Source organism: Glycomyces mayteni, assembly GCF_042428885.1.
In the GTDB taxonomy this organism is placed as follows: domain Bacteria; phylum Actinomycetota; class Actinomycetes; order Mycobacteriales; family Micromonosporaceae; genus Glycomyces; species Glycomyces mayteni.
Map to the genome: position 1 here is coordinate 1 of NZ_JBHMBP010000004.1, position 55,635 is coordinate 55,635.

52 protein-coding genes (1 of these 52 only partly in view) are annotated in these 55,635 nt (G+C 71.7%); 18 read left to right on the plus strand and 34 right to left on the minus strand.

The features are described 5' to 3' along the window. Positions 1–496: 496 nt before the first annotated feature. Complete coding sequence (locus tag ACFFXY_RS15205) at positions 497–922, plus strand: OsmC family peroxiredoxin (RefSeq protein WP_106366910.1); 426 nt, start codon at positions 497–499, stop codon at positions 920–922. A gap of 207 nt (positions 923–1,129) precedes the next feature. Next, positions 1,130–2,422: a KamA family radical SAM protein gene (locus tag ACFFXY_RS15210; protein WP_382352037.1), complete on the plus strand. Its 1,293-nt coding sequence runs from the start codon at positions 1,130–1,132 to the stop codon at positions 2,420–2,422. 82 nt (positions 2,423–2,504) lie between these two features. On the opposite strand, the gene ACFFXY_RS15215 is transcribed toward ACFFXY_RS15210, so the two are convergent. After that, positions 2,505–3,257 (minus strand): NAD(P)H-dependent oxidoreductase, encoded by a 753-nt coding sequence (locus ACFFXY_RS15215; RefSeq protein ID WP_382352040.1) that lies wholly within the window; start codon positions 3,255–3,257, stop codon positions 2,505–2,507. 131 nt (positions 3,258–3,388) lie between these two features. Here ACFFXY_RS15215 and ACFFXY_RS15220 point away from each other — a divergent pair, with 131 nt between their 5' ends. After that, positions 3,389–4,240: a helix-turn-helix transcriptional regulator gene (locus ACFFXY_RS15220; protein ID WP_382352043.1), complete on the plus strand. Its 852-nt coding sequence runs from the start codon at positions 3,389–3,391 to the stop codon at positions 4,238–4,240. A 21-nt stretch (positions 4,241–4,261) separates the two neighbouring features. Here ACFFXY_RS15220 and ACFFXY_RS15225 read toward each other — a convergent pair whose 3' ends face one another. Genes ACFFXY_RS15225 through ACFFXY_RS15235 form a run of 3 tightly spaced genes read right to left on the minus strand, consistent with a single transcriptional unit; the run spans position 4,262 to position 6,884 of the window. After that, positions 4,262–5,131 (minus strand): NAD(P)-dependent oxidoreductase, encoded by an 870-nt coding sequence (locus ACFFXY_RS15225; protein ID WP_382352046.1) that lies wholly within the window; start codon positions 5,129–5,131, stop codon positions 4,262–4,264. After that, the gene (locus ACFFXY_RS15230; protein ID WP_382352049.1) at positions 5,128–6,009 is read right to left on the minus strand and encodes an NAD(P)-dependent oxidoreductase; all 882 of its coding nucleotides are present in this window, start codon (positions 6,007–6,009) and stop codon (positions 5,128–5,130) included. Before ACFFXY_RS15230 ends, ACFFXY_RS15225 begins: the two co-directional genes overlap by 4 nt. A gap of 11 nt (positions 6,010–6,020) precedes the next feature. Further along, positions 6,021–6,884: an NAD(P)-dependent oxidoreductase gene (locus tag ACFFXY_RS15235; RefSeq protein ID WP_382352052.1), complete on the minus strand. Its 864-nt coding sequence runs from the start codon at positions 6,882–6,884 to the stop codon at positions 6,021–6,023. 140 nt (positions 6,885–7,024) lie between these two features. On the opposite strand from ACFFXY_RS15235, the gene ACFFXY_RS15240 reads away from it, so the two are divergent. Further along, a complete protein-coding gene (locus ACFFXY_RS15240; protein WP_382352055.1) occupies positions 7,025–7,363 on the plus strand; it encodes a winged helix-turn-helix transcriptional regulator in 339 nt (112 codons plus the stop codon). Positions 7,364–7,429: 66 nt separating this feature from the next. Here the strand turns inward: ACFFXY_RS15240 and ACFFXY_RS15245 are convergent, their stop codons facing one another. The 7 genes from ACFFXY_RS15245 to metH form a co-directional block, all read right to left on the minus strand. After that, positions 7,430–8,593, minus strand: a complete 1,164-nt coding sequence (locus ACFFXY_RS15245; protein WP_382352058.1) for a hypothetical protein — start codon at positions 8,591–8,593, stop codon at positions 7,430–7,432. 32 nt (positions 8,594–8,625) lie between these two features. Beyond that, entirely contained in the window at positions 8,626–8,919 is a 294-nt protein-coding gene (locus ACFFXY_RS15250; RefSeq protein ID WP_382352061.1) for a hypothetical protein, read from the minus strand. Beyond that, complete coding sequence (locus ACFFXY_RS15255) at positions 8,912–9,727, minus strand: hypothetical protein (protein ID WP_382352064.1); 816 nt, start codon at positions 9,725–9,727, stop codon at positions 8,912–8,914. The genes ACFFXY_RS15250 and ACFFXY_RS15255 overlap by 8 nt, the downstream gene beginning before the upstream one ends. Positions 9,728–9,874: 147 nt before the next feature. Continuing rightward, positions 9,875–10,405, minus strand: a complete 531-nt coding sequence (locus tag ACFFXY_RS15260) for a DUF2087 domain-containing protein (RefSeq protein ID WP_382352067.1) — start codon at positions 10,403–10,405, stop codon at positions 9,875–9,877. Positions 10,406–10,446: 41 nt separating this feature from the next. Beyond that, positions 10,447–11,124 (minus strand): HAD family hydrolase, encoded by a 678-nt coding sequence (locus tag ACFFXY_RS15265; RefSeq protein WP_382352070.1) that lies wholly within the window; start codon positions 11,122–11,124, stop codon positions 10,447–10,449. A gap of 72 nt (positions 11,125–11,196) precedes the next feature. Continuing rightward, positions 11,197–11,754: a thymidine kinase gene (locus tag ACFFXY_RS15270; protein ID WP_382352073.1), complete on the minus strand. Its 558-nt coding sequence runs from the start codon at positions 11,752–11,754 to the stop codon at positions 11,197–11,199. Positions 11,755–11,845: 91 nt separating this feature from the next. Next, positions 11,846–15,388: a methionine synthase gene (gene metH, locus ACFFXY_RS15275; protein WP_382352076.1), complete on the minus strand. Its 3,543-nt coding sequence runs from the start codon at positions 15,386–15,388 to the stop codon at positions 11,846–11,848. A 144-nt stretch (positions 15,389–15,532) separates the two neighbouring features. On the opposite strand from metH, the gene ACFFXY_RS15280 reads away from it, so the two are divergent. Further along, positions 15,533–16,168 (plus strand): pyridoxamine 5'-phosphate oxidase family protein, encoded by a 636-nt coding sequence (locus ACFFXY_RS15280; protein WP_382352079.1) that lies wholly within the window; start codon positions 15,533–15,535, stop codon positions 16,166–16,168. Here ACFFXY_RS15280 and ACFFXY_RS15285 read toward each other — a convergent pair. The 3 genes from ACFFXY_RS15285 to mshC form a co-directional block, all read right to left on the minus strand. Then, the gene (locus ACFFXY_RS15285; RefSeq protein WP_382352081.1) at positions 16,165–17,058 is read right to left on the minus strand and encodes a phenylalanine 4-monooxygenase; all 894 of its coding nucleotides are present in this window, start codon (positions 17,056–17,058) and stop codon (positions 16,165–16,167) included. The two genes, ACFFXY_RS15280 and ACFFXY_RS15285, sit on opposite strands and share 4 nt — an antisense overlap. Before the next feature lie 48 nt (positions 17,059–17,106). Then, the gene (locus tag ACFFXY_RS15290) at positions 17,107–18,672 is read right to left on the minus strand and encodes an enoyl-CoA hydratase-related protein (RefSeq protein ID WP_382352084.1); all 1,566 of its coding nucleotides are present in this window, start codon (positions 18,670–18,672) and stop codon (positions 17,107–17,109) included. A 159-nt stretch (positions 18,673–18,831) separates the two neighbouring features. Beyond that, entirely contained in the window at positions 18,832–20,073 is a 1,242-nt protein-coding gene (gene mshC / locus ACFFXY_RS15295) for a cysteine--1-D-myo-inosityl 2-amino-2-deoxy-alpha-D-glucopyranoside ligase (RefSeq protein WP_382352087.1), read from the minus strand. Between the two features lie 117 nt (positions 20,074–20,190). On the opposite strand from mshC, the gene ACFFXY_RS15300 reads away from it, so the two are divergent. After that, positions 20,191–21,165, plus strand: coding sequence for an aldo/keto reductase (locus ACFFXY_RS15300; RefSeq protein ID WP_382352090.1), 975 nt, complete (start codon positions 20,191–20,193; stop codon positions 21,163–21,165). A 31-nt stretch (positions 21,166–21,196) separates the two neighbouring features. On the opposite strand, the gene ACFFXY_RS15305 is transcribed toward ACFFXY_RS15300, so the two are convergent. Beyond that, complete coding sequence (locus ACFFXY_RS15305) at positions 21,197–21,679, minus strand: VOC family protein (RefSeq protein WP_382352093.1); 483 nt, start codon at positions 21,677–21,679, stop codon at positions 21,197–21,199. 74 nt (positions 21,680–21,753) lie between these two features. Between ACFFXY_RS15305 and ACFFXY_RS15310 the strand changes: the two genes are divergently transcribed. Next, positions 21,754–22,590 (plus strand): AraC family transcriptional regulator, encoded by an 837-nt coding sequence (locus ACFFXY_RS15310; RefSeq protein WP_382352096.1) that lies wholly within the window; start codon positions 21,754–21,756, stop codon positions 22,588–22,590. Here the strand turns inward: ACFFXY_RS15310 and abc-f are convergent. The 10 genes from abc-f to kdd all read right to left on the minus strand — a co-directional run bounded on the left by abc-f (position 22,574) and on the right by kdd (position 33,845). After that, positions 22,574–24,199: a ribosomal protection-like ABC-F family protein gene (abc-f, locus tag ACFFXY_RS15315; RefSeq protein WP_382352099.1), complete on the minus strand. Its 1,626-nt coding sequence runs from the start codon at positions 24,197–24,199 to the stop codon at positions 22,574–22,576. The two genes, ACFFXY_RS15310 and abc-f, sit on opposite strands and share 17 nt — an antisense overlap. A 248-nt stretch (positions 24,200–24,447) precedes the next feature. Then, a complete protein-coding gene (locus tag ACFFXY_RS15320) occupies positions 24,448–25,767 on the minus strand; it encodes a M20/M25/M40 family metallo-hydrolase (RefSeq protein ID WP_382352102.1) in 1,320 nt (439 codons plus the stop codon). Between the two features lie 81 nt (positions 25,768–25,848). Next, positions 25,849–27,039: a cation:proton antiporter gene (locus ACFFXY_RS15325; protein WP_382352104.1), complete on the minus strand. Its 1,191-nt coding sequence runs from the start codon at positions 27,037–27,039 to the stop codon at positions 25,849–25,851. Continuing rightward, a complete protein-coding gene (locus ACFFXY_RS15330) occupies positions 27,039–27,524 on the minus strand; it encodes a cation:proton antiporter regulatory subunit (RefSeq protein WP_464309707.1) in 486 nt (161 codons plus the stop codon). Before ACFFXY_RS15330 ends, ACFFXY_RS15325 begins: the two co-directional genes overlap by 1 nt. A 156-nt stretch (positions 27,525–27,680) precedes the next feature. Further along, entirely contained in the window at positions 27,681–28,679 is a 999-nt protein-coding gene (locus ACFFXY_RS15335) for a serine hydrolase (protein ID WP_382352108.1), read from the minus strand. A 91-nt stretch (positions 28,680–28,770) separates the two neighbouring features. Continuing rightward, positions 28,771–30,090 carry a glutamate mutase L gene (locus tag ACFFXY_RS15340; protein WP_382355439.1) on the minus strand — a complete coding sequence of 440 codons (1,320 nt, stop codon included), beginning with the start codon at positions 30,088–30,090 and terminating at the stop codon, positions 28,771–28,773. Positions 30,091–30,111: 21 nt separating this feature from the next. Further along, positions 30,112–30,495, minus strand: a complete 384-nt coding sequence (gene kal, locus ACFFXY_RS15345) for a 3-aminobutyryl-CoA ammonia lyase (protein ID WP_382352110.1) — start codon at positions 30,493–30,495, stop codon at positions 30,112–30,114. Beyond that, a complete protein-coding gene (kamE, locus tag ACFFXY_RS15350) occupies positions 30,492–31,238 on the minus strand; it encodes a lysine 5,6-aminomutase subunit beta (protein ID WP_382352112.1) in 747 nt (248 codons plus the stop codon). The genes kal and kamE overlap by 4 nt, the downstream gene beginning before the upstream one ends. Continuing rightward, the gene (kamD, locus tag ACFFXY_RS15355) at positions 31,235–32,794 is read right to left on the minus strand and encodes a lysine 5,6-aminomutase subunit alpha (RefSeq protein ID WP_382352115.1); all 1,560 of its coding nucleotides are present in this window, start codon (positions 32,792–32,794) and stop codon (positions 31,235–31,237) included. The genes kamE and kamD overlap by 4 nt, the downstream gene beginning before the upstream one ends. A 1-nt stretch (position 32,795) precedes the next feature. Continuing rightward, entirely contained in the window at positions 32,796–33,845 is a 1,050-nt protein-coding gene (kdd, locus tag ACFFXY_RS15360) for an L-erythro-3,5-diaminohexanoate dehydrogenase (protein ID WP_382352118.1), read from the minus strand. Between the two features lie 154 nt (positions 33,846–33,999). On the opposite strand from kdd, the gene ACFFXY_RS15365 reads away from it, so the two are divergent. After that, complete coding sequence (locus ACFFXY_RS15365; protein ID WP_382352121.1) at positions 34,000–35,478, plus strand: KamA family radical SAM protein; 1,479 nt, start codon at positions 34,000–34,002, stop codon at positions 35,476–35,478. Further along, positions 35,475–36,314 carry a beta-keto acid cleavage family enzyme gene (locus tag ACFFXY_RS15370; protein WP_382352124.1) on the plus strand — a complete coding sequence of 280 codons (840 nt, stop codon included), beginning with the start codon at positions 35,475–35,477 and terminating at the stop codon, positions 36,312–36,314. Before ACFFXY_RS15365 ends, ACFFXY_RS15370 begins: the two co-directional genes overlap by 4 nt. Positions 36,315–36,365: 51 nt before the next feature. Here ACFFXY_RS15370 and ACFFXY_RS15375 read toward each other — a convergent pair whose 3' ends face one another. The 4 genes from ACFFXY_RS15375 to ACFFXY_RS15390 are packed head-to-tail and all read right to left on the minus strand — an operon-like array spanning position 36,366 to position 37,898. Further along, a complete protein-coding gene (locus ACFFXY_RS15375) occupies positions 36,366–36,752 on the minus strand; it encodes a type II toxin-antitoxin system death-on-curing family toxin (protein ID WP_382352127.1) in 387 nt (128 codons plus the stop codon). Next, positions 36,749–36,946: a ribbon-helix-helix protein, CopG family gene (locus ACFFXY_RS15380; RefSeq protein ID WP_382352130.1), complete on the minus strand. Its 198-nt coding sequence runs from the start codon at positions 36,944–36,946 to the stop codon at positions 36,749–36,751. Before ACFFXY_RS15380 ends, ACFFXY_RS15375 begins: the two co-directional genes overlap by 4 nt. 40 nt (positions 36,947–36,986) lie before the next feature. After that, the gene (locus ACFFXY_RS15385) at positions 36,987–37,556 is read right to left on the minus strand and encodes a DinB family protein (RefSeq protein WP_382352133.1); all 570 of its coding nucleotides are present in this window, start codon (positions 37,554–37,556) and stop codon (positions 36,987–36,989) included. 39 nt (positions 37,557–37,595) lie between these two features. Continuing rightward, entirely contained in the window at positions 37,596–37,898 is a 303-nt protein-coding gene (locus ACFFXY_RS15390; RefSeq protein WP_382352136.1) for a hypothetical protein, read from the minus strand. 152 nt (positions 37,899–38,050) lie between these two features. Between ACFFXY_RS15390 and ACFFXY_RS15395 the strand changes: the two genes are divergently transcribed. Then, the gene (locus ACFFXY_RS15395; RefSeq protein WP_382352139.1) at positions 38,051–39,700 is read left to right on the plus strand and encodes an ABC transporter transmembrane domain-containing protein; all 1,650 of its coding nucleotides are present in this window, start codon (positions 38,051–38,053) and stop codon (positions 39,698–39,700) included. A gap of 20 nt (positions 39,701–39,720) precedes the next feature. Then, positions 39,721–41,469, plus strand: a complete 1,749-nt coding sequence (locus ACFFXY_RS15400; RefSeq protein ID WP_382352142.1) for an ABC transporter ATP-binding protein — start codon at positions 39,721–39,723, stop codon at positions 41,467–41,469. A 7-nt stretch (positions 41,470–41,476) separates the two neighbouring features. Here ACFFXY_RS15400 and ACFFXY_RS15405 read toward each other — a convergent pair whose 3' ends face one another. Beyond that, positions 41,477–42,679, minus strand: a complete 1,203-nt coding sequence (locus tag ACFFXY_RS15405) for a serpin family protein (RefSeq protein ID WP_382352145.1) — start codon at positions 42,677–42,679, stop codon at positions 41,477–41,479. Further along, positions 42,676–43,869 carry a serpin family protein gene (locus tag ACFFXY_RS15410; RefSeq protein ID WP_382352148.1) on the minus strand — a complete coding sequence of 398 codons (1,194 nt, stop codon included), beginning with the start codon at positions 43,867–43,869 and terminating at the stop codon, positions 42,676–42,678. Before ACFFXY_RS15410 ends, ACFFXY_RS15405 begins: the two co-directional genes overlap by 4 nt. Before the next feature lie 172 nt (positions 43,870–44,041). On the opposite strand from ACFFXY_RS15410, the gene ACFFXY_RS15415 reads away from it, so the two are divergent. The 6 genes from ACFFXY_RS15415 to ACFFXY_RS15440 all read left to right on the plus strand — a co-directional run bounded on the left by ACFFXY_RS15415 (position 44,042) and on the right by ACFFXY_RS15440 (position 52,543). After that, positions 44,042–45,955, plus strand: a complete 1,914-nt coding sequence (locus ACFFXY_RS15415; protein WP_382352151.1) for a GTP-binding protein — start codon at positions 44,042–44,044, stop codon at positions 45,953–45,955. A 157-nt stretch (positions 45,956–46,112) separates the two neighbouring features. Further along, entirely contained in the window at positions 46,113–47,192 is a 1,080-nt protein-coding gene (locus ACFFXY_RS15420) for a LacI family DNA-binding transcriptional regulator (protein ID WP_382352154.1), read from the plus strand. Further along, complete coding sequence (locus tag ACFFXY_RS15425) at positions 47,189–48,541, plus strand: extracellular solute-binding protein (protein WP_382352157.1); 1,353 nt, start codon at positions 47,189–47,191, stop codon at positions 48,539–48,541. Before ACFFXY_RS15420 ends, ACFFXY_RS15425 begins: the two co-directional genes overlap by 4 nt. Continuing rightward, entirely contained in the window at positions 48,538–49,485 is a 948-nt protein-coding gene (locus tag ACFFXY_RS15430; RefSeq protein WP_382352160.1) for a carbohydrate ABC transporter permease, read from the plus strand. Before ACFFXY_RS15425 ends, ACFFXY_RS15430 begins: the two co-directional genes overlap by 4 nt. After that, positions 49,482–50,366, plus strand: coding sequence for a carbohydrate ABC transporter permease (locus ACFFXY_RS15435; RefSeq protein WP_382352162.1), 885 nt, complete (start codon positions 49,482–49,484; stop codon positions 50,364–50,366). The genes ACFFXY_RS15430 and ACFFXY_RS15435 overlap by 4 nt, the downstream gene beginning before the upstream one ends. Positions 50,367–50,425: 59 nt before the next feature. Beyond that, positions 50,426–52,543 (plus strand): beta-galactosidase, encoded by a 2,118-nt coding sequence (locus tag ACFFXY_RS15440; protein ID WP_382352165.1) that lies wholly within the window; start codon positions 50,426–50,428, stop codon positions 52,541–52,543. 262 nt (positions 52,544–52,805) lie between these two features. On the opposite strand, the gene ACFFXY_RS15445 is transcribed toward ACFFXY_RS15440, so the two are convergent. Together ACFFXY_RS15445 and ACFFXY_RS15450 are read right to left on the minus strand one after the other, a co-directional pair. Further along, positions 52,806–53,672 (minus strand): sigma-70 family RNA polymerase sigma factor, encoded by an 867-nt coding sequence (locus tag ACFFXY_RS15445; RefSeq protein ID WP_382352168.1) that lies wholly within the window; start codon positions 53,670–53,672, stop codon positions 52,806–52,808. A gap of 58 nt (positions 53,673–53,730) precedes the next feature. Further along, the gene (locus ACFFXY_RS15450) at positions 53,731–54,300 is read right to left on the minus strand and encodes a TetR/AcrR family transcriptional regulator (RefSeq protein ID WP_382352171.1); all 570 of its coding nucleotides are present in this window, start codon (positions 54,298–54,300) and stop codon (positions 53,731–53,733) included. 104 nt (positions 54,301–54,404) lie between these two features. Here ACFFXY_RS15450 and ACFFXY_RS15455 point away from each other — a divergent pair, with 104 nt between their 5' ends. Further along, the gene (locus ACFFXY_RS15455) at positions 54,405–54,815 is read left to right on the plus strand and encodes a DUF4267 domain-containing protein (protein WP_382352174.1); all 411 of its coding nucleotides are present in this window, start codon (positions 54,405–54,407) and stop codon (positions 54,813–54,815) included. An 81-nt stretch (positions 54,816–54,896) separates the two neighbouring features. Here the strand turns inward: ACFFXY_RS15455 and ACFFXY_RS15460 are convergent, their stop codons facing one another. Then, positions 54,897–55,635, minus strand: partial view of an MFS transporter gene (locus ACFFXY_RS15460; protein WP_382352177.1) — the 3' portion only. The gene runs 560 nt beyond the window's last position; the window shows 739 of its 1,299 coding nt (coding positions 561–1,299); its start codon lies off the right edge, out of view; the stop codon is at positions 54,897–54,899.

The following is a 55,635-nucleotide window of genomic DNA, read 5'->3' on the forward strand; positions in this document are numbered from 1 at the left end:
CCCACACGCTGACCATCCAAACACCCTGTTGAGTTCTCAAACAACACGCCACAACAAAGACCTCATCCGATTTGGGATTCGTCCTCCGCCGGAGCAACCCGAACAACATTACTAGTCTCGATCTGCGATGTCTAACCGGGGGTGATTGACCCTGGTCACATGCGATTGAGCCTCTATGAAGCCTCAGGTGATCCCCGCGCTGCGATCTGGACCGCGCCTGGCTCTCAGAGCCTGTCGCGTGCCTCCTAGATCTCCGGACCGGCTTTCCGGCCGTTCCGTTCCCCCGCGGGCAAAGACAAATATACACACCCTCGAAGGGGCCGAAACCAGGGGGGTCATCTGCCGTTCAACGTTACGCTTGACCAGCGAAGACGGAGGGAACTTCCGCGAAGACGACGGCCGGTCGGCATGGGGCGACCGCCGTCGCGGACCGTCTTCAGACGTCAAGTTCGACTGTTAGCCTGCGAGCGAAGGAACTCCGATCAGAGGAGAAGGCATGTCAGTCACTCGCAACGCACGCACCCGATGGACCGGCGGTCTCCAGGACGGCGGCGGTGTCACCAGCTTCGTGTCGTCCGGCCTGCCGGACACTCCGGTGACGTGGGCGTCGCGCGCGAACGACCCGGAGGGCAAGACCAGCCCCGAGGAGCTCATCGCCGCGGCCCACGCCTCCTGCTACTCCATGGCGCTCTCGGCGGGCCTGGGCAAGGCCGGCTACACGGCGGAGGAGATCGTCACCGAAGCCGGCGTCGACTTCAAGCCCGGCACCGGGATCACGGGCATCGCGCTGACCGTCCGGGCCGTGGTGCCCGGGATCGAGAAAGGCGAGTTCGATGAGATCGCGGCGGCCACCAAGGACGGCTGCCCGGTCAGCCAGGCGCTGAAGGCGGTGCCTATTTCGCTTGAGGCGACCCTGGGTTAGGGTCGTCACAATCAACTGAAAATTTCATATTTCACGCACAGTGTGCGCGAAAGCATCGGGTGCACCATCTGTGGTCGAAAAGCCACGGAGCCGACACGGACGGAGTCCGGGGAGGCCGGGTGAGCGTTGGTTTCGCGCACTTGTTTGTAACCAGGCCCTGCCGAGCCGCGTTGCAGACCGACACAACATCAAGAGGAGGGAGTTCTCGTGACTGCTCCTGAAAACGCAGGTAGGCGGTTCACCGCCTACACGATCCGTCATCTCGACGATCTGCTCCAACGAGCGCCGCTGTCGGAGGAGCAGCGGCTTCGCACCAGGGCCGTCGCCTCGGTCCTGCCGTTCCGGACGAACGCGTACGTGGTCGATGAGCTCATCGACTGGGACCGTCCGTTCGACGACCCGATGTTCCGGCTGGTGTTCCCGCAGGAGGACATGCTCCCGGCGGAGGACGTCGACCACATCGCGGGGCTGCTGAAGGCCGACGCCTCCAAGCAGGAGGTGACAGCCGCGGCCAACGAGGTGCGGTTCAAGCTGAACCCGCATCCGGCGGGGCAGCTCCAGCTGAACATCCCGAAGGCCGGCGAGGAGCCGATCCCGGGGCTCCAGCACAAGTACCGCGAGACGGTGCTGTTCTTTCCGCAGCAGGGCCAGACCTGCCACGCGTACTGCACCTACTGCTTCAGGTGGGCGCAGTTCGTGGGGATCGCCGACCTGAAGATGGCGAACAACGACGTGGAGCAGCTGACCGGCTATGTGCGGGAGCACCCGGAGGTGAGCAGCGTGCTGCTGACCGGCGGGGACCCGATGATCATGGGCGAGCCCGTGCTGCGGCGGTACATCGAGCCGCTGCTGGGCATGGACCACGTCGAATCGATCCGCATCGGGTCGAAGGCGCTCGCGTACTGGCCGCAGCGGTTCGTGACGGACCCCGACGCGGACGACACGCTGCGGCTGTTCGAGCAGGTCGTGGAGTCGGGGCGGAACCTCGCGTTCATGGCGCACTTCTCGCACTTGAAGGAGCTCGACTCCGACATCGTGCGGGAGGCGGTGCGGCGCATCCGGTCCACGGGTGCGGTGATCCGCACGCAGGCGCCGCTGATCAGGACGATCAACGACGACGCGGACCAGTGGGCGGGGATGTGGAGGACCCAGCACAAACTGGGGATGATCCCGTACTACATGTTCGTGGAGCGCGACACGGGCCCGCAGGACTACTTCTCGGTGCCGCTGGCGCGGGCCTGGGAGATCTTCCGGGACGCGTTCAGCCAGGTCTCGGGCCTGTGCCGGACCGTCAGGGGCCCGTCGATGTCGGCCACGCCGGGCAAGGTGGCGGTGGACGGCGTCGTGGAGATCGGCGAGGAGAAGGTGTTCGCGCTGCGGATGCTCCAGGCCAGGGACCCGAAGATCGTGGGCATCCCGTTCTACGCGAAGTTCGACGAGAACGCCGTGTGGGTGGACGACCTGAAGCCCGCGTTCGCGGACAAGTTCCCGTTCGAGTAGACCCCGTCCTCATCGGCTGGACGGTCGTCTTCTGAACGGCCGGGCCGGAGCGGCAGCCGCCGCTCCGGCCCTTTTCGCGTGCTCAGGCGATGTGCAGGGCGAACCCGGTGGCGCCCGCGGGTTCGAGGCCCGGCTTGAGACGCTTGGCGTCGTCGTAGTCGTCGGCCTGCTTGCGGTAGGCGACCGGCTCGGTCTCGGCGAGGGTCTCCAGGCGGGTGCGCAGGTGCTTCGCGGCCTCGGCGTACTCGGCGTCGCCGAAGCGGTGGACGGCGCCGGGGATGACGACCGGGGGCAGGACCTGCATGCCGGTGTAGAAGAGGACGCCGTGCTGGAGCGGGAACAGCAGGTCGTCGATGGAGCCGTTGACGCCGCGGTCGGACAGGTGGGACTCGGCGGCGCCGGTGGTCACGACGACCATGGCGCGCTTCCCGGCGAGGACGCCGTCGCCGAAGCGGGGCCAGTCGCGGGAGGTGCCGTAGCCGAAGCCGTTCGTGAAGACGCGGTCGATCCAGCCCTTGAGGATCGCCGGGACCGTGTACCACCAGAGCGGGAACTGGAGGATCACCAGGTCGGCGGCGAGGAGCTTCTCCTGCTCGGCGCGGATGTCGGCGGCCAGCGCGCCCTTGTCCCAGGCTTCTCCGGCGGCGGCCATGAAGTGCTCGTTCTCGGTGGGGCCGAAGTCGTCGAAGTCGGCGACGGCCTTCCACTTCATGGCGTACAGGTCGGAGACGGTGACGGTGTGGCCGAGGCCCTCCAAGGTGGTGACCGATTCGTCCCGGAGCGAGGCGTTCAGGGAGGCGGCGTGCGGGTGGGCGTAGACGATGTGGATCTGCATGCGGACCATGCTGCGGCGGATCGCGGGAGGCTGCCAGACGTCTGTTCGACCTGGGGTCGTTCGACCCTAGGACTGACAGACCTAGGCATCGGCGAGTCGCCGCGGAGATACTTGCCGCGGAGGTTTGAGTGATGTCATCTGATGCGACCGGGATCCACAAGCTGGAGGACGTCGTCGACCTGGGGAAGTTCCTCCAGGCGCGGCGCGCCAGGGTGAATCCCGACGAGGTCGGGCTGCCGAACGACGCGCGGCGCCGGGTGCCGGGGCTGCGGCGCGAGGAGCTGGCGCTGCTGGCCGGGGTGAGCGTGGACTACTACACGCGTCTGGAGCAGGGCCGGGCCAAGCGCCCGTCGGATCAGGTGCTCGACGCGGTCGCGCGGGCGCTGCGCCTGGACGAGACGACCCGGGCCCACCTGCACCGGCTCGCGGGGAACTCGCGGCGCAACCCGATGCGCGAGCGTCCGGGCGTGCGGCCCTCGCTGGAGACGATGCTCGCGGCGATCGACGGGTTCCCGGCGCTCATCTTGAACCACCGGCAGGACGTGCTCGCCTCGAACCGCCTGGCCCGGCTGCTGTACGGCGGGTTCGGGTGGGATCTGGAGGCGGGCCCGAACTTCGTGCGACTGCTGTTCGACGACGACTCGCGGGAGTTCTTCCCCGACTGGCAGGACGTGTGCTCGTACGAGACCGTGGCGCAGCTGCGGAAGATGGCGGCGCTGTTTCCCGAGGACGCGGAGCTGACGGCGCTGATCGGCGAGCTGTCGGTGGCGCACCGGGACTTCGCGGAGATGTGGGCGCGGGCCGAGGTGAAGGACTGCAACATCGGGTGGGTGCGGTTCGACCACCCGATGGTGGGCCTGATCCAGTTGTACAAGGACCAGTTCCGGGTCGCGGACGGCTCCGGGCAGATGCTCGTGACGCTGACGGCCGCGCCCGGGACCGACGGGTACGAGAAGTTGCAGCTGCTGGGGGCGGGCGGGTAGTCCCCCGCCCGCCCCGGGCGGTCACTCGATGGGCAGCTGGTCGATCACGCTGATCCAGTCGGCCCCGCCGCGGCCGGTCGCGGCGAGCTCGTCGAGGTGGCGCATGAGCGGCTCCAGGAGCCCGGCGCTGATCCCCTGGCCGCGGGCGGCGGCGATGAGCGATCCGATGGCGGCCCTGGTGAACTCGACGTCCTGGCCGCGCGCGGGGTCGAAGCCGCCGCGGTCGATCTCGGCGCCGAAGTGGTCCAGGTGCGGCAGGAGCGCCCCGAGCCAGCCGCGGACCTCCCCCGCGGTGTCGGCCGCGGGGACGCCGACGGTGCGCATCATGGCGGCGGCCTGGAGGAATCCCGAGAAGAGCTGGTACATGGCGGTGAGCAGCGCCATGTCCTTGAGCGAGGCGAGCCCTGCGTCCTCTCCTTCGTAGTCGGCGGCGCCGAGGGTCTCCAGGACTGCGCGGGCGCGGTCGTAGGCGTCGCGGTTCCCGGAGTAGAGGAGCCGCGAGACGGGCGTCCCGATCATGTCGGGGGTGGCCATGATGGCGCCGTCGAGGTAGGTGAGGCCGTGCTCGGCGGCCCACGCGGCGGTGGAGCGGGCCTGTTCGGGGGTGGTCGTGGTCAGGTTGACGACGGTGCGGCCCTTGAGTTCCGACGCGAGCGGGTCGAGGTGCTCGCGGACGCTGGCGTGGTCGAACAGGACCACGAGGACGGTGTCGGCGGCCGTGACGGCCTCGGCGGCGGTGGCCGCGGCGGTCGAGCCCGCTTGGGCGTGCGGCGCGGTCCTGGCGGCGGTGCGGTTCCACACGACGGTGGCGTGGCCGGTGTCGCGGAGTCGGGCGGCGACGGCGGAGCCCATGGCCCCGAGTCCGAGGACGGCGACGGTCTGGTTCGTCATCTGCTCTCCTGCTTCGGGATCGTGAGTCGGTCGATGATGCGGGGCCAGTCGCTCGCGCCGCGGCCGGTCGCGGACAGCTCGTCGAGGAGCCGCAGGTGCGGTTCGAGGAGCTGGGCGCTGACGCCCTGCTCGCGGCTGGCGGTGACGATCGAGGCGAGGCCGCGGCGGTCGAAGTCGACGCTCTGGCCGCCGGTGTCGTAGGCGCCGCCGTCGATGATCGCGGCGATCTCCTTGCCGTGCGGGAGCATCGCGGCGAGCCAGGCCTCCGCCTCCCCCGCGGTCTCGGCCGCGGGGACGCCGACGGTGCGCATCATGGCGACGGCCTGGAGCTGGCCCAGGAGCATCAGGTCCATGGCGGCGAGCAGCGCCGTGTCCTTGAGCGAGGCCAGCCCTGCGTCGGCGCCGGAGTACTCGGCGCCGCCCAGGGCCGCCAGCGCGGGTTCGGCGATGGCGTAGGCGTTCTCGTCGCCGGAGTAGAGGAGGCGGGCCTCGGGGGTGCCGATCATGGACGGGACGGCCATGACGGCGCCGTCGAGGTAGGCGATGCCGTGGTCGGCGGCCCATGCGGCGGTGGCGCGGGCTTCGCCCGGGGTGGTCGTGGTCAGGTTGACGACGACTTTGCCGCGGAGGCGGTCGGCGGCGGGTTCGAGGTGTTCGCGGACGCTGCGGTGGTCGAGGAGGACGACGATGACGATGTCGCCCGCGTCGACGGCGTCGGGGACGGTGGCGGCGGCGTTCGATCCGGCCGCGGTGTGGGGCTGGGTCTTGGCGGCGGTGCGGTTCCAGACGGTGGTGGCGTAGCCGGTGGCGCGGAGCCTGGCGGCGACGGCGGAGCCCATGGCGCCGAGGCCGAGGACGGTGATGTTGCCGGTGGGCATGGGGGTCCTTTCTAGTGGTCGCCGCGGAAGAGGCGGTAGACGGGGACGACGGCGCCGGTCTGCTCGGTGGCGTCGAGGGCGCGCTGGTAGTAGTCCTGGATGGTGCGGGTGAGGGCGGCGTCGACTCCGGCGTCTTCGCTGGCGTCGATGACGTGCTGGGCGCCGGCGTGCATCATCTTGAGGCTGGCGACGTCGCCCCAGCCGCCCTGCTTGGCGGCCTGGGCGAAGTAGAGGGAGAAGTCGCGCTGGCTGCCGGCGTCGTCCTTGGAGAGTTCGAGGAAGGTGTCGATGTCGCCGCCGGAGCGCTCGATCATGGCGAAGGCCTGCTGGAGGGAGATGAGGTAGGCGTGGAACATGGCGAGTCCGGCCTGGTAGTAGAGCTGGGCGAGGCCGTAGTCCTCGCCGAGGTGGGTGTGCTTGCAGAGGTGGTCGAGGAGGGGCTTGAGCTCGGCGTGGAGGTCGGCGGGACCGCTGACGTAGAGCTGGGAGGCGGGGTGGGCGATGTCGTCGCTCTGGGTCATGTAGGCGCCGGTGAGGAAGCGGGCGCCGCGGTCGAGGACCCATCCGGCGCCTTTGGCGGTGTTGGCCGGGGAGTCGGAGGAGAGGTTGACGACGGTCTTGCCGGTGAGGTCGGCTTGGTCGAGGACGCCGTACATGGCGTCGTAGTGGATGAGGGAGAGCAGGATCGTGTCGTTGGCGGCGACGGCTTCGGCGGCGGTGGCGGCGGGGACGGCGCCGAGTTCGGCGAGGGCTTCGGCCTTGCCGGGGGTGCGGTTCCAGACGGTGACGTGGACGCCTGCGGCGAGGAGGAGGCGGACGGTGGCGCGGCCCATCGGGCCGAGGCCGAGGACGGTGACGGACTTGATGGCAGACATGTTGTGCCCCTTGGTAAGTGGTGGTTCCCTGTGTGTGTTGCCGGGTTCCATGGTCGGTCGGGCCGGGTAGGCTCGGCAAGACCGCACTTCCAGGTGGGGTTGCTTACGTCGAGGTTCGGAATACGGTCGGGAGGCGTGCGGTGGAGACGATGGGTGACGTAGATCAAACCTGCGGGATGTCGCTCGCGATCGACGTGGTGGGCGGCAAGTGGAAGATGCACCTCATGTGGGTGCTCGCCGAGGGGCCGGTGCGGTTCGGGCAGATCCGGCGCAAGCTCGACGGGGTGAGCGAGAAGGTCCTCGCGGAGAACCTGCGGCAGCTTGAGGCCAGCGGGGTGGTGCACCGGGAGCTGTACGCGGAGGTGCCGCCGCGGGTGGAGTACTCGCTGACGCCGCTGGGCGAGTCGCTGAGCGTGGCGTTGAAGCCTTTGGAGGACTGGGGCGACGAGCACCGGGAGGTGCTGTCGTCGCGGCAGTAGGCGTGGTTTCGGTTGCGGCCGCGGGGCTTCGGGCCCCACGGCCGCTGCCGTTCAGCGGACGGCCGTCTAGCGGCTGACGGCTTCGCCGTCCCATTCGGGCGGGCGGTAGCCGCCTTCGTCGTTCCCGCCGCCGGTGCCGGTGGTGGCGGTCTCGCCGTCGTGGACGACGGCCTTGTTGACGAACACGCCGCCGGGGCCCTTGCCGGGGGCGTCGTCGCCGGGCTGCTCGTTGTTCCAGTTGAGGTCGGACTCGTTGCCGCGGGCGGCGTCCTCGAAGGTGTTGGGGATCCAGTCCTGGCCGAGGAGGTCGACGCCGGCGCCGGTCATCTTGTTCTCGGCGTCGGGGTTCACGTCGCCTTGGATGTTCATGCCGGTGTTGTAGGTGCCCTGGACGCCGGTGAAGCCGAGGAGGTACGGGTTGCCCTTGGCCATGATGCCGTCGAGTTTCGGGGAGATCTTGCCGACGGTGCCGGTGCCGGTGCGGCCGGGGGCCATGAGGTTGCCGACGGTCATCTGGGCGAGGCCCTGGAGGAGGCTGAACCCGGTGGAGCCGATGGTGTCGCCGGGGTTGACGAGGTTGCCGCGGGAGGCCATGTAGGCCCAAGAGATCGTCATGTTGCCGCCGATGGCGGCGGCGAGGCCCTGCGCGGCGACCTTGAGGGCCGCTTCGATGGTGTTGATGACGGTGAGGCAGGTCGCGCCGGTGGTCATGGCGATGACGCGGCAGTTCTCGGAGACGACGGGGCCCACGGGCGGCGGGATGGCCTTCGTGGCGAGGTAGAAGACCGCGAAGGCCATCTGCGCGGTGGCGACGGCGAGCATCAGGGGGATCATCACCGAGAGCATGGTGGCGATGGCGAACAGGGAGATGCCGACCTGCATGGCGAACGCGGCGATGGTCTCCAGCTGCTGGGCGGCCTTCTCGGCCTTCTCCTCGAAGGCCTTGCGGTCGTCGCCGGACCACTCGTCCTCGCTGAGGGACTTCGCCTCGGTGCGCAGCGCCTCGGCGGCGGCGAGGTACTTCTCGGCGCATTTGAGCCAGTGGGCGGCGCCCTGCATGATCTGGCCGGGGTTGGCCTGCTTGAGGTAGATCGCGCGCGCGATGAAGGTGACGGGGCCGGAGAAGAGGTGCGCGGGGAGGGCGATCTGGGCGGCCGCCAGGGGCGACATGTAGGAGAACGCCTGCTCCATCTTGGAGAACTGCTCGGGGTCGGGTGCGTTGTAGCCCATGAGGTGTGCTGCTTTCGGCTAGGGGCGGGCGTTCACTTGAAGCTCTGCTCGGCGGCGCCGTCGGCGTCGCGCCAGGACTGGGCGGTGGCGGCGAGGTCGTCGTTGAGCGCCTGGAAGCATTCGAGGGCGCCTTGGAGCATGGCGTTCATGTAGCCGGTGCCGAGGGTGTAGGTGACGGCGAGGGACGGGTCGACGGCGGAGTACAGCGGCTGGTCGAGTTTGCGCAGCTCGGGCAGGTGCTGGTTGGCGTCGTTGAGGACGGAGCCGACGTTCTCCTTGATGCGCTCGCCGAGGCCGTCGAGGGTGTCGGGGTCGATCTTAGGCAAGGTGGCCTCCGTCGCGGATGAGCTTGGTCAGGCGGGCGTGGTGGTCCTGGATCTGCTCCAGTTCCTTGAGGGCGGCGCCGGTGCGCCGGTCGAGCTCCTCGGCGACGGTCTTGACGGCGTCGGCGCCCATGGGCAGGCCGGCGTCGGGGAAGAAGTCCTCGGCGCGGGCGGCGAGGTCGGCGGCGGCGGCCTTGGCGGTCTCGTTGATCTCGGCTGAGAGCGCTCTCGGACCGTTCTCGAAGGCGCGCTTGCTGAACAGGACCTTCGCGATGGGGTGTTCGAGGGTCGCCTCGACGGTGACGAGCTTGCTCTCGCTGCGCGCGGTGCCCACGGGCATGGGGACGTCCCCGGCGCCGGGGGGCGCGGCCTGGAAGCGGGCGAGCAGCTCGATGGAGTGGTCGAGGACGTCCATGGCGGCCTGCGGGAGGCGCAGGTTCGGGGCGCCGGTGAACCGCTCGTGCGGGTCGTCCTCGGGGTCGTCGGGGGCGAACTCGGCGCGCTGGCGTTCGAGGGTGGCGCGGAGGCCGCTGTCGGCGAAGCTGTCGCGCAGGCCGGTGAGGAGGGCCAGCGAGTCGGCCATCGACAGGGACGGCTCGGGCTCGGGGGCGGCGGCGTGCGCGGCGTCCTGGGCCTCGCGGGCGGTCCTCGTGACGAGTTCGGCCAGCTCGTGCGTGAACATGTTGACGGCCTTGTCGCCGAGCTCGACGACGAGCCCCTGCCCGGGGTCGACGGTGACGGTCACATTCCCGCAGGGGCTGGTGTGGCGCAGGGGTTCCGGGGGCTCCCCGGGCGGGGCGCTTGCTGACAAGGGACGGCCTCCTGTGGTCGGGCGGTTGACCGGGACGAAGGCCATCATATGCAAACGTTCTTTGCATTCACCAGACCGAACGGGTGCCGTTCCCTGCGGCAACGCGATCGTCATCCCGAGTTCACCCCTCCCCCGGCTCCACAGGGGTCAGCCGAGCGGCGGCGCCTCCCTGCGGCGGTACTCGCGTCCGCCGAGGGTGCGTTCGAGGAGGAGTTCGTCCACGAGTTCGCGGCGCAGTGTCAGCGGGTCGTCGTGGACCGCGGCGAGCGCCTCGGTGACCTCGGCCTGCGTGTAGACGCGGTCGAACGCGAAGAGCCGCTCGGCGAGGTCGCGCAGGACCGCGACGCGGGTGGCCCGGCGGGTCGGGATGACGGTGAGGCGCCCGGCCGTGTACAGGTGGGCGACACCGGGGTCGGTGCCCTCGGGGGCGTCCGGGACGGTGGAGCGGGCGGCGGCCGCGGCCTCCCGGAAGGCCATGGCGTCGGCGCGGAAGCCGTCGCCGCCGGAGGTCACGAGCCCGGCGCGCACGAGCCGCGGGAGGGCCCGGTCGGCGTCGGGGTGGTCTTCGCGCAGGACCGCCAGGCCGGTGCCGTGCTCGCCCGCGAGGACGATCGCGGCGAAGACGCGGAGGCGGGCGGGGTCGGCGAGGGCCCTGACGATTTCGTGGCTCGGTTCCATCCGCCCACGATCGTCCCGATCGCCCAGGGCGTCAAGGCGATTTAGGAGGCGGCGATGGCTCGGAGATGGGTGAGGGTGATGCCTTCGAGGGTGGGGAGGCGGTGGGCGGGGTTGGCGGCGGGGAGGGGGACTTCGCTGGGGACGGCGAAGGTGACCGCGCCGGCGGCGAGGGCGGATTCGGAGCCGGAGCGGGAGTCCTCGATGACGATGGCGCGGGTGACGTCGACGCCGAGCTTCGCGGCGGCGGTGGTGTACGGCTCGGGGTCGGGCTTGCGGGCTTGGACCTCGTCGCCGCAGATGATGACGTCGAAGTTCGCGGCGCCGAGGGTGCCGAGGAGGACTTCGGTGAGTTCGCGGGCGGTGGAGGTGACGAGCGCGGTCGGGACGCCGGCGGCGCGGACTTCGCTGAGGAGTTCGCGGGCGCCGGGCTTCCAGGCGACCCCGGCGGCGAAGAGGGTCTTCATGCGCTCGCGCAGCCACTGGACGTGGCCGGGGAAGTCGGCGACGGGCAGGCCGAGGTCTTCGAGGAGGTAGATGACCGAGGCGTCCTCGTTCGAGCCGACCATGCGGTCGCGGACCTCGGGGCGCAGGGTGCCGCCGAGGACGACCGCGAGTTCTTCGAGGGCGACGTCCCACAGCGGCTCGGAGTCGAGGAGGGTGCCGTCCATGTCGAAGAAGACGGCCTGCGGGAACGCGTCGGCGGGAAGCTGCTCAGTCACGCCTTGAACGGTATCGGTGGCGAGCGCCGGACCGGAGGTTTCGCCCGTTCCGGGCGAGCAGGCTCACAGCGGTCAGGCGAGTCCGGCGCGGTGGTGGCGGCGGCACAGGACCGTGTAGGAGTCCATGTCGCCGACCTCCACGACGTCCCCGGAGAAGACCATGACGCCCTCGCGGGTGCGGGCGTTGTGGGTGCCGCGCTCGCCGCACCAGCAGTTGACGCGCACCGGGAGCTCCTCGACGCGGTCGGCGAGCTCGATGAGCCGCTGCGAGGCCGGGAAGAGGCGGCCGAGGAAGTCGGTCTTGAGGCCGAACGCGTAGACGTCGAGGCCGAGGCCGTCCACGGCGTCGGCGAGGTGGTTGATCTGCTTGGGCGCTTCGAGGAACTGGACCTCGTCGACGATGACGTACGGGGGCCGGAGCGCGGCCAGGTCGTCGTAGACGTCGAACCCGGGCTTCACTTCGCGCGCTTCGTGGTTGAGGCCGATGCGGCTGGAGACGACGCCTTCGCCGCCGCGGTCCATGGAGGTGTAGACGACGCCCTCGCCGCCGAGGGAGTGGTGGTACTGGAGGGCGAGGGTGGACTTCCCGGCGTCCATGACGCCGAGGTAGGCGACGAGTTCGTGCGACATGGCCCCTATGGTGCCGTCCCGGCGTCCCGGGGGTGAACGCGGTTCCCGGGCCGGTGCCCGGCGCCCTAAAGGCGACGGGCACCCGCCGGGGTCATTTGGCGTTGAAGTAGCTCGCCTGCGGGTGGTGGAGGACGATCGCGTCGGTGGACTGCTCCGGGTGGAGCTGGTCCCCTTCGGACAGTTCGACGCCGATGCGGTCGGCGCCGAGGAGCTCCACGAGCGTGGCGCGGTCGGCCAGCTCCGGGCAGGCTGGGTAGCCGAAGGAGTAGCGGCAGCCGCGGAAGTCCACGTCGAGGATGCCCTTGAGGTCGGCCGGGTCGGCGTCGGCGACGGTGCCGCCGCCGGGCAGGGTCCACTCGCGGCGCATGCGCCGGTGCCAGTACTCGGCGAGCGACTCCGTCAGCTGCACGGTGAGGCCGTGGACCTCCAGGTAGTCGCGGTAGGCGTTGGCCTGGAACAGCTCGTTCGTGTACTCGGAGACCTTGGAGCCCAGGGTGACCAGCTGCATGCCGAGGACGTCGAGCTGCTCGCCGTCCTTGGCGCGGAAGAAGTCCGCCAGGCACAGGCGCCGGCCCTGGCGCTGGCGCGGGAAGGTGAACCGGGCGCGCTCGGCGTGGCCGTTCTCGTCCAGGACGACGAGGGTGTTCCCCTCGGCGTAGGCCGGGAAGTACGCGTACGCGACCTTCGCTTCCAGGACGTTGTCGGTGGCGAGCCGGTCGAGCCAGTACCGCAGGCGCGGGCGGCCCTCGGTCTCCACCAGCTCCTCGTACGAGGGGCCGTCCGTGCCGCGGCCGGGCTTGAGGCCCCACTGGCCCAGGAAGGTCGCGCGCTCGTCCAAGAGCGCGGCGTACTCGGAGGTCTGGATGCCCTTGAGGACGCGCGAGCCGAAGAACGGCGGGACCGGGACGTCCACGTCGGTGTCCACGTCCGAGCGCACCGACGAGTCGTTCAGGTCCGGGAGGGTCTCGGCGACCAGCGTGGCCTGCTTGGCGCGGCGCTCGCGGCGCAGGGCGATCTTCGCCTCCTTCTCCGGATCGACCAGGGGCGTGCCGGTGCGGCGGGCCGTCATGACCTTGTTCATGAGGTCGAGGCCCTCGAAGGCGTCGCGGGCGTAGTGGACCTGGCCGCCCTCGAACATCTCGCGCAGGTCGTCCTCGACGTACGCGCGGGTGAGCGCGGCGCCGCCGAGCAGGACCGGCCAGCGCGTGTGCATGGAGCGGGCCATCATCTCCGCGAGGTTGTCCTTCATGATCACGGTCGACTTGACGAGGAGGCCGCTCATGCCGATGACGTCGGCGGAGTGCTCCTCGGCGGCGTCGAGGATCGCGTTGATGGGCTGCTTGATGCCGAGGTTGACGACGGTGTAGCCGTTGTTGGACAGGATGATGTCGACCAGGTTCTTGCCGATGTCGTGGACGTCGCCGCGGACGGTGGCGAGGACGATGGTGCCCTTGTCGGTGGAGTCGGCCTTGTCCATGTGGGGTTCGAGGTGGGCGACGGCGAACTTCATGGCCTCGGCGGACTGGAGGACGAACGGCAGCTGCATCTGGCCGGAGCCGAAGCGGTCGCCGACGGTCTTCATGCCGTCGAGGAGGTGGTCGTTGATGATGTCGAGGGGCCGCTTGCCGAGGCCGAGGGCCTCGTCCAGGTCGGTGTCCATGCCGTTCTTGTCGCCGTCGATGATGCGCTGGGCGAGGCGCTCGCCGAGCGGGAGGGCGGCGAGGGCCTCGGCGCGGGCCTCCTTGGACCCGGCGAGGCTGACGCCGTCGAAGATCTCGATGAGCCGCTGGAGCGGGTCGTAGTCCTCGGTGCGGCGGTCGTAGACCATGTCGAGGGCGACCTGCTTCTGCTCCTCGGGGATCGAGGCCATGGGCAGGATCTTGGAGGCGTGGACGATGGCGCTGGTGAGGCCCGCTTCGACGCATTCGTTGAGGAACACGGAGTTGAGGACCTGGCGGGCGGCGGGGTTGAGGCCGAAGGAGATGTTGGAGATGCCGAGCGTGAAGTTGACGCCGGGGTAGATCCGGGCGATCTCGCGGATGGCCTCGATGGTCTCGACGCCGTCGCGGCGGGTCTCCTCCTGGCCGGTGGAGATGGGGAAGGTGAGGGCGTCGACGAAGATGTCCTCGATCCGCATGCCCCAGGTGCCGGTGAGGTCCTCGATGAGGCGGGCGGCGACGCGGACCTTCCAGTCGCGGTCGCGGGCCTGGCCCTCTTCGTCGATGCAGAGGGCGACGACGCCCGCGCCGTGCTCGGCGACGAGGGGCATCATGCGCTGGTAGCGGGAGTTGGGGCCGTCGCCGTCCTCGTAGTTGACGGAGTTGACGACGCATTTGCCGCCGAGGGCTTCGAGTCCGGCTTCGACCACGTTCGGCTCGGTGGAGTCGAGCATGATCGGGAGGGTGGAGGCGGTGGCGAAGCGGGAGGCGAGGACCTTCATGTCCTCGGCGCCGTCGCGGCCGACGTAGTCGACGCAGAGGTCGAGGAGGTGGGAGCCGCCGCCGGCCTGGTCGCGGGCGATCTCGACGCAGCGGTCGAAGTCGGCGGCGAGCATGGCGTCGCGGAAGGCCTTGGAGCCGTTGGCGTTGGTGCGCTCGCCGACGTTGAGGATCGAGGCGTCCTGACGGAACGGGACGTGGTGGTAGGAGGAGGAGACGCCGGGTTCGAGGACGGGGGTGCGGTCCCTGGGCTTGACGAGGTCGGCGGGGGCGCCGCCGAGGCGGGCCCGGACGGCGCGGATGTGGTCGGGGGTGGTGCCGCAGCAGCCGCCGACGAGGCTGACGCCGAAGTTCGTGACGAACTCCTCGTGGGCGTCGGCGAGCTCGTCGGGGGTGAGCGGGTAGACCGCGCCGTTGGGGCCGAGGACGGGCAGGCCGGCGTTGGGCATGACGGAGATGGGGACGGGCGAGTGGCGGGAGAGGTAGCGGATGCTCTCGCTCATCTCGTCGGGCCCGGTGGCGCAGTTGAGGCCGATGAGGTCGATGCCGAGGGCGGCGAGGCTGGTGAGGGCCGCGCCGATCTCGCCGCCGACGAGCATGGTGCCGGTGGTCTCGACGGTGACCTGGGCGATGATCGGGGTGGTCTTGCCGAGTCGGGCGTTGGCGCGCTTGGCGCCGATGACGGCGGCCTTGGCCTGGAGGAGGTCCTGGGCGGTCTCGACCAGGAGCGCGTCGGCGCCGCCTTCGATGAGGCCGAGGGAGCACTCCTCGTAGTGGTCGCGCAGGAGCGCGAACGGGGCGTGGCCGAGGGTGGGCAGGCGGGTGCCGCCGCCCATGGAGCCGAGGACGAAGCGGGGCCATTCGGGGGTGGCGTACTCGTCGGCCTTCTCGCGGGCGAGCGCGGCGGCGGCGCGGGCGATCTCGCGGGCGCGGTCCTCGATGCCGTACTCGACGAGGCCGCCGTAGTTGGCGTTGAAGCTGTTGGTCTCGACGCAGTCGGCTCCGGCGGCCAGGTAGGCGTCGTGGATGCCGCGGACGATGTCGGGCCTGGTCAGGCTGAGGATGTCGGAGAGGCCCTCGTGGCCGTCGTAGTCCTCCATCGTCGGGTCGAAGGTCTGGAGCATCGTGCCCATGCCCCCGTCGGCGATGACGACGCGGCGCTTCAGGGTCTCAAGGAAAAGGCTCTGCTCAGACACGCGGTCAAGCGTACTTGCGGGTGCCGACAAGTGGGAACCCGGTTTCACGGGTTGGGCAGCGGGCACGGCGAAGATCACACCCGGACGAACGGGCCCTCGGGAGTAGCATCAGGTCGTCATGGCCCCGCCAGGAAGGAACCCCCGATGGACGCCGCCGACAGCCGCCTGTGGACCGAGGTCACGGACCCGGAGAAGCTCAGGGAGATCGTGGGGACGCCGATGTCCCGGGCCGCCGAGAAGGAGCGGTTCCGCCTGCACCCCAGGGACCGCGAGTGGCTGGCGGCCTCGCCGTACGTGGTCGTGGCGACCACCGACGCGGAGGGCAACTGCGACGCCTCCCCCAAGGGCGACCCGCCCGGGATCGTCCACGTCCTCGACGACGCGACGATCGCGATCCCCGAGCGCAAGGGGAACCGGCGCGTCGACGGGTACATGAACGTCCTCGCGAACCCGCACGTCGGCCTGCTGTCGATCCTGCCGGGGCGGCGCGAGACGCTGCGGATCAACGGGCGCGCCCGGGTGGTCTCGGACGCGCCCTTCTTCGAGGACATGGTCGTCAAGGGCCACAAGCCGATCCTCGCGCTCGTGGTCGAGATCGACACGATCTTCTACCACTGCGGGAAGGCCTCGATGCGCTCCGGGATCTGGCGGCCGGAGACCTGGGAGCCCGACGCGCTGCCGCCGCAGGCGCAGCTCGTCAAGGAGACCCAGGTCGTCGCGGAGACCGTCGAGGAGCTCACCGAGTACTACGGCGAGACGTACGAGAAGGGCCTGTACTAGGCCTTCCCGCCGTCGGCCTTGAGCCGCTCGATCATGTCGTCGTCGCAGGTCTCCCAGAACTCGCCGACGACGTCCTCCAGGCGGTCCATGGACCCCGCGTCGAACAGCTTGTCCTGGTAGTGGGTGATGTCGTAGTCGATGGTGCCCATGGTGACCAGGTCGAGCGGCAGGATCGTCATGTCGCGGAACTCGTCGATCTCCCCGTAGGAGGAGAGGATGCCCGCGCCGTACGCCTTGAGGCCGTCGGCCTCGCTGATGACCCCGAACTCCAGGGTGAACCAGAAGACGCGGGAGACGAATTCGAGCGCCTCCTCGGAGTGGACGCGGCGGGCGGCGTCCCCGGCGGCGCGGTACAGCGCGGCGAAGCGGGGCGCGGCGAGGGCGTTGGCGTGGCCGATGACCTCGTGGATGACGTCGGGCTCGGGCGTGTACAGCGGCACCGAGTGGTGCCGGATGTACTGGGTCGCATGGAACTTCCCGTCGGCGAGCACGCCGTAGAACTCGCGCAGGGGCACCAGCCCCGCGGCGGGCATGTAGCTGAACCCGGTCAGCGGCTCCAGGAGCTCGGAGACCTGGTGGAGCTGCGGGATGTGGTCGGCGGGGAGCTTGAGGCGCTCGGCGCCGTCGAGGTAGTCGCGCGCGGCCAGGTCCCGGTGCTTGACGGCCAGTTCCGCGCTGACCAGCCGCCAGATCTCGTGTTCGGCATCGGTGTAGGAGACGGTCGGCATGGGTCGGCCGGGGCTCCAGTCCAATGCGAGTCCCGCGATGGCGTTGCGCCGCTCGCGGTAGTCGGCGTCCGCGAAGCCCGGGTGGGTCTCACCCAGTTCCACGACGACCGTGCCGTCCGCGTCGGTGTTGACCGGCGCGAAGTACTGCCCTTCTTCAAACATGCCTTCAGTCCACCAGGTGGGACGCGGCCTGTCAACGAGCTACGGATATCAGGTGAAGCGCAGTTTCGCGGGGGTCTCGGCAGGGGCCGATTTGCCCAGGAAGTCGCGGCGCTTCGCGTGGAAGCCGTGCCGGTCGTCGAACATGTCGCGGGCCATCTCGGCCAGCTCGATGGTCCGGTAGTACGACAGCGGCTTGGACTCGGCGCGGCGGCGCGACTTCGCGGCGAACATGCGCCCGCGGGTCACCGGGTCGTTGTAGCCGAGCGCGACCGCCCTGAGCCAGCGCCCGAACTCGTCCCAGTCGCGGGGCCCGACGGCGCCGATGAGGCCCATGCGCTGGGCCTCGGTGGCCGAGATCGGGAGCTTGTCGCCGAGGAGGCGCGCGGCGGCGGCCTCGCCGACGCGGTCGGCCACCGACCAGGTGTGCAGCTCGGAGCCGAAGATCCCCATGTCGTAGTAGGGGTTGAGGACGACGCCGTCGCGGGCGACGGTGACGTCGGCGCACAGCCCGGTCATGACGCCGCCCGCGCCCGCGCTGGCGGTGAACGCGGCGACGGTGAGCTGGTCGGCGGCGGCGATCGCGGCGCAGAGGTCGTCGATGGCGTTGATGTTGGCCCAGGCCTCGGCGGCGGGGTCGGGGGCGGCGTCGATGACGCCGAGGTGGATGCCGTTGGAGAAGGCGTGCTCGGTCCCGGTGAGGACGAGGATGCGGGTGTCCTCGGCGAGGGCCTTCTCGACCGCCTGGGTGAGGCGGCGGCACTGCTCGGTGTGCATGGCGCCGTTGTAGGAGCGGATCTGGAGGTAGCCGATGTCGCCGTCGCGGCGGTAGGCCGTCTCGGCGATGGCGGCGGGCGCGGCCCTGAACGGGGCGTCCTTGGGGTCGATGACCATCGCGGCGGGGAGCTTGGGGCCGCGCCTGCGGTCGAGGGTGGCGGCGTAGCCGGCCCAGAGGGTGCCGCGGCCGGTGGCGAACGCGATGGCCTCGGCGTCGCGGGCGACGATCGTGCCTGGTTCGGCGCCGGTGTGGTCGTCGGTGGCGGCGGCGTCGAAGAGGCAGTAGGTCTGGCCGTTGAGTTCGACGGGCGCGCCGGGGGCGCCGTCGGCGGCGGCGATGCGGCGGGCGAGGTCGGCGGCGGGGGCGCGCCAGTCGAGGGCGAACGCGGGGCGGCGCAGGAGCGGGAGCTCGCCGGTGCCGGGGATCGCGCGCGGGTGCTCGTCGGCGGCCTTGGGCCGGTCCCCGGCGGCGACCTTGCGGACGACGGCGGCGACGCAGTCCATGGCGGCGTCGGCGACGCGGCTGTTGTAGAGCGCGGACTTGGTGATGCCCGCGGGGACGTCGAACGTGAAGGACGCCCAGACCGGGCCCGCGTCCATCTCCTCGACCGCCGAGAGGGCCGTGACGCCCCAGCGGGGGCTGCGGCCCAGGAGGGCGTGGTCGAGGGAGGAGGGGCCGCGGTCGCCCACGGGGCCGGGGTGGACGATCACCGTCGTCCACCGCCTCCACACGTCCTCGGGCACGCGGTGCTTGAGGAACGGGCAGAGGATCAGGTCCGGGTCGATCCGCTCCACCGCGGCGGTCATCGACTCGGGCGTGTGCGCCGGCGCGAGTTCCACGCCGACGTCGTGCCCCTGCTCCCGCAGGGTGCACCACACTCGCTGAGTGAGACCGTTGAAAGCGGACGCAAGCAGCAGGATCTTCAATTCGACTCCAGGAGGATGGGGAGTCGGCCACGCTCAGTTATCAAGCGTACCGATACTCGGCATTTCGCACAATCAGCGCGTGCAGTCTATGCCGAGGATTCCTCCGATCGTGTCGCGGGCGAGGTCGGCCGCGGAAGGGTCGTCCCCACCTGCGGAGAGTGTCCGCTCGGCCCACGCGTCGACCGCCGCGAGCGCCCCCGGGGTGTCGAGGTCGTCGGCGATCCGCTCGCGCACGGCGGTGAGCATCGCCCCGGCCGGGACGGCCAGCTCGCGGGAGGCGGCCTCGCGCCAGCGGCCCAGGCGCAGCTCGGCCTCGGCGAGGACGGCGGCGCTCCACTGCCGGTCGGCGCGGTAGTGCTGGGCCATGAGGGCCAGGCGCACCGCGGCCGGGTCGACGCCCTCGGCGCGGAGCTTGGAGACGAACACGAGGTTCCCGAGGGACTTCGACATCTTCTCGCCGTCGAGGCCGATCATGCCGGTGTGGACGTACGCGTTCGCGAAGGGCCGCTTGCCGGTGAGCGACTGGGCGTGCGCCGCGGACATCTCGTGGTGCGGGTAGACCAGGTCGTTCCCGCCGCCCTGCACGTCGATCTGCTCGCCGAGGTAGTCCAGGGCGATGCACGCGCACTCGATGTGCCAGCCGGGGCGGCCGGGGCCGATCTCGGTGTCCCACGACGGCTCGCCGTCCTTGGGGGCGTTCCACAGGACCGGGTCGAGCGGGTCGCGCTTGCCCTCGCGGTCGGGGTCGCCGCCGCGCTCGCGCGCGTACCGGAGCATCGTGTCGCGGTCGTAGTTCGACTCCGAGCCGAACGCCGGGTCCGCCTCGACGGCGTAGTAGACGTCGCCGGAGTCGTGGCGGTAGGCCGCGCCGGTCGCCAGGAGCTGGGCGACGGCCTTGCCGACCGAGGGGATGGACTCGACGGCGCCGATGTAGTGGCGCGGCGGGAGGACCTTGAGGGCCTCCATGTCCTCGCGGTAGAGCGCGGTCTCGCGCAGGCCGAGGACCTGCCAGTCGGTGCCGTCGCGCTCGGCGCGCTCGAACAGCGGCTCGTCGACGTCGGTGACGTTCTGCGCGTAGTGCACGTCCAGGCCCTGGTCGAGCCAGTACCGGTGCACCAGGTCGAACGTGATCATCGTGGCCGCGTGCCCCAGGTGCGTCGCGTCGTAGGGCGTGATGCCGCACACGTACATGCTGGCGCGCTCGGCGTCAGGGGCGACCGTCTCGCGCGGGCCCGCGCTCGCGGTGTCGTGCAGGCGCAGGGCGGGGCCGTGGCCGGGCAGGGCGGGTACGTGCGGTGCGGTCCAGGATTCCATGCCCGCGATCCTATTTCGGAAACCGGCCGCGCGGCCAGCGCGCGGCGGGATCGGGCCGTTCCCTCAAGCGCACCTGAGCCTTTCCCGCGAAACGCGTTCGATGTACCTTGTGAACCCATGGAACGCCGACCACTTGGACGCAGCGGCATCGAGGTCTCCTCCCTCGGCCTGGGGACCATGACGTGGACCACCGACGAAGCGGGCCTTGAGGACGCCGCCGCGCAGCTCCAGACGTTCGTGGAGGCCGGCGGCACGCTCGTGGACACCGCCGACGTGTTCGGGCAGGGCATGGCGGAGGCGGCGATCGGCCAGCTCATCGGGAAGATCGCGGCCCGCTCGCAGCTGCACATCGCGACGAAGGCGGGCGTGCGCACCGACGGGGCGCCGCGCAAGCGCGACACGTCGCGGGGGTGGCTCATGCGGTCCCTGGAGGGGTCGCTGCGGCGGCTCGGGACCGACTACGTCGACTTGTGGATCCTGCACGTGTACGACCCGGACACGCCCCTTGAGGAGACGATGTCGGTCCTGGACGCGGCCGTGTCGAGCGGGAAGGTCCGGTACGTGGGCCTGTCGAACCACACGGGGTGGCAGACCGCGCGGGCGTACGCGTGGCAGGCGGCGTGGCCGGGGCGCACGCCGGTCGTGGCGAGCCAGGTGGAGTACTCGCTGCTCCAGCGCGGGGTCGAGCGGGAGGTGCTGCCGGCGTGCCTGGCGATGGAGCTGGGGGTGCTGGCGTGGTCGCCGCTGGGCCGGGGGGTGCTCACCGGCAAGTACCGGTTCGGGCGGCCCGCGGACTCGCGGGCGGCCTCGGCGCAGTGGTCGCGGTTCGCGGGCGCGTACCTGGACGAGCGGTCGGCGGGGATCGTGGAGGCGTGCGCGACGGCGGCCGAGGGCCTGGGGGTGAGCCCCCTGGAGGTGGCGCTGGCCTGGGTGCGGGACCAGCCGGGCGTGGCCTCGGCGATCGTGGGCGCGCGGAACGCGACGCAGCTTCGGGCGTCGCTGGCGGCGGAGCAGCTGTTCCTGCCGCCGGAGATCCGCCTGGCGCTGGACGACGTGTCGGCGCCGACGGTGGGGTACCCGGAGAGTTATTGAGCCGCAGGCGGTCCGCCTGCGGCTCGCGGTGCTACTCCTGGCTTCCCATGGAGGCGATCCACTCGTCCACGCGGCGTTCGCCCTCTTCGCGGGAGACGTCCTCGACGCGGGTCATGATCGACCAGCGGCGCCCGAACGGGTCGGCGATGGAGGCGTACCGGTCGCCGGTGAGGAACACGGCGGGCTCCTCGCGGACGGTGGCCCCGGCTTCGACGGCCTTGGCGTACACGGCGTCACAGTCCTCGACGTAGAGGACGAGCGAGGTCGTGATGTTCTCGGGGTCCGGTTCGATCATGCCCCAGGCGGGGTTGACGTCGCCGAGCTGGACGATCGAGTCCCCGATCTGGATCTCGCAGTGCGCGATGGTCCCGTCGGGCATGTCGTTGCGGGTCAGGACCCGCGCGCCGAAGACCCGCTCGTAGAACTCGACGGCCTTCGCGCCGTCCTTGACGACGATGAACGGCGTGACCGAGTGGTAGCCCTCGGGGATCGGATTGACTGTCGATTCACTCATGTCCCCCAGTCTCGTCCGCGGCCGTCGCCCGCGCTTGTAAAAAAGCGACGGACCCCGGGGATAGGTTTCAGGGCATGCACGGACCGACGGCGAGCGACAAGGGCATTCTGCGGCCGCAGGAGGCCGCGAGGCACATCGACCTGCGGCGGTACCCGGTGACGGGGCCGCTCGGGCGGTATGTGGAGCGGTTCTGGGCGGTCCACTGGGACCTGCCCGAGGGGTCCTCGTACGAGTCGGTGGTGGTCCCCCACCCGTGCGTGAACCTGAGTTTCATGCCGGTGCTGGGCGCGGAGGTCCACGGGCCGGGCCTGGCGGTGTCGCGGCATCCGCTGACCGGCCGCGGGCGGGTGTTCGGGGCGAAGTTCCGGCCCGGCGGGTTCACGGCGTTCACGGGGATCGAGGCGGCCGCGTTCGCCGACTGGGTCGCGGGCGCGGGCACGGTCTTCGGGCCCGCGGTCGAGGAGCTGAACGCGGTGGTGATGGGCGGCGGGGACGAGGCGGCGGTCGAGGCCGTGACGCGGTTCCTCGCGGCCCGGATGCCTGAGCGGGAGGACGCGCGCTACGCGGAGCTGCTGCGGATCGTCACGGCGATGCTGGAGGACCGCGGCATCACCAGGGTGGACCAGGTGGCGTCGCGGTTCTTCATGACGCAGAAGGCGCTCCAGCGCCTGTTCCAGGCGTACATCGGGCTGGGCCCGAAGGCGCTCATCTGCCGGTACCGCATCCACGACGCGGCCGACCGGCTCGCCGCGGACCCGGGCGCGGACCTGGCCCGCCTCGCCTCGCGGCTCGGCTGGTCGGACCAGGCCCACTTCACGCACGACTTCAAGGACCTCATCGGGTTCCCGCCGTCCGAGTACGCCGCGCAGTGCGCCTCGTCCGCGCGGGAGCTCGTCATGGCCCACCGGTGAGGGACCCGGCGTCCATCTCCAGGCGGCGGCCCGCGAACGAGGCGCGCAGCCGCCGGTCGTGGCTGACCAGGACCACCGTGCCCGTGTAGGACGCCAGGGCCGCTTGCAGCTCCTCGGCGAGGACCGGCGAGAGGTGGTTCGTCGGCTCGTCCAGCAGCAGCACGTCGACCGGGCGCGACACGAGCCGCGCGAGTTCGAGGCGGCGGCGCTGGCCCGTGGAGAGGGCCGCGACGGGCTTGCCGAACTGCTCGGGCGCGAACAGGCCAAGGGCGAGCAGGGCCTCGGCGTGCTCTTCGAGCGTGCCGACGCGGCCCTCGGCGAAGGCCCGCAGGACCGACTGGCGGGCCGAGCCGGGCCCGGCGAGCTGGCGCAGGTGGCCGACCGCGCCGGTGCGCGCCGCGGTGCCCGCGTCGGGTTCGAGCTCCCCGGCGAGGACCCGCATGAGCGTGGTCTTGCCCGCGCCGTTGGGTCCGGTGACGAGGACGCGTTCGCCTTGGGCCACGGTCAGTTCCGGGACGTCGAGGCGGTCCGCGACCCGCACGCCCGCGACGCGCAGGGCGGGCGCGTCGGAGCCCTCGCCCGCGGTCGTGAGCGCCGGCTCGAACCGGAGCGGCTCGGGCGGGGGCTGGACCGCCGCGGCGTGCAGGCGTTCGAGCCGCCGCTTGGCGATCTTGATGCGGCTCCCGGCGCCGTGGTCGCGGTTGCGGGTGCGGAAGGCCCCGGTGGACATGTTCGCCATCGGGAGCTTGCGCGGGATCGCGGCGGCGCGGCCCGCGTTGTGCTCCACGATGCCCTCCTGGCGGGCGACCTCGGCGGACCACTGCTCGTAGGCGGCCTGCGCCTGCTGGCGCTCGGTGGCCTTCGCGGTCAGGTAGCCCGCGTAGCCGTTGCCGTAGCGGCGGGTCTTCCGGTCCTCGACCTCGATCATCGTGGTGGTCACGGCCTCCAGGAACGCCCGGTCGTGGGTGACGGCCACGACCGTGCCCGACCAGTCGCGCAGCTCGCTTTCGAGCCAGGCCACGGCCGCGTCGTCGAGATCGTTGGACGGCTCGTCCAGCAGCAGCAGCGCGGGCCGGGACGCGAGGGTCGCGGCGAGCATGAGGCGCGAGCGCTCCCCGCCCGAGAGGGTCCCGAGCGGGCGGTCGCGGTCGAGTCCGGGGAGGCCGAGCGCGGCCAGGGCCAGGTCGACGCGCAGGTCGGCGTCCCAGCCCTCGCGGGCCTCGAACCGCGCGAGGAGCTCGGCGTAGGCGTCGGCGGCGGTCTCGTCCCCGTCGGCGAGGGCCTTCTCGGTGCCGCGCATGGCGGCCTCGATCTCGCGGAGGTCGGCCAGCGCGAGGTCGATCGCGTCGGCGGCGGTGCGGTGCTCGGGCAGTTCCAGCTGCTGGGGCAGGTAGCCGACGCCTCCCGGGGAGGTGACGGTGAGTTCGCCGTTCTCGGGTTCCTCGACCTTGGCGAGGAGCCTGAGCAGGGTGGACTTGCCGGAGCCGTTGTCGCCGACGACGCCGAGGCGCTCGCCGGGCTTGACGGCGAAGCCGACGCGGTCGAGGACGAGGTTGTCGCCGTAGCGCTTGGTGACGTCCACTAGGGACAGATATACGTGGCGGAGCATGTGGGCCTCCAGGAAGCAGTGGAAGGGGAAGGGAGCGGAGGCACGCGTGGATGAAGCGGAGCGCTTCAGGATCGGTGATGCGTGCCTGTGCGGTCGTCGCGGAGCCGTGCTCGACGCGGTGACCGGGCTGCTTCTAGAGGAAGGAAATCAACATCGCCGTGAAGTCTAGGACGAACGGGGACCGGCTGTAAAGGGGCGCGCGGGAACCGGCGCGGTGAGGGTGCTCACCGCGCCGGTCGGCGGCGTCGCTAGCTCCGGGAGACGAAGCGGTCCATCGCGTCCACGCCGAACTTCAGGCCCGAGAGCGGGACGCGCTCGTCGATGCCGTGGAACAGCGCGGTGAAGTCGAGGTCGGCGGGGAGCTTCAGGGGCGCGAAGCCGAAGCAGCGGATGCCGAGGGTCGCGAACGCCTTCGCGTCGGTGCCGCCGGAGAGCATGTACGGGACGGTGCGGGCGCCGGGGTCGGCGAGGCGGATCGCCTCGGCCATGGCGTCCACGAGCGCGCCGTCGAAGGAGGTCTCGTAGCCGGGCTGGCGGATCTCGTACTCGAAGTCGATGCCTGCGCCCGCGAGCTCCTTGAGGGTGGCTTCTAGCTCGTCGTTGCGGCCGGGCAGGGACCGGCAGTCGATGACGGCCTCGGCGGTGGAGGGGATGACGTTGGTCTTGTACCCGGCGTTGAGTCGGGTCGGGTTCGCGGTGTTGCGGAGGGTCGCGCCGACGAGGCGGGCGATCGGGCCGAGCTTGGCGACGGCCTCGTCGGGGTTCGACGGGTCGAACTCGACGCCGGTGAGCTCGGAGACCGACTCCAGGAACTGGCGGACCGTGGGGGTCATCTCGACGGGGAAGTCGTGCTGGCCGATGTTGGCGACCGCGCGGGTGAGGCGGGTGACGGCGTTGTCGTCGTGGAGCATCGAGCCGTGGCCGGGGCGGCCGGTGGCGCGCAGGCGCAGCCAGTCGAGGCCCTTCTCGGCGGTCTGGACGACGTAGACGCGCAGGTCGTTCGGGAGGGTCATGGAGAAGCCGCCGACCTCGCCGACCGCTTCGGTGACGCCCTCGAAGACCTCGGGGTGGCGCTCGACCATGAAGCGGGCGCCGTAGTCGGACCCGGCCTCCTCGTCGGCGGTGAACAGCAGGACCAGGTCGCGCGGGGGGACCTTGCCGGAGCGCTTCCAGTCGCGCACGAGCGCGAGGAGCATCGCGTCGAAGTCCTTCATGTCGACCGCGCCGCGGCCGAACAGGTACCCGTCCTTGATCTCGCCGCCGAAGGGGTGGACGGTCCACTCGCTCGCCTCGGCGGGGACGACGTCGAGGTGGCCGTGGAGGAGCAGGGCCCCGCGGGAGGGGTCGGCGCCGGGGAAGCGGCACGCGACGGAGGCGCGGCCGGGGGCCGACTCGTAGATCTTCGGTTCGAGGCCGACCTCGGCGAGCTTCTCGGCCACGTACTCGGCGGCGGCGCGCTCCCCCTTCGCGGTCGCGTTGTCGCCGGTGTTCGTCGTGTCGATGCGGATCAGGTCGCGCGCGATGTCGACGACTTCGTCCTCGGGGCGGGGGTTCGCGGTTTCAGCCATCCCTGAGTTGTATCAAGCCCGCGTGACAGTCCGCGCCCTGCGGTGGCGGGAGTCGCAGTCGCCACTCCCGCCACCGGAGTGTCAGACCGCGGACTCGGCCAGGCGCCGGGCGCGCGCCTTCTTGCGGCGCTTGGCCACGATCGGGCCCGCGAGGCGCGGGGCCATCGGGCCGAGGGCCGCCATGATGAGCACGTACGCGGCGGCGACCGATCCGAGTTGCGGATCGAGCCCCGCCGCCACGCCGAGGCCGGCGATCACGATGGAGAACTCGCCTCTCGGGAGGAGGACGAGCCCGGCTCTGAGCTTGCCGGTGAAGGCCGAGCCGCTCTGGCCCGCGGCCCACCACCCCGTGGCGAACTTCGTGGCGATCGTGACGACCGCGAGGGTGATCGCGATCGGCAGGACCGGTGGCAGCGCGGTCGGGTCGGTGGACAGGCCGAAGTTCACGAAGAAGATCGCCGCGAACAGGTTCTTGAGCGGTTCGAGGGTCTCCTCCGCCTGCCTGGAGACCTCGCCGGACAGGGCCATGCCGACGATGAACGCGCCGACCGCGGCCGACACGTGCACCTGCTCGGCGAGACCGGCGATGACCAGGACGATGCCCATGACCTTGAGCAGCAGGATCTCGTCGTTCGGGGAGGCCAGGAAGCGCGACAGCAGGTGCCCGCACTTCGAGGCGACCACGAACGCGCCCGCGACCGCGACGAGCGCGATGGCGAGGCCCCACGACGCCTGCGCGAACGCCAGGCCCGCGAGGATCGTGGTGAGGATCGGCAGGTACAGGGCCATGACCAGGTCCTCGGCGACCAGCAGCGAGAGCACCGTCGGGGTCTCGCGGTTGCCGAGCCAGCCGAGGTCGGAGAGGACCTTCGCGATGATGCCCGAGGAGGACACGTACGTGACGCCGCCGAAGACGACGGCCGCGACGGGGCCCCAGCCGAGGATGAGGGCGCACGCGACGCCGGGGGCGGAGTTGAGCACGAGGTCGACCACGGCGCCGAGCCACGAGGTCTTCATGGTGCCGAGGAGTTCGCGCGGGGTGTATTCGAGGCCGAGCGTGAACAGCAGCAGCACCACGCCGACTTCGGCGCCGACTTCGAGGAAGCCGGTGATGGCGTGCAGTTCGTAGAGCCCTCCGTGGCCGAAGGCGAGCCCGGCGAGGAGGTAGAGCGGGATGGCGGAGATGCCGGCCCTGCCGGCGAAGGCCCCCAGGAGCCCGAGGGCGCCGACGAGGAGTCCGAGTTCGAGGAGGAGGGTGACGGTCTCGTGCACTACTCGATACCTCTGAGAATCCGGTCGACGGCGTCCACTGCCTCCTGCGTCCCGATCGTCACCAGGCGGTCCCCGACGTGAAGGGTCGCAGAGGGAGCGGGTCCGGTCTCGACGCCGTCCGTGCGGACGATCGCCACGATCGAGGCGCCGGTGCGGGTGCGGGCGCGGGTGTCGCCGAGCGGGCGTTCGGCGTACGGGCTCGTCGCGTCCACGAGCAGTTGGCGCGACACGAGGTTGTCGATCTCGTGGTGCAGGCGGTTGAGCTTCTCGACGATGCGGGCGCCGCCGAGGAGTTCGCCGATGGCGGCCGACTCGTCGGCCGAGAACACGATGCAGTCGAGCATCGAGTCCGGATCATCGGGGTCGTAGATGATGAAGTCGCGGCGTCCCTCGCGGTGGGCGACGATGCCGAGGCGAATCCCGCGCTTGGTCTCGAATTCGAACCGCACGCCGATTCCGGGCAACTCGGTGCGCTCCACGTCCACTGTTGATCACTCCTTTTGTGTGGGATACGCACCGAACCGTACATCACACGGCGGACGCTGGAGCTGCGAGTCTGCTGCACGTCCAGCCGGTCACGGGCCCGCGGCACGGCGGGCGGCCCCGGCGGGGACCGCCGGGGCCGCAGGACTTCGCGCGGTCTAGAGGTCGACGCTCGCGGCCTCGGGGTCCTTCACGTCGAGGGTCACGGCGTCGTCGGCGGCCAGGCCCGCCGAGTTCACGATGTCGAGCATCTTGCGGCCCATGACGGCGTGCGCCTGGACCACCGGGTGGGTGGCGCCGTAGTTGCCCCAGTTGGCGTCCGACTGGTTCATGAACGAGTAGACCATCACCGGCGCCCCGGCGGTGTTGTAGACGACGCCGGACTCGCTGCGGGTGGCGTCGTCGGCGCCGTACTTCATGGCGATCCGGGCGCGCTCGGCCGAGGACATGGTGCGGCGGAACCCGTCGTGGTAGCCCGACAGGCCCTTGAGGACGTTGAGGAAGAACCGGGTCGAGTTCACCGACAGGAGCTCGCCGAGCGCGAGCCGGTGCAGCAGCTCGTTGGTCTCGGCGGTCGTGGTGTCGCCCAGCCACATCCGGGCCGGGTTCGCGGGGTTGGGGATGACGCGGGTGTCCTCGAAGCCCTTCGCGGCGAGCACCTCGTTGATCTCGGCGGGCGGGCAGACCAGGCCGCACAGCCGCACCGAGGTGTTGTCGGAGGTCAGGAGCATCGCCACGAGGACGTTCGCGACGGTGATCTCGTCGCCGTACGCGGTCTGGTGGAAGTAGAAGCCGGACCCGGTGAGGATGATGTCCGAGGTCAGCGTGATGCGGTCGTCGAGCGCGAGCTCGCCGCGGTCGATCTTGTCGAGCACCCCGAGCGCGATCCCGAGCTTGTTGATGCTCGCGGCGGTCTGGACGCTCGCGGAGTTCTTGTCGACGGCGGTGATCGTCTGGCCGCCGTTGAGGAGCGTGACCTTGGCCTGCCAGGTGCCCCCGGCCTTCGCCGACTCGGCGTCGAAGACGGCCTTGATGAGGTCGGCCGTGGTCGCCGCCTGGGTCGCGGAGGTCTCCGCGTGGGCGGCGGCACCGGTCCCGAGGACGGCTCCGGCCGCGGTCACGGCGGCACCGAGCTTCACTACGTCACGTCGCTGCATGTTCGACCTTTCGTCGTTCTTCGGATCGGACCTTCGGGTGAATACGCCCCCACCGCGGCGAACGGTTGCACCCGCCGTCCGATTCGGTCGGTCAGATCCCCGCGAGGAGATGGACGGCGAGGTCGCGGCGGCCTTGGGCCGCAAGGAGACCCGCCGGGGCCAGCCGGTAGTCGGCGTCCACGGTGAACCGCGCGTCCTTCGGCGGGCGCACGCCCCCGGAGGTGTCGCCGCCGACGGCCTCGCGCAGCCACCCGGCCGCCTCGGGGTTGCGGCGCAGGACGCCGCCGGAGCCGACCACGAGGCCCACGGCCGCGAGGTCCTTTCCGCCGCGAAGCGGCTCGGTGGGGCCGCCGATGCGCTCGCCGCGGGCGTGGCGGCGGACCGCGACGCGCGCGGCGAGGGCGCTCAACTCCCGGTCGAAGGCCCGTTCGCGGTCGGTCTCGGCGCGGAGGCCGGGGTCGGCGCCGCGCCTGCGCGCGGCGTCGGGGAGGTCCCAGTCGGTCGCCAGGTCCTCCTCCTCGGCGGCCTCACTGACGCCGACGGCGGTGTGGCGGACCCCGAGGTCCCCTTCGACGGTCCTTGAGCGCCAAGCGGTCCCGGCGACCTCGGCGCGCGGGCCCTGGAGCTCGGCGTCGGGGGTGAGCACGGAGTAGACGTCGGTGGTCGCGCCGCCGACGTCCACGACGAGGAGGTCGCCGGTGCGCTCGGCGAGGAGCTCCACGCCGGTGAGCACCGCGTCGGGGGTGGCGGCTTTGACCATGGCGGTGAAGTCGGCGCTGGCCGAGAGGTGCTTCCCGGCGATGACGTGGCGCAGGAAGACCTCGCGGAGCGCGGTGCGGGCGGGCACGGGGTTGAGGGTCCCGATGCGCGGCAGGACGTTCCCGACCGCGGTCACGGGGATGCCCGCGGCTTCGAGGAGCGCGGTCACGTCGGGGGCGGCGTTCGCGTTGCCCGCCAGGACGACCGGGATGCGCAGGCCGGAGTCGGCGAGGTCCTCGGCGTGGGCGCGGAGCGCGGTCTCGTCGCCGCCGTCGGTGCCGCCCGCGAGGAGGACCACGTCGGGGCGGGAGGCGCCGAGGGCCGCGAAGTCCCCCGCGGTGAGGCTCCCGGCCCGCACGTCCACGACGCGCGCGCCCGCGCTGAGCCCGGCCCGGTAGGCGGCGCGGGCGGTCACCAGCGGCTCGTTGCCGATGACGGCCAGCCGCAGGCCGCCGCCCGCGGAGGAGCACACGAGCGTGTCGATCACACTGGCGCCCTTGGGGACCGCCGCGGCGACGGCGATGCGGAGGCCGTCCATGACGTCGGTGCCGAGGGTCGTCGGGTGCGAGGCGGCGCCCAGGAGCGCGCCGGAGTCCGCGTCGACGGCGGCGGCCTTGGTGTAGGTCGAGCCGACGTCGGCGCAGACGATCACAGCCGTCACGGAACGTGCTCCTTAAGGGACCACCACGGTGCCCGTGGCGGTGGTGGCGGTGATGGGCTCGTCGAGGACGACCGCGGCGGAGTCGCCGCGCTCGGGGTCGGCGCGGCAGACCACGGTGAGCGTGAACTCCACGGTGCGGCTGCGCTTTCCGGTGCGCACGACCACCGCGGTGGCCTCCACGACGTCCCCGGCCCGCACGGGTGCCTGGAACTGCACGTCGGAGTAGGACGCGAACAGGCCCTCGTCGCCGTCGGTGAGGATGCACAGCTCGGTGGCGACGTCGCCGAACATGCCGAGCCCGTACGCGCCGTCCACGAGGTTCCCGCCGTAGTGCGCGTGCGAGTAGGGGATGTAGCGGCGGTGGGTCACCTTGGTGCCGTTGTGGTCCGCGGTCATTCGGCGGCCTCTCTTGCGAAGACGAGTCGGTGGACGAGGAACGAGGCGACGTCGGAGGGCATGGTGCCCCGGGTGAAGATCCGGTCGACGCCGAGGTCGGCGGCGGAGTTCTCGTCGAAGCGGGGGCCGCCGACGACCAGGAGCGGCCGCTTGCCCGGCGGCAGGGCCTCGCGGAACGCGGCCGACATCTCTCGGGTGTTGTGCAGGTGGGCGTCCTTCTGGGTGACGACCTGGCTCACCAGGACCGCGTCGGCGCCCTCGTCCACGGCGCGGTTGACGAGGTCGGGGACGGCGACCTGCGCGCCGAGGTTGACCACGCGCAGCTCGCGGTAGTACTCCAGGCCCTTCTCCCCCGCGACGCCCTTGATGTTGAGGATCGCGTCGATGCCGACGGTGTGCGCGTCGGTGCCGATGCACGCGCCCACGACAGTGAGCTTGCGGCCGAGCTTCTCGCGGACCGCGTCGTTGACCTCCTTGGGGCTGAAGTGCGGGTAGTCGCGCTCGACCACCTTGACCTCGTCGAGGTTGACCAGGTGCGTGGTCGCGCCGTAGACGACGAAGAACGTGTAGTTCTCGCCGATGGGCTTGGCGTGCACGAGCATCGCGCCGTCGAGGCCCATCTTCGCGGCGAGCTGGAGGGCCGCGCCCTCGGCGCGCTTGTCGTGCGGGACGGGCAGGGTGAAGGACATCTGCACCATGCCGTCGCCGGTGGTGTCGCCGTAGGGGCGCACGATGCGGCTCATTCGGTGCCTCCGTCCAAGAGCTCCGCGGCGGGGTTCCAGTAGCCTTCGGCGCGCTCGGCGACGCCGTCGAGGCCGCGCCCGCCGTCGGCGGGGCGCTTCATGATGCCGAAGGTGCCGTCGGCGATGGCGTTGAGCAGGCCGTCGTCCACGATCTTCCCGAGGAGGTCCACGGCCTCGCCGAGGACGTGGTTCGCGCGGTTCGCGATGAACCCGTCGGCGGGCGGGTGGAAGTCCTCGGCGAGCCCGGCGCAGGCGCTCAGGACGTACCTGACGTTCTGGAGCGCGATGTCGCGGTCGGAGAGCCAGGGGGTGACGACCGCTTCGGTCATCATGCCCACCAAGAGGATCGACTGCCCGGTCATGACCCCGGCGAGGTTGAAGAACCCGTCGAGGAGGTTGCCGCGGAAGACGTCGCCGGTCATGTGCTTGGTCGGCGGCATCCACTTCAGCGGCGCGTCGGGGAACAGCTGGCGGGCCAGGAGCGCGTGCGCGAGTTCGAGCCGGAACGACTCGGGCACTTCGGGGTTGATCTCGAAGGCGTGCCCGAGGCCCAGCAGCTCGTCGGGGAGCCCGGCCTCGTGGGCGAAGCGCTCGTTGAGCAGCTGCGAGACGGTGACGGTGTGCGCGGCCTCGACCGCGTCGGCCGTCGTCAGGTAGTTGTCCTCGCCGGTGTTGATGATGATCCCGGCGCGGGCGTGGACCTGGCGGCTGAAGCGCTGGTCCACGAAGGTCCGGATCGGGTTGATGTCGCGGAACAGGATGCCGTACATCGAGTCGTTGAGCATCATGTCGAGCCGGTGCATGCCCGCCAGCGCGGCGATCTCGGGCATGCAGAGCCCGGACGCGTAGTTGGTGAGGCGGATGTAGCGGCCGACCTCGCGGGAAGTCTCGTCGAGGGCCGCGCGCATGAGCCGGAAGTTCTCGCCGGTGGCGTAGGTCCCGGCGAAGCCCTCGCGGGTGGCGCCTTCGGGGACGTAGTCGAGGAGGGACTGGCCGGTGGAGCGGATGACGGCGATGACGTCGGCTCCGGCTTTGGCGGCGGCCTGGGCCTGCGGGATGTCCTCGTAGATGTCGCCGGTGGCGACGATGAGGTAGATCCAGGGACGCTGAGGCGGGTCGCCGATCTCGCCGACGAGCTGGCTGCGGCGGGCGCGGGAGGCGTCGATGCGGTCGAAGCCCTGGCCGACGGCGGCGCTCGCGCGGTCGCTGGCGGCTTGCGCGGCGCGGTCCTTCGGGAGCTCGAAGCGGACGCCGTCGGCCGCGGCGGCGTGGGCGAGGCGTTCGAGGTCCGGGAAGTCCTTGAGGGCGTGGAAGACCGGGAGGGCGATGCCGTGCTCGATGCCGACCTGGTCATGGACGGCGTCGGCGAGGCGGTTGACCCAGGGGATGCCGTCGGGGTCGGCGCCGGTGAGCCCGGCGAGGCGGAGGGTGGCGCGTTCGACGGAGACGGTGGTGTGGCTGCGGGCCAGGTCGACCACGGGTTGGGCGGCCTTGGCGGCGAGGGCGCGGGCGCGGGCGACGAGGTCGGCGTCCAGCGGCAGGAGCGGTCCGGTCATGTCAGTGCCGCCCGGCGACGCGGTCGTCGAAGAGCGCTCTGAGGCCGGGATGGCGGTCGAGGAGCTGGAGGGCGTAGTCGGCGTGGCCGGGGGTGTAGCCGTTGCCGATGAGCATCTCGACGTCGGCGGCGAGTCCTTCGGCGCCGAGGGCGGCCTGGGGGAAGGAGGTGGCCATGGAGAAGAAGACGACGGTGCCGCCGGTGGCGGTGGAGAGGATCGCGCCGTGCTCGCAGCCGGGCACGTCGACGCAGACGACGGTGACGTCGGCGCCGCGGCCGCGCAGCGCGTCGTTGACGGCGGCGGCGAGGCCGAGGGGGTCGGTGGCGTCGGCGACGGCGACCCGGTCGGCGATGCCGAGCTTGTCGACGCGGTCGGCCTCGTCCTGGTCGCGGACGACGGCGAGGACGTCGGCGGCGCGGGCGTCCTTGGCGGCGGCGAGGGAGAGGGAACCGGACTTGCCCGCGGCGCCGAGGACGGCGACGGTGGGGCCGGAGTGGTAGCGGCGGGAGACGACGCGGCGGACGAGGGCGGGGGCGCCGCAGACGTCGAAGACGGCGAGCGCGAGCTCCTCGGGGAGGTCGTCGGGGATCGGGGCGGCGATGGAGCGGCCGAAGAGGATGGCGGTGCCCGCTGCGGGGACCTGCTCGGAACTGCCGTCCCAGCGCTCCAGACGATCAGTGATGCGCAGCGGGGTGAGGGTGAGGGAGACGAGGGTGGCGATCTTCTGGCCGACTTTGAGGCCGAGCGGGGAGCGGGGGCCGACGGCGTCGACGGTGCCGATGAGCATGCCGCCGGAGCCGGTGACGGGGTTCTGCATCTTGCCGCGGGCCTCGACGATGGCGAGGACCTCGTCTCGGACGGCGGCGCCGTCGCCGCCGTGCTTGGTACGGAGCTGCCGGTAGGAGGCGGCGTCGAGGTTGAGTCGCTCGACGCTGACGCGGACCTCGTCGTCGGCGATCTCGGGGTTCGGGTCGAGCCGGTCGGCCGCTTGTGGCAGTGCTCCGGCGGGGCTGACGACCCGGTGCGATCCGACCGGTGAGCCTGTCGACATCGTTGCCGCCCTTTCTCGTAACGGGAGTTGATCGAATCTCAATATGCGAGACCTAGCGAGCAACTGTAACGGAAGGTTATCCTCGTCACAAGGCGGTCTACCCCCGCCCGCGACGTTTCCCCGGGCCGAACATCCCGGGCATGGAGGTGAGAACGTGGCCGATCGACCATACGAGGCAGAGCTGCCCGTCGTGATCGAACAGCCTTACCAGTACCGGCGGCGTGAGCTGGTCGAGCCCGACTGGACGCGGTTCCCCGGCTGGACGGACGTGACCGAGGCGGACTGGGCCTCGGCGCAGTGGCAGCGCGTGCACTGCGTGAAGAACGTGAAGCAGCTGCGGGCGCTCATGGGCGACCGGCTGCACGAGTCGTTCTACGAGGACCTGGAGTCGGACATCGCGCACTCGGCGACGATGTCGATGCTCCTGCCGCCGCAGATGCTCAACACGATGGTCCCGGGGGTCGAGGAGACCGCGCCGGGCTCGTGGACGGACGCGTTCTACGCCGACCCGGTGCGCCGGTACATGCTGCCGGTGGCCTCGGACCGGCACGCGGACTGGCCCTCCCACCCCTTCGCGGCGCGCGACTCGCTGCACGAGCACGACATGTGGGCCGTCGAGGGCCTGACGCACCGCTACCCCACGAAGGTGCTCGCCGAGCTCCTGTCGACGTGCCCGCAGTACTGCGGGCACTGCACCCGCATGGACCTGGTGGGCAACTCGACGCCCACGGTGGACAAGCGGAAGCTGTCGCTGAAGCCGGTCGACCGGCAGTCGGCGATCCTCGAATACCTCCAGACCCACCCGGGGGTGCGCGACGTCGTGGTCTCCGGCGGCGACGTCGCGAACCTGCCGTGGAAGCAGCTGGAGCGGTTCCTCGACCGGCTCCTGGACGTCGAGACGATCCGCGACATCCGCCTGGCCACCAAGGCGCTCATGGGGCTGCCGCAGCACTGGCTCCAGGACGAGGTCGTCGAGGGCATGGCGCGCGTCGCCAAGCGCGCGGCCGGGCAGGGCGTGAACCTGGCGATCCACACCCACGTCAACCACGCCAACTCGGTGACCCCGACGGTGGCGCGCGCGGCGGCGGCGATGCTCGACGCGGGCGTGCGCGACGTGCGCAACCAGGGCGTGCTCATGCGCGGCGTCAACGACACCCAGGCCGACCTGCTCGACCTGTGCTTCGCGCTCCAGGGCGAGGCGAACATCCTGCCGTACTACTTCTACATGTGCGACATGATCCCCAACGCCGAGCACTGGCGGACCTCCGTCGCGCAGGCGCAGGACCTCCAGACCGCGATCATGGGGTACCTGCCGGGGTACGCGACGCCGCGGATCATCTGCGACGTGCCGATGGTCGGCAAGCGCTGGGTCCACCAGCTCTCGGAGTACGACCGGGAGCTGGGGATCTCGTACTGGACGAAGAACTACCGCACGTCCCTGGAGGCCGACGACCCCGACGCGCTGACGCGCCGGTACCCGTTCTACGACCCGATCGACACGCTCCCCAAGGCCGGGCAGCAGTGGTGGGCGAACATGCACGCCCCGCGCGAGGTGAAAGAGGCCGGGAACGCGGCCGCGGTGCGCTCGCGCCAGGCCGCGGCCCGCCAGGGCGAGGCGGCGGAGGTCGGATGAGCGGGACGCTCATCACGGTGGCGCCCACCGGGGCCGAGGTCGACAAGGCCGAGGTCCCGGTCCTGCCGGTGACGCTCGACGAGCTGGTCGACACGGCGGTGAAGTGCGAGGCGGCGGGGGCGTCGATCGTCCACGTGCATCTGCGCGACGACGACGCGAAGCCCACGCTCGACCCGGTGCGCCTGCGCGATGCCGTCGCGGCCCTGCGGGAGTCCACGGACCTCATCGTGCAGCTGTCGACGGGCGGCTCGGTCCGGGACGGCGAGGAGGCCCGCCTCGCGGTCCTCGACGCCGAACCGGACATGGCCTCGTGCACGATGGGCACCGTGAACTTCGGCGACGACGTGTTCACCAACCGCTGGGAGTTCGTGGTGCGCCTCCACGAGCGGATGCGGGAGTTGGCCGTCGTCCCCGAGTACGAGCTGTTCGACCTGGGGCACCTCGCGTCCCTGGAGCGCCTGCTCGACCGGCACGGGCTGCCGTTCGGCGACCACGTCCACGTGGACTTCGTCCTGGGCGTCCCCGGCGGCGCCGCGGGCGACGCCTCCACGGTGTCGGCGTTCGCCGAGGGCGTGCGCCGCTACCTGCCGGAGGGGACCACGTTCTCCGCCACCGGCATCGGCCGCACGACCCTCCCGGTCATGTTCGCGTCCCTCGCCCACGGCGGCCACCTCCGCGTCGGCATGGAGGACACCACCTCCTACGCCCGCCGCGAACCGGTCACCGGCAACGACCAGCTCGTCGCCCGCGCCGCAGCGGCCGCCGCCCTCGCCCAACGCCCCGCCATCACCACGGTCGAGGCCCGCAAACTCCTGCGAATGCGAGACGCCGACTGACGACGACCGCGAAGGGCCCGAGCGACAACCGCTCGGGCCCTTCGTGTTCGGTCATTTGATCGGGGTGGTCCATTTCTCCAGGGTCGCCGCGATCTCGGGGACCTCGTGGTCGCCCTGGGCGATCTCGCGGATGTACACGTCGGCCTCCTCGGGGCTCGGCACCCGGAGGCGCTGGCCGTTGAGGCCGAGGAACATCTTCGCCGCGACGTAGGCGAGGCGCTTGTTGCCGTCGAGGAGCGCGTGGTTGCGCGCGAGCGAATGGAGCAGCGCGGCGGCCTTCTGGTGCAGCGTCGGGTACGCCTCGGTGCCGAACACCGCCGCCTGCGGGCGGGCCAGCGAGGATTCGAGCAGGCCCCAGTCGCGCACCGGCGGCGGCTCGTGCCCGGTGACGGCCACGGCGATCTTGATCAGGTCGTCGAGTTCCAGGTAGTCGGTCACTTGGCGAGCCGATCGAGGAGCTCGCGGTCCTCGTCCAGCGTCTCGGCCAGCAACGCGTCGAAGCGCTGCTGGCGCTCGGTCAGGTAGACGTGGAGCGCCTCGACCACGAGGTCGTGCTTGGAGCGGTGCTCCTTCGCCGCCCGCTCGGTGAGCAGGCGGTCGTCGGCTTCGGTGAGTCGCAGCGTCATGGCCATAGGTCGATGCTACCTCGTGGTATCACCCGGTAGCAAACCTTTATCCCCTGCTCACGTGCTGGTCGCGGTAGAGGTCCCGGATGAGGGAGATCTCTGCTCCGTGGGCCATGGTCTCGCGGTTGAGGTGGAGGACGAGGGCGCCGATGGGGTCGGCGGCGTATTCGCCTGCTTTGGGGCCGAGGGGGGCGGCGAACTGGGCGGGGGTGAGGGCGGCGACGGCGTCGTGCCAGTGGGTGTAGGCGCGTTCGAGGGTGGCGACGGCGTCCGCGGCGGTGGCGGGGAGGGGTTCGGGCCAGAGGCGCTGGTCGAACATGTCGGCGTCGTCGAGGCCCTCGTGGGGGCCGAAGAGGGCGCGGGCGCGGATGCCGAAGATGTCGCGGCTGATGTGGGTCATGCGCCAGGCGATCGTGGTGAACGGCGGGGGCTCGGGGGCGGGGTACTCCTGCTCCATGCGCAGGGAGCCGTCGGGGCCGGGCCGCAGGGACCAGCAGCCGTCGACCGGCTCCCAGAAGTACTCGTCGTCGGTGAGCCCCTCAAGGCGGGGCCGCAGGTGGAAGTCCCAGTAGAACTCCAGTTGCCCCAGGATCGCCACAGGCCAGTTCTCGGTCATGTGACGACCCTAGGGCACCGCACCGACAGGCGCGGCGGATCAGTCGTGGGCCCAGCGGCGGCCGGCGCCCGCGATGGCGCCGCCGATGAGCAGGTAGACGAGGGCGGCGAGGCCGTAGTTGACGACCGCGCGGACCTTGGGGTCGTCGACGGTGAACATGTCGCGGAACAGCCACGAGAACCAGTTCGCGAGGTCGGCGAAGAACGCGACCAGCGGGTTCGCGGTGTTCGCCTCCAGGAGCACGAACGCCAAGTGCAGCAGGATGATCAGGGCGATGAGGCCGAACACGATCGTGATGACGTGTGCGATCAGGGAGTTGTGACGTGAGGCGACGTAGGGCATGACCGATCCTTCCACATAGTCCACATCGGGGGTCGATGTTGGAGCGTGGGTTCCCAGCGGGCTCCGCGCCCAAACCGGGCGGTTCCGGGGCGGTCCCGGCGAGCGGAATTGGAGGAGCCGCGACAGCCGGTCGGCAGGTAAGCTTCGGTCCCATGCCCCCAGCTCCCCCGCCGCTGACACCCCTGCGGCTCCTCCTCGGGCAGGCGCGGCCGAACCGGACGCGCCTGGTCCTCGGGTTCCTCTTCTACGCGGGAGCCTCCTGCGCGTCGATGCCGCAGCTGTGGATCGTCGGGAAGATCGTCGACGACGGCCTCATCGCCCGCTCGGCCGCGGACTTCGCCATGTGGCTGGTCGCCGCCGCGGCCCTGGTCGTGGCCCAGCCCATCCTGTGGGCCAACGGGTTCCGGCAGTTCTCCACCGTCGAGGCCCGGAACCAGCGGGCGCTCGTGCGCGACCTGACCGACCACCTGAACCGGGCCGGGACGGCCGTGCGCGACCGCGTCTCGGCCGGGGAGCTGCTCAACCTGCCGAGCGAGGACGCCAGGCGCGCGGCCCGCGCGGTCAGCGACGCCGGGTTCTTCTTCAACACCCTCGTGATGTTCCTCGTCGGGTCGGCGCTGGTGTGGTCGATCCACCCGCTGCTCGGGACGGTCCTCATCAGCGGCAGCTTCATCACCGCGCTCATCGCCGGGCCCCTGCTCGGGCGCCTCCAGTCGCGCCAGTCGGACTACCGGGCCCGCATCGGGGACCTGTCCGCGCACGCCGCCGACATCGTCGGGGGCCTGCGGGTCCTGCGCGGCATCGGCGGGGACGTGCTGTTCGCGGCCCGGTACCGGGAGCGCTCGACCGCGCTGCGCCGCAAGGGGTACGAGGTCGCCGGGCCGAGCTCGTGGATCCACGCGCTGCGCCACTCGATGCCGATCGTGTTCGTCGCGGTCATCACCTGGGTCGGGGCGACGCTCGCCGCCGACGGGCAGATCACCATCGGCGGCCTGGCCGCGGCGTTCAGCTTCGCCACGATCTTCATCGCCGTCTCGGGGAACTTCGTGGGCACCTCCCAGTACCTCGTCGCCGCCTGGGTGGCGGCCAAGCGGATCGTGCGGGTCCTCAACATCGGGCCCGACCTCGCCGACGACGGCGCCGCACGGGACGGCCGCGGCGAGCTGCGCGACCCCGACTCCGGTCTGGCCGTGCCGCTCTCGGGCCTGACGGTGGTCGTCACCGCCGAGACCGCGCACGCCGCCGAGGCGTGCGAGCGCCTCGCCCGCTACCGCGACTCCGGGGCCCTGTGGGGCGGGGAGCCCGTCGAGTCGTACCCGCTCGCCGAGGTCAGGGCCCGGATCATGCTCCTCACCGACGAGGACCACCTGTTCACCGGGACGCTCGCCTCCACCATGCGCGTCCCCGAAGCCCAAGCGCGGCAGGCGATCACGGCCGCGTGCGCCGACGACGTGGCCTCGCTCGGCATGGACCGGCCCGTCGAGGAGGGCGGCCGGAACCTCTCCGGCGGCCAGCGCCAGCGCCTGCGCCTCGCCAGGGCCCTCGCGGCCGAACCGGAGACGCTGCTCGCCGTCGAGCCGACGTCGGCCGTGGACGCCCACACCGAGTCGCTCATCGCCGCGCGCGTCGCCGCGGCCCGCGCCGGGCGGGCCACGCTCGTGGTCACCGCGTCGCCGCTGTGGCTCGCGCACGCCGACCTCGCGGTGTGGATGGTCGACGGGAAAGTCCACGCCTCCGGCGCGCACGCGGAGCTCCTCGCCGAGCCCGCGTACCGCCGCCTCGCCTCCCACAGCGTCGACTGACGCGGCCCCCAGGAGAACACATGAGCACCATGGCAACAGCCCCGGCGCAGGACCGCCTGCCGGTCGCCGGGCCCGCGGAGGTCCGCCGGGCCGTGGGGCGGCTCCTGGCCGCCGACCCGGGCCGGGCCTCGGCGGTCCTGCTGCTGTACTTCTTCGCGGCCGCGTTCAGCGTGTCCGTGCCGATCCTCCTCGGGAAGGTCGTGGACGGCATCGGCGCGGGCTGGAGCGGCGAGCGGGTGAACCTCGTGTGCGCGGTGATCCTCGCGTGCGTGTGCGTCCAGTTCGTGCTCAGCCGCCTCGGGCGCCTCTCGGGGTACCGGTTCGGCGAGCGGGCGGCCGCGCGGCTGCGCGAGTCGGTCGTGGAGCGGGTCCTGGCGCTGCCGCTGGTGCAGGTCGAGCGGGCCGGGCGCGGGGACCTGGGGACGCGGACCGCGTCGGACGTGAACGTCGTCGCCGACATGCTGCGCGACAACGGGCCGACCGTGGCGACCCTCGTCATCGAGGTGGTGGTCCTGTACGTGGCGACGTTCGTCGCGAGCCCGCTGCTGGGCCTGGTGGCGCTGGTGACGGTGCCGCCGCTGTACCTGGCCGCGCGCCGCTACCTGCGCCGGGCCGCGCCCGCGTTCCTGGAGCAGCGGGCCGCGATGAGCGAGGCCGCCGAGACCGTCAGCGCCTCCGGGGCCGGAGCGCGCACGGTCGAGTCGCTTGCGCTGCAAGAGGAGCGGCGGGCCCTCGGGTACGGCCGCGGGCAGGCGATGATGGACCGGATGCTGCGGGTCGTGAAGCTCCAGACGAGCTTCTTCACCCTGCTGCTCATGATCAACCGCGGCCAGCTGGTGCTGGTGACCCTCGCCGCCGGGATCTGGTACTTCCAGGGCGGCCTGACGCTCGGCACGGCCATCGCCGCGATCACCGTGACCGTGCGGATCGCCAACCCCACCAACGGGGTCATGACCCAGCTCGGCGAGTTCCAGCAGGGCGCGGCCGCGCTCGCGCGCATCGAGGGCGTCAACCTCGTGCCCGCCGAGCCGCGCGAGGCCCGGCCCGAGGGCGCCGACCTGCGCATGGACGGCGTGACGTTCGGGTACGGCGACGGCCCCGACGTGCTGCACGGTCTGAGCCTGCACCCCGCGCCTGGCGAGCGCCTCGTCGTGGTCGGGCCCTCCGGGGCCGGGAAGTCGACGATCGCGCGGCTCCTCGCCGGGATCGACCGGCCGCGTACGGGGACCGCGACGCTCGGCGGCGTCCCGGTGTACGACATCGGCGTGGAGGAGCTGCGGCGGCGCGTGGTCCTGGTGACCCAGGAGCACTACGTGTTCACGGCCTCCCTGCGCGACAACCTGATCCTCGCCGCGCCCGAGGCCGGGGACGACCGGTTGGAGGACGCGCTGCGGCGCGTGGACGCCCGCTGGGCCCTGGACGAGGGCCTGGACACGGTCCTCGGTCCCGAGCACCGCAAGCTCACCACCGCTGAGGCGCAGCAGATCGCGCTCGCGCGCGTGGTCATCGCCGACCCCGACATCGTCATCCTCGACGAGGCGACGGCCGGGATCGACCCCGCCAGCGCGGGCCGCGTCGAGGCGTCGCTGGCGGCGGCGCTCGCGGGCCGCACGGTCATCGCGATCGCGCACCAGCTCCAGGCCGCGCGCTCGGCGGACCGGATCGCGGTCGTGGAGGACGGGCGGATCGCGGAGGCGGGCACGCACGACGAGCTGCTGGCGGCGGGCAGGATCTACGCGGGCCTGTGGCACGCGTGGCAGGGGGACTGAGCGGCTCCTACGGGGCGAGCGCGGGGGCCGCGACCCAGCCCGCGACGAGCACCAGCCCGGTCGGGCGGTGGACGGCGAGGTAGGCGAAGGGCCGGTCGAAGACGACGTCGGCGCGCACGTGGCGGTGTTCGAGGACCGGCGGGGCGCCGGTGAACGCCCCCATGCCCATCGCGGTGACGGCGGCGGCCTCGAAGCCGGTGGCGCCGAAGCGGGCCGTGCAGGTCTGCCGGGCCTGGGAGACGTAGAGCCTGCGGGCGGCGAGGCGCTCGAACTGGGCGCGCCTGCGGTGCGCGGCGAGGGTGAGGCCGAGGGCCTCGGCGTCGCCGATGAGGTCGAGGTCGGCGGTGAGGTCGAAGGCGACGGTGGTCGCGCCGATCTCGGGCCGGGTCTGCGGGTAGGCGCCCATGTACTCGCTGACCTGCACGCCGATCGCGTGCTCCCCGACGGCGAGCGCGGTGGCGGAGCGGCCCCAGGCGGGGTCGACGGCGTCGAAGAGGGCGCCGGTGGTCTGGTGGGGCGCGCGGCCCTCGGGGCCCAGGCCCAGGAGGACGTCGATGTCGCCGCGGCCGCGGACGGTGAGGACCGTGGCGCGGTCGGTGCAGCGCAGGACGTCCTCGTTGTAGGTGGCGCGCAGGACGCGGGGCCGGTCCAGGCCGGACCAGGGGCCGGCGGCGAAGGGCCAGTGCGAGGCCTCCGCGAACGGGGTGGCCCAGTCGGTGCGCACGAGGAGCGCGCTGGCGAGGAGCAGTTCGATGGGGACGGGGCCGTCGAGTTCGACGGGCATGGCGTCGATGATGCCGTCGGTGTTCGCGGCGGCCCAGGCGTCGAGTGCGTCCTTGTCGGCGGCGGTGTCGCCGGTGAGTGAGCCGATGGCGGCGTCGGGGAGGGACGCGGTCCAGTCGGGGTCGAGGACGACCTCGGGTCCGGCCCACACGCCGAGGGCGAGGTTGAGGCCTTCGACGGCGCGGGCGCCGTCGAGGAGGCGGCGGGGCAGGGCCGCGGCGCGGGCGGCGTCGAGGCCGACGGCGCGCAGGAGTTCCTTGTGGGTCTTGCCGATCGCGCCGCCCGCGAGCATCGCGAGGAGCGGCCAGACGCCGAGTCCCGATGCGGCCGCGGGGATCTCCTTGCGGGAGGCGAGCCAGCGCCTGGTGAGGACGTTCGCGGCGGCGACGTCGGCGGGGCTGAGGGCGTCGTGCAGTGCGGTGGTCATGCGGTCTCCGGTTCGGCGACCCAGCCTGCGAAGAGGACGAGTCCGGTGGGGCGGTGGCGGACGAGGAAGGCGAAGGGCCGGTCGAAGCGCAGGCCGACGCGGACGTGGCGGTGGTCGAGGCGGGGGACGCCGGCGGCGCGGGTCATCGCGACGGCGGTGACGGCGGCGGCCTCGAAGCCGGTGGCGCTGAAGACGGCCCGGCAGGTCTGGCGGGCCTGGCTGACGAAGGTGGGTTCGGCGGCGAGGCGGTCGAAGCGGGCGCGGGCCTCGTCGGAGGCGGTGGCGAGGCCGAGGGTGCGGGCGGCTTCGAGGAGGTCGAGGTCGGAGGAGACGTCGAAGCGGACGGTCTGGACGTCGACTTCGGGGCGGGTCTGGGGCCGGGCGGCGCGGTGCTCGGTGACCTCGACGCCGATGGCGCGGTCGCCGACGGTGAGGTCGGCGGCGGGCCGGGTGCGCGCGGGGTTCGCGGCGGTGGCGAGGAGCGAGGCGACGACGAGGCCGGGGGCGCGGCCTTCGGGGCCGAGGCCGAGGATGACGTCGATGTCGCCGTCGCCGGGGACGGTGAGCATCGACAGGTGGTCGCCGACGCGCAGCAGGCCCGCGTCGAGGGTCGCGGCGAGGCCGCGGCACTGGCCGAGGCGGGCCCACGGGCCGGTCTTGAAGGAGCGGCGCGAGTCGGTGAAGGGCGTGGCCCAGGTGGTGCGCACTGAGAGGGCGCTGGCGAGGACGAGGTCGATGGGGCGGGCGAAGTCGAGCGGCATCCGGTCGATGAGGCCGCCGGTGGAGCGGGAGGCCCAGGCGTCGAGCGCGGCCTTGTCGGCGGCGGCGTCGCCGGTGAGGGAGCCGACGGCGTCGGCGGGGAGCCCGGCGGTCCAGTCGGGGTCGAGGGTGACGCGAGATCCGGCCCAGACGGCGAGGGCGAGGCGGATCGAATCGGACGAGCGCAGTGCGTCGCCCAGGGCCGCAGGAACTTCGGCGGCGCGTTCGATCGTGAGCCCGGCGGCGGTGAGGAGTTCTGAGCGGGTCATGCCGCTCGCGCCGGTGGCGAGGACCGCGAGCAGCGGCCACACCCCGAACCCGGACATGACGGGCAGCGGGACGCGGGCGTCGAGCCACGACCCGGTGAGTCGGTTGACGGCCGCGACGTCGTCTGCGGCCAGTGCGGACTGGATGGTGTCGCTCGTGCCCATGGTGCGGAGCCTAACCCGGGTGCGCCCGTCCCGAAAAGCGGTTGCGGCTTCCCCTGGGCGGGTCTAGCGTCGCCGGTGTCCAGTCCGAAACGATGCAGAGAGGGGTCCGACATGCGCCGGACTTCGGAGTTCACCCAGCGAATCCAGCCGAACTCTGCTCTGAGGACTGTCCTTGTCATTTCTGAATCTGGGGATTCTCGCCCATGTCGACGCCGGTAAGACCAGCCTGACCGAGCGGCTGCTGTTCGACGCGGGGATCATCGACCGCGTCGGGAGCGTCGACTCCGGCAGCACGCAGACCGACTCGATGGAGCTGGAGCGCCGCCGCGGGATCACGATCCAGTCGGCCGTCGTCGCGTTCCGCTTGGGCGACACCACCGTCAACCTCATCGACACGCCGGGGCACACGGACTTCATCGCCGAGGTGGAGCGCGCGCTGCGCGTGCTCGACGGCGCGGTCCTGGTGGTCTCCGCGGTCGAGGGCGTGCAGGCCCAGACCCGGGTCCTGTTCCGCACGCTGGAGCGGCTCGGCGTGCCGACGCTCCTGTTCGTCAACAAGGTCGACCGTCGCGGTGCCCGCGAGGCGGACCTGCTCGGCGACCTCGCCTCGATGCTCAGCCCGAACCTGCTCCCGATGGGGACGGTGCGGGCGATCGGCACCGGCGGGGCCGAAGCCGTCCCGTTCCGTTTCGGGGACCGCGATTTCGCGGACCGGGCCGCCGACCTCCTGTCGGCGGGCTCGGACGAGTTCCTCGCCGCGTACCTGGACGACCCCGGCTCGCTCGACTACGACCGGGAACTGGCCGCGCAGGTCCGCGCGGGCCGGGCGCACCCGGTGTACTTCGGTTCGGCGGTGACCGGCGCCGGGGTGGCCGCGCTGACCGAGGGCGTCCGCCGGTACCTGCCGGTCCCCCAAGGCGATCCGGACGCCGAGCCGCGCGGCACGGTGTTCAAGGTCGAGCACGTGAACCAGAAGGTCGCGTACGTGCGGATGCGCGCGGGCCGGATCGCGCCGCGGGACGCGCTGACGGCGTACCGGCGCGGCGAGTACGGCGCGGTCGAGTCCCACGAGGGCAAGGTGACCGGCGTGGAGGTCTTCGACCACGGCACGGTGACCGTCCCTGGCGAGGCCGGGCCGGGTTCGATCGCGAAGGTCAAGGGCCTGAGCGACATCCGCATCGGGGACGTCATCGGTTCCCCTGACGGCCTGGCGACCGGGGGCCTGTTCACGCCGCCGACGCTGGAGACCGTGGTGCGCCCGGCGGACCCGAACGACCGCGTCCCGCTCAACCGGGCGCTCCTGAGCCTCGCCGAGCGGGACCCGCTCGTGGACCCGCACCTGGACGAGCTGTCCGAGGAGATGGCGGTGCGCCTGTACGGGGAGGTGCAGAAGGAGGTCGTGGCGTCGCTCCTGGACGAGGAGTTCGGGATCGGCGTCGAGTTCGAGGAGACCCGCGCGATCCACGTCGAGCGGCCCGTCAAGGCCGCGTCGGCGCTGCACGAGATGGGCCCGTGGCAGCAGACGACGAACGTCGCGACGGTGGGGCTGCGCCTGGAGCCGGGCGAGCCCGGCTCGGGCCTGCACTACGGGCTCGAAGTGGAGCGGGGCTCGCTGACGCGGGCGCTGCGCAACGCCGTCGAGGAGGGCGTGTTCGCGTACCTGCGGCGCGGCCTGTACGGGTGGGCGGTCACCGACTGCCGGGTGTGGCTGACCGCGACCGGGTACATCGGGCGCACGAGCACGGCCGGGCACTTCCGCGACACCACGATGTACCTGCTCGACGTGATGCTCAAGGAGTCGGGGACGGTGGTGTGCGAGCCGGTCAACCGGTTCCACGTGGAGTTCCCGGCGGGCGCCGGCAACGCGGTCCTGAAGACGCTCGGGGAGGCCCGCGCGGACATCAAGGGCCAGTTCTCGACCGAGACCACCGGGTACGTGTCGGGGTTCATGCCGACCGAGGCGGTCCACGGCGTGGAGCGGCGCCTTCCGGGCCTGACGGAGGGCCTGGCGCTGTTCACGACCGAGTTCGAGGAGTACCGCCCGGTGTTCGGGCCGCCGCCGCGGCGCGGGCGGGCGGCGCAGTAGCGGGCGCGGCCCGGGGCTCCGGCCCCGGGCCGCACGCCGGTACCCCGGCTGCGTTTCGAGGGGGTTTCGGGCTTTCGCCGCGGATGTCTTGACATGGGACGACAATGTGACGTAGGTTTCATGACAACGTAGTCACAGCAGGTCAGGAGCCCCTCTCATGCCCCTCGCGCCTCCCCCCGGCGGGACCCCGGCACGGCGCCGCCCGCCCGGCATGACCGACGTGGCGCGCCTGGCCGGGGTCTCGCAGAAGACCGTCTCGCGCGTGGTCAACAACGAGCGGTACGTCTCCGACGAGGTCCGCGAGAAGGTCCGGCGCGCCGCCCGGGAACTGGGGTTCCGCCCGAACACGGCCGCGCGGGCACTCATCACCGGCCGCTTCGGGCGCATCGGCGTCGTCGCGCTCGGCACCGCCCTGTACGGCCCCGCCTCGCTCCAAGTCGCGATAGAGCGCGCTACCCGCGCCGCCGGGATCTCCGTCATGGTCGCCAACACGATCGAGGGCCAGCCCGACTCGATCGGCGACGCCGTCGACTGGCTCCTGAGCCAGGGCGTGGACGCGATCATCATCTCCGAACCGATCGACGAGGGCGTGGAGCTGCGCACCGACCCGGACGTCCCGGTCTACAGCGTCGGCCGCTCCCACCCGCAGGCCGAGAACCTCCTCACCGGCGAGTTCAACGCCGACGGCTCCCGCGAGGCGGTCGAGCACCTCCTCGACCTCGGACACGCCCGCGTCTGGCACGTCGCCGGGCCCGCGTCCTGGTTCGCCGCCCGCGAGCGCGCCGACGGCTGGCGGGCCGCCCACGAAGCGCACGGCATCGAAGCGCCCGAGCCGATCGAGGGCGACTGGACCCCCGCGTCCGGGTACGCGGCCGGGCTCCGGCTCCTCCAGGACCCGGCGGTGACGGCCGTGGCCTGCGCGAACGACGACATGGCGATCGGGCTCATGCGGGCCTACGCCGAAGCGGGCGTGGACGTCCCGGGCCGGGTCAGCGTGACCGGCTTCGACGACATCCCCGCCGCCGCCTACCTCACCCCGCCCCTGACCACGGTCAGGCAGCAGTTCGAGGCCGACGCGATCCGCGGTCTCGGCATCCTCCTGCGGCGCCTCCCGGGCGCGCCCACCGGCGCGCCCCTGCCGCCCCCGCCCCCGGACGCGCCCCTGCTCGCGGTCCGCCGATCCACCGCACCGCCCCCGAACCGGCGCAACGGAGCGCCAGGAAAGGACGCACGATGACACCCCGCTTCAGACGGAGGACGGGGCTCGCCGCCGCGGCCGCGAGCCCGCTCGCGTTCGGCGCCTGCGCCCGCCGGCCCGTCGAACCTCCCGCGCACGTCAGCCAGGCCGAGATCGACGAGGCCATGCGCACCCCCACCGAACTGGACTTCTGGACGTGGGTGCCCGGCATCGAGAAGCAGGTCGCCCTCTTCGAGGAGGCCTACCCGGACATCAAAGTGGACGTCACGAACGCGGCCCAGGGCGCGGGCCACTACGCGAAGATCCGCACCGCGCTGCGCGCCGGGCGCGGCGCCCCCGACGTCGCGCAGATCGAGTACGAGATGGTCCCCGCGTTCACCATCACCGACCACCTCCTGGACCTGCGGCCCTACGGCGCCGGGGAGCTGGAGGACCAGTTCGTCGAGTGGGTGTGGGCGCAGGTCAGCGGCGCGAACGGCGAGGTGTGGGCGATCCCGCAGGACACCGGGCCGATGGGGATGCTGTACCGGGCCGACATCTTCGAGGCGCACGGCATCGAGGTGCCGCAGACGTGGGAGGCGTTCGCCGAGGCCGCCCGCGCGCTCCACGAGGCGGACCCGGAGGTGTACCTGACGAACTTCCCGCCCAGCCAGGGCGCGTTCTTCGCCGGGGCCCTGTGGCAGGGCGGGGCCGACCCGTTCGCCGGGTCCGAGGGCCCGGTCCTCAACGTGGACGTCGTCTCCGAAGCGGCGCAGCGGGTCACGGAGTTCTGGGCCGGGCTCGCCGCCGAGGGCGTCGTCTCCACCGACCCGGACTTCTCCGACCAGTGGTACCAGGCCGCGAACCGCGGCAAGTACGCCACATGGCTCACGGCCGCATGGGGACCGGTGTTCCTCCAGTCCACGGCCGCGTCCACGAGCGGCAAGTGGCGGGCCGCCCCGCTCCCCCAGTGGGAGTCCGGCGACGAGGTCGCCGGGAACTGGGGCGGGTCCACCAACGGGGTCTTCAACATCACGCAGCACCCGATCCAGGCGGCGGTGTTCGCGCAGTTCATCAACACCGACCCCGAGTGCACCAAGGCGATGGCGACCGAGCAGTTCCTGTTCCCGCCCACCAAGGCCCTCCTGGAGGACCCCGACTTCACCGGCCTGGAACTGGAGTTCTACGGCGGCCAGAAGGTCAACGAGGTGTTCGCGCAGATCAGCGCCACCGTCTCCCCCGACTTCCAGTGGCCGCCGTTCAACGACCAGGTCCGGGCCGACTACGGCGCGACCGTCGGCACCGCGATCGCCGAGGGCGGCGACGCCGTGGCCGCGCTCGGCGACTGGCAGGACCGCATCGCCGAGTACGCCGAGTTCCAGGGCTTCACCGTCGAGGAGGGCTCATGAGCGCCACCGACAGCGCCTCCAAGGCGCCGATCGCGCCGCGCATCGGGCGGGTCGCCAAGCGCGGCAAGGGAGGCAAGGGCCCGCGGTTCGCGAAGACCGGGTACCTGTTCGTCGCGCCGTTCATGATCGCGTTCACGGCGATGTTCCTCGTCCCCCTCGCCTACGCCGCCTGGTTCAGCCTCTTCCGCGAGCAGATGATCGGCGGCAACGTCTTCGTCGGCTTCGAGAACTACACGCGGGCGTTCACCGACCCGCAGCTCATCGCCGGACTGGGCCGCGTCGCCCTGTTCTTCCTCATCCAGGTGCCGCTCATGATGGCGCTGGCGCTGTTCTTCGCGCTGGCCCTGGACTCGGCGCTGCTGCGCCTGTCCAAGACCGTGCGCCTGGCGATCTTCATGCCCTACGCGGTGCCGAGCGTGGTCGCCGCCCTCATGTGGGGCTTCCTGTACGGGCCGGACTTCGGGCCCATCGCGCAGCTCGCCGACAAGCTCGGGGCGACCGCGCCGGACTTCCTCGGCGACCTCATGCTCGGGTCGATCGCGAACATCGTGACGTGGGAGTTCACCGGCTACAACATGATCCTGCTGTACGCGGCCCTGCGGGCGATCCCCACGGAGCTGTACGAGGCGGCCGCGGTCGACGGGGCCGGTCCCTGGCGCACCGCGTGGTCGATCAAGATCCCGCTGCTGCGGCCCGCGCTCGTGCTGTGCATGGTCTTCTCGGTCATCGGCAGCTTCCAGCTGTTCAACGAGCCGAGCATCATGCGCACGCTCGCGCCGAACGTCATCGTCGCCGACTACACCCCCAACCTCTACGCGTACAACCTCGCGTTCGTCGGCCAGGAGTACAACTACGCGGCCGCCGTGTCCTTCGTGCTCGGCTTCGTCATCATGGCCGGCTCGTACCTCTTCATGCTCGCCACCAACCGCAGGAGCCGGTCATGAGCGCCACCCCCGTGAAGGCGCGCAAGGCGCGCCCGAAGCGCAGCACGATCCTCACGATCGGGATGCTCGCGGCCGCCGCCTACTTCCTGCTGCCGCTGCTGTGGCTGGTGATCGCCTCCACGAAGACCACCGGCGACCTGTTCTCCACCTTCGGGCTCTGGTTCGCCGGGGAGAACAACCTGTTCACCAACATCGGCAACACGTTCACCGCCGACGACGGCGCGTTCGGGCAGTGGCTCGGCAACTCGCTGCTGTACGCGGTGGCCTCGGCGCTCGGCGGCACGTTCCTCGCGGCCCTCGGCGGGTACGGGTTCGCGAAGTACCGGTTCAAGGGCAACCGGGCGATGTTCATGGGCGTCCTCGGCGCCATGGCCGTACCCTCCACGGCGCTCGCGATCCCCACGTACCTGCTGTTCAGCCAGGCGGGGCTGACGGACACGCCGTGGGCGATCATCCTGCCGTCCATGGCGAGCCACCCGTTCGGGCTGTACTTCATGCGGATCTACGCCGACAGCGCCGTCCCCGACGAGCTCATCGAGTCGGGCCGCATCGACGGCGCCGGGGACTTCCGGATCTTCTTCCAGGTCACCGGCCGCCTCCTGACGCCCGCGATCGCGACCATCATGCTGTTCATGCTGGTGCAGACCTGGAACAACTACTTCCTGCCGCTCATCATGCTCAACGACCCGTCGCTCTACCCCGTCACCGTGGGCCTCGCCAACTGGCAGGGCCAGGCCGCGTCCTCGGGCGGGGCCAGCGGCGACTACATACCGCTCGTGGTCACCGGGTCGCTCATCTCGATCTTCCCGCTGATCGTCGCCTTCCTGTTCCTCCAGCGCTACTGGACCACCGGCCTGGTCTCCGGCAGCGTCAAGCAGTGAGGCCGCGGGCCGGGCGCGGTGCGCCCGGCCCGCTCCCACCCACCCGAGAAGGGAACCGCATGTCCAACTGGCCCAACCCGATCCTCTTCGGCGCCGCGTACTACTACGAGTACCAGCCCGCGGCCGCCGACGGCCTCGACTCCAAGCCCGGCCTCGACCGCCTCGCCGCCGACCTCGACCTCATGGCCGAGGCCGGATTCTCAGTGATCCGCGTCGGCGAGTCCGTCTGGAGCACTTGGGAACCCGAGAACGGCGTCTTCGACCTCGACTGGCTCGCACCGGTCCTGGACGGCGCGCACGAGCGCGGCATCGCCGTCGTCCTCGGCACGCCGACGTACGCGGTGCCGCCGTGGCTGGCGCGCCTGTACCCCGAGATCGCCGGCGAGCACCGCACCGGCGAGCGGATCGCCTGGGGCGGCAGGCAGGAGGTCGACTACACGCACCCGGCGTTCCGGTTCCACGCCGAGCGGGTGATCCGCAAGATCCTGGCGCGGTACGCCGACCACCCCGCGATCATCGGGTTCCAGGTGGACAACGAGCCGGGCCTCCAGCTCTTCCACAACCACGGCGTGTTCCAGCGGTTCACCGACTCGCTGCGGCACCGGTACGGCGACGTCGAGACGCTCAATCGCGAATGGGGCCTGGTGTACTGGTCGCACCGGCTCTCCACCTGGGCCGACCTGTGGCGGCCCGACGGGAACGCGCAGCCGCAGTACGAACAGGCGTGGCGCCGGTTCCAGGCCGAGCAGACCACCGAGTTCATCGGCTGGCAGGCCGACATCGCCCGCGAGTACGCCCGCGAGGACCAGTTCACGACCACGTGCATCTCGTACCCGCGCCCCGCGATCGACGACCGCGCGCTCACCGAGCGGCTCTCGATCACCGCCGGGAACCCGTACTACCGCATGCAGGACGCGTTCGCGCTGCCGCACGACAGCAGCGGGGACGCGGCGAACTGGAACACGCAGGGCACGTGGGCGCTCTACCACTCGGCGGACCGGATGTACTCCTCGCGTCAGGAGCCGTTCCTGGTGACGGAGACGAACGCGCAGGCCATCGGCGGGCCTTGGGAGAACCTGCCCGCGTACGACGGTCAGTGGCGCCAGGCCGGGTGGGCGCTGGTGTCGCGCGGGGCCAGGATGATCGAGTACTGGCACTGGCACACGCTCCACTTCGGCACCGAGACCTACTGGGGCGGGGTGCTCCCCCACAGCCAGGAACCGGGGCGCGTGTACCGCGAGCTCGCGCGCCTCGGCGGCGAGCTGCGGAAGGCGGGCGCGGCCCTCGACGGGCTGGTGCCGCATGCCGACGTGGCGGTCCTGTACTCGAAGCCGAGCGAGTGGGCGCTGGCGGCGCAGCCGCCGCTCCAGGGCGCGGACGGCGGGCCGGACCGGAAGTCGTTCGAGTCGATCACGGGCCCGTTCTACAAGGGCGCCTTCGACGCCGGGCTCCAGGCGCGGATCGTCCACACTGAGCAGCCCGGCGATCCGGGCGAGGCGGTGGCGCAGTTCCCAGTGCTGGTCGCGGCGGGGATCTACGCGGCCGACGACGACCTGCTGGACTGGCTCGACCGGTACGCGGCGGCGGGCGGGCACCTGGTCCTCGGCCCGCGCACCGGCTACGGCGACGAGGAGGCCCGAGCGCGGCTCGAAGTGAAGCCCGCGCGGCTCCACGAGGCGGCCGGGGTCTGGTACGACGAGTTCGCGAACCTGCTGGAGCCGGTCGCGGTACGCGCGGCCGAGAGCTCGGGTCTGGCGCTGGGCGAGGATGCGGCGGCGGTGACGTGGGCCGACGGCGCGTACCTGCGCGGCGCGGAGACGCTCGCGGAGTACGTGCACCCGCACTTCGGGAGGTTCGCGGCGGCGACGACGCAGGACCACGGCCTGGGCCGGGTGACCTATGTGGGGACGGTCCCCAACGACGCCTTCGCGAAGGCGTTGTTCGAGTGGCTCGCCCCGGCCGACCACTGGCGCCCGACCCACCCGAGCGTCACGGCCACGAGCGGCACCACGGGCGACGGCGCCACGGTCCGCTTCCTCCACAACTGGTCCTGGAACGAAGCCGACGTCGAGCTCCCGGCCGCGGCGGTCGACCTCCTGGACGACACCGAACACCAGGCGGGCGCCTCGATCCACCTCGGCCCCTGGGACGTGAAAATCCTCCGCGAAGCCCGCTAAAAACCTGAAGCCCGTATAGCCATCCCTAGCCCCCACCCACCCAGAGGGGACCGAGCGTAGCCGCCAGCATCCCCCGCGGGTCCGACAAAAACCGGGCCCGCGGGGGATGTTGTCACTCGAAGGAGGTCGGGCCGCGAGTGGCGGTCGCGTCCGGGTCGGAGGTCGGGCCGCGAGTGGCGATCGTGACCAGGTCGGAGGTCGGGCCGCGAACGGCGATCGTGACCGGATCAGAAGTTGGCGAGGTCGAGGACGGCGGTCCGGGTCAGAGGTCGGCGAGGTCGAGCGCTGCGATCGTGCCCGGGTCGTTCATGATCGTGATCGCGGTGATGCGGCCGTGCTCGACCGTGCAGGCGAGGACCGACCGCGGGGTGCCGCCGGGGGCCCACATGGCGCCGACGTAGCCGTCGACGAGGACCGGGACGGCGGCGCGGGCGTTGCCGTTGAAGATCGCGGCGACCTGCTTGGCGCCGAGGACTTCGCGCCCGGCGAAGCCGGTGGCGACGGCGGCGGCGTCGGCGACGACCTTGATGTCCGGGTCGAGGACTTCAAGGAGGTCCTCGAAGCGGCCGTCGCGGGCGGCGGCGAGGAAGGCCTCCACGACCGAACGCTGGAGCGGCACGTCAGGGACGGGAGTGCCGCCGCGCACGCGGCGGCGGGCGCGGCTGGCGAGTTGGCGGGTGGCCTCCGGGGTGCGGTCGAGGACCGGGGCGATGCGGTCGAAGGGGACGCCGAAGAGGTCGTGGAGGACGAAGGCGACGCGCTCGGCCGGGTTGAGGGAGTCCAGGACCACTTGCAGCGCAAGGCCGACCGAGTCGGCCATGACCGCCTGGGCCTCCGGGTCGGGGGCGGGCACGTCGCCGGGGAAGGCGGCCGTGTCGTGGTCGCGGTCGAGCTCGTCCTCGCGGCGGGTGCGACGCGTGCGCAGGAGGTTGAGGCAGACGCGGGAGGCGACGGTGGTGAGCCAGCCGCGGAGGTTCTCGACCTCGGCGGTGTCGGTGCGCGCGAAGCGCATCCAGGTCTCCTGGACGGCGTCGTCGGCTTCGCTGGAGCTGCCGAGCATGCGGAAGGCGACCGCGCGCAGGTGGTCGCGGTGCTCCTCGAATCGCTGCACCAGGAAATCGTCGCTCATAGGTCCTCCGTGAAAGTCGGTCAACTGTACTGACCCGCGGAGCCCGCCGGATGTGACGTCAGGAGTTCGTGAACTTCTCCAGCACGACCTCCAGGCGCTCCGCCTGGTGCTCGGGACGCAGCCGCCCGTCGCGGGCCAGGACCGCGAGGCCGTGGATGGCGGCCCATCCGGCCTCGGTGACCGCCTCCGGGTCGTGGTCGCCCGCGAGGGGCGCGAAGACCGCGAAGAGCGGGGCGAACCCGGCTTTGAGCACGTCGGGGGCGTCCGGGCCGAAGGGGAGGCCCTCGGCGAGGGTGAAGGCGGCCTCGAAGACGGCCGGGTGGCCGGTCGCGAAGTCGAGGTAGGCGCGGGCGACGGCCGCGAGCTCCTCCCCCGGAGCCGCGCCCGCGCGGGCCGCTTCGAGGGCCTCGGCGAGTTCGCCGATGCCCTGGAGGGCGACGGCGTCGACGATCGCGCCGCGGCCCGCGAAGTGGGAGTAGAGGACCGGCTGGCTGTACTCGATGCGCTCGGCGAGCCTGCGGATGGTGACCGCGGGCCAGCCGTCGGCCTCGGCCATCTCGCGGGCGGCGTTGACGATGAGGGTTTCGCGTTGGGCGCGTTCGCGTTCGCGTCGCTGACTGGTGACCATGCAAGAAATTCTAGCACCGCTAGACATCCGAGCGGAGCTATGCTAGCGTCATTCATGTAACTAGCACTGCTAGATTTTCTAGCCACCTCAAATTGGAGACCCCCATGAAAGCCCTCCGCATCACCGCCGACGCCCTCACCGTCATCAGCGTTCTCTTCGTCTTCTCCTTCGGCCTCCAGTACCTCCTCACCCCCGCCGCAGTCGCCCCGAGCATGGGCTTCGCCCACTGGCCCACCGGCGAGGCCGCCGACTTCCTCAGCGTCAAGGGCGCCCGCGACCTGGGCTCGGCGATCGTGCTCCTGGTGCTGCTCGTCATCCGCGAGCGCCGCGCGCTCGGATGGGCCCTGCTCGCCACCGCGCTCATCCCCATCGGCGACGGCTCGCTCATCCTGGCCCACGGCGGCAGCGCCGCCATGGCCTTCGGCGTCCACTACGCGACGGCCGTCGGCGTCATCGTCATCGGCCTGCTCCAGCTCAAGGTCGCCAAGCACGCCAAGGCGACCGCGCAGGCCTGAAACGGGAAGTGGGCCCGCCCGGCAGCGGGCGCCGACGAGGCTCGGCGGCCGCTGCGGGCGGGCCCGGACGCGGGAGACGGTTCAGGCGGCCGCTCCCGCGGGCTCGTGCTTCGGATCGGGCAGGGTCGTCATGTTCCGCAAGGGCGAGAAGAAGACCGGCAGGAACGCGAGGGTCATCCCGGCGGCGGCGATCCAGAGGGTCGTGCGGGCGCCGAGGACCTCGCCGAGCGCGCCGCCGAGGATCGCGCCGAGGGCGTACGCGCCGTAGACGACGAAGCGGACCGTGGCGTTCATGCGCCCGAGCATGTTGTCCGGGGTGAGGCGCTGGCGGAAGCTCACCTGGGTGACGTTGTAGATCACGCCCCCGGCCCCGACGAACGCCATGAGCGCGGCGCCGAGCCAGATGCGCCAGCCCGGCTCGGCCGCGGGGACCAGGAGGATCCACGGCGCGGTGACGGCGACCGAGACCCACACGACGCGGCCTTCGCCGAGGAGCCGGGTGAAGACGCCGACGGCGAACGCGCCGAAGACGCCGCCGACGCCGAAGAGCGCGAAGAACAGGCCGATCTCGCCCGGGCTCATGCCCATGTCGCGGGGCAGGAAGACCACGATCATCGCCATGAACGCGCCGGTCCAGAAGTTGTAGGTGCCGGTGCAGGACACGATCGAGGCGAGGATGCGGTTCGAGAAGACGAACTTCAGGCCGTCCTTGATCTCGGTGGAGACACGGGAGCCGTGGGCCACTTCGGGTTTGGGCTCGCGGCGGCGGATGCGCAGCAGCAGGAGCGCGGAGGCCCCGAGGGCGACGGCGTCGAAGGCG

Excerpts from the sequence above, each read along its gene's own strand:
- ACFFXY_RS15270 (WP_382352073.1), bottom strand. The coding sequence starts at position 11,754 with ATGTCGCACGAACTCGTCGCCTACCTCGGCGTCATGGACGCCGGGAAG.
- abc-f (WP_382352099.1), bottom strand. The coding sequence starts at position 24,199 with ATGCTCCGCCACGTATATCTGTCCCTAGTGGACGTCACCAAGCGCTAC.
- ACFFXY_RS15430 (WP_382352160.1), top strand. The coding sequence starts at position 48,538 with ATGAGCGCCACCGACAGCGCCTCCAAGGCGCCGATCGCGCCGCGCATC.
- ACFFXY_RS15395 (WP_382352139.1), top strand. The coding sequence starts at position 38,051 with ATGCCCCCAGCTCCCCCGCCGCTGACACCCCTGCGGCTCCTCCTCGGG.
- ACFFXY_RS15260 (WP_382352067.1), bottom strand. The coding sequence starts at position 10,405 with ATGGAACCGAGCCACGAAATCGTCAGGGCCCTCGCCGACCCCGCCCGC.
- ACFFXY_RS15390 (WP_382352136.1), bottom strand. The coding sequence starts at position 37,898 with ATGCCCTACGTCGCCTCACGTCACAACTCCCTGATCGCACACGTCATC.
- ACFFXY_RS15320 (WP_382352102.1), bottom strand. The coding sequence starts at position 25,767 with ATGGCTGAAACCGCGAACCCCCGCCCCGAGGACGAAGTCGTCGACATC.
- kamE (WP_382352112.1), bottom strand. The coding sequence starts at position 31,238 with ATGAGCCGCATCGTGCGCCCCTACGGCGACACCACCGGCGACGGCATG.
- ACFFXY_RS15205 (WP_106366910.1), top strand. The coding sequence starts at position 497 with ATGTCAGTCACTCGCAACGCACGCACCCGATGGACCGGCGGTCTCCAG.
- ACFFXY_RS15380 (WP_382352130.1), bottom strand. The coding sequence starts at position 36,946 with ATGGCCATGACGCTGCGACTCACCGAAGCCGACGACCGCCTGCTCACC.
- ACFFXY_RS15215 (WP_382352040.1), bottom strand. The coding sequence starts at position 3,257 with ATGCAGATCCACATCGTCTACGCCCACCCGCACGCCGCCTCCCTGAAC.
- kal (WP_382352110.1), bottom strand. The coding sequence starts at position 30,495 with ATGACCGCGGACCACAACGGCACCAAGGTGACCCACCGCCGCTACATC.
- ACFFXY_RS15285 (WP_382352081.1), bottom strand. The coding sequence starts at position 17,058 with ATGTTTGAAGAAGGGCAGTACTTCGCGCCGGTCAACACCGACGCGGAC.
- ACFFXY_RS15220 (WP_382352043.1), top strand. The coding sequence starts at position 3,389 with ATGTCATCTGATGCGACCGGGATCCACAAGCTGGAGGACGTCGTCGAC.
- ACFFXY_RS15420 (WP_382352154.1), top strand. The coding sequence starts at position 46,113 with ATGCCCCTCGCGCCTCCCCCCGGCGGGACCCCGGCACGGCGCCGCCCG.
- ACFFXY_RS15280 (WP_382352079.1), top strand. The coding sequence starts at position 15,533 with ATGGACGCCGCCGACAGCCGCCTGTGGACCGAGGTCACGGACCCGGAG.
- ACFFXY_RS15385 (WP_382352133.1), bottom strand. The coding sequence starts at position 37,556 with ATGACCGAGAACTGGCCTGTGGCGATCCTGGGGCAACTGGAGTTCTAC.
- ACFFXY_RS15235 (WP_382352052.1), bottom strand. The coding sequence starts at position 6,884 with ATGTCTGCCATCAAGTCCGTCACCGTCCTCGGCCTCGGCCCGATGGGC.
- ACFFXY_RS15310 (WP_382352096.1), top strand. The coding sequence starts at position 21,754 with ATGCACGGACCGACGGCGAGCGACAAGGGCATTCTGCGGCCGCAGGAG.
- kamD (WP_382352115.1), bottom strand. The coding sequence starts at position 32,794 with ATGACCGGACCGCTCCTGCCGCTGGACGCCGACCTCGTCGCCCGCGCC.
- ACFFXY_RS15300 (WP_382352090.1), top strand. The coding sequence starts at position 20,191 with ATGGAACGCCGACCACTTGGACGCAGCGGCATCGAGGTCTCCTCCCTC.
- kdd (WP_382352118.1), bottom strand. The coding sequence starts at position 33,845 with ATGTCGACAGGCTCACCGGTCGGATCGCACCGGGTCGTCAGCCCCGCC.
- ACFFXY_RS15400 (WP_382352142.1), top strand. The coding sequence starts at position 39,721 with ATGAGCACCATGGCAACAGCCCCGGCGCAGGACCGCCTGCCGGTCGCC.
- ACFFXY_RS15335 (WP_382352108.1), bottom strand. The coding sequence starts at position 28,679 with ATGCAGCGACGTGACGTAGTGAAGCTCGGTGCCGCCGTGACCGCGGCC.
- ACFFXY_RS15370 (WP_382352124.1), top strand. The coding sequence starts at position 35,475 with ATGAGCGGGACGCTCATCACGGTGGCGCCCACCGGGGCCGAGGTCGAC.
- ACFFXY_RS15450 (WP_382352171.1), bottom strand. The coding sequence starts at position 54,300 with ATGGTCACCAGTCAGCGACGCGAACGCGAACGCGCCCAACGCGAAACC.
- ACFFXY_RS15305 (WP_382352093.1), bottom strand. The coding sequence starts at position 21,679 with ATGAGTGAATCGACAGTCAATCCGATCCCCGAGGGCTACCACTCGGTC.
- mshC (WP_382352087.1), bottom strand. The coding sequence starts at position 20,073 with ATGGAATCCTGGACCGCACCGCACGTACCCGCCCTGCCCGGCCACGGC.
- ACFFXY_RS15440 (WP_382352165.1), top strand. The coding sequence starts at position 50,426 with ATGTCCAACTGGCCCAACCCGATCCTCTTCGGCGCCGCGTACTACTAC.
- ACFFXY_RS15425 (WP_382352157.1), top strand. The coding sequence starts at position 47,189 with ATGACACCCCGCTTCAGACGGAGGACGGGGCTCGCCGCCGCGGCCGCG.
- ACFFXY_RS15245 (WP_382352058.1), bottom strand. The coding sequence starts at position 8,593 with ATGGGCTACAACGCACCCGACCCCGAGCAGTTCTCCAAGATGGAGCAG.
- ACFFXY_RS15455 (WP_382352174.1), top strand. The coding sequence starts at position 54,405 with ATGAAAGCCCTCCGCATCACCGCCGACGCCCTCACCGTCATCAGCGTT.
- ACFFXY_RS15405 (WP_382352145.1), bottom strand. The coding sequence starts at position 42,679 with ATGACCACCGCACTGCACGACGCCCTCAGCCCCGCCGACGTCGCCGCC.
- ACFFXY_RS15435 (WP_382352162.1), top strand. The coding sequence starts at position 49,482 with ATGAGCGCCACCCCCGTGAAGGCGCGCAAGGCGCGCCCGAAGCGCAGC.
- ACFFXY_RS15410 (WP_382352148.1), bottom strand. The coding sequence starts at position 43,869 with ATGGGCACGAGCGACACCATCCAGTCCGCACTGGCCGCAGACGACGTC.
- ACFFXY_RS15445 (WP_382352168.1), bottom strand. The coding sequence starts at position 53,672 with ATGAGCGACGATTTCCTGGTGCAGCGATTCGAGGAGCACCGCGACCAC.
- ACFFXY_RS15225 (WP_382352046.1), bottom strand. The coding sequence starts at position 5,131 with ATGACGAACCAGACCGTCGCCGTCCTCGGACTCGGGGCCATGGGCTCC.
- ACFFXY_RS15230 (WP_382352049.1), bottom strand. The coding sequence starts at position 6,009 with ATGCCCACCGGCAACATCACCGTCCTCGGCCTCGGCGCCATGGGCTCC.